The sequence below is a fragment of the Pseudooceanicola sp. DL12 genome, from assembly GCF_056270665.1.
In genome coordinates this window covers 986,390-1,042,408 of record NZ_CM149884.1, presented here as the reverse complement: position 1 = coordinate 1,042,408, position 56,019 = coordinate 986,390, and the positions used below count along the sequence as shown (strand labels likewise).

Genomic DNA, 56,019 nt, shown 5'->3' with positions numbered 1-56,019 from the left:
ACCGGATCAGAGGGCCGGCAAGGGAGGACCACGACGATGAACGACAGGCTCGAGGGAAGCTGCCTGTGCGGTGGCGTGACATACCGGGTGAGCGGGGAGATCAAACGATTCTTCCTGTGCCATTGCAGCCGCTGCCAGAAGGGCACCGGATCGGCCCACGCGGCCAATCTCTTTGCACCGGAAGGGAGGCTCGAATGGCTGTCGGGCGCCGATCTGGTGACGGATTTCCTGGTGGAGGGCACGCGGCACATCCGCAGCTTTTGCCGCTGCTGCGGATCGCCCGTGCCCACGGCCCGCGACGGCAGCCCGATGGTGAAGGTACCCGCCGGCAGCCTGGACCAGCCGGCGCCGATCCTGCCCCAGGCGCACCTGTGCTGTGACGACCGCGCGAACTGGGATCATGATTTCGAGACCATTGCGCAGCTGCCCGGCATGCCGGGCTGAGCGTCGCCGCACCGGCCCGGCGACACGCGGCGCGCGGCATCTTGCGCTTTGGCGCGACAGGCCGCAGTAAGGCCGCATGTCATTGAGCCATCGCCTTTCCTCTGCCTGGGCCATCATCCTGCCGGGCCTGGTCACCGCCCTCTTCGGCCTCGCCGCCAGCGCCATTGCGCTTGCGGTGCTCTGGGGCGCCGCCCTGGTGGAAGGGCGCGGCTTTGCGCCCTCCGGCCCCGCCGCGCGGGCACTGGACGTGGTGGGCTCGGAGGCCGTGCTGATGCTGCTGGCGGTCTACCTGGCGAGCTTTGGCCTGTCGGGACTGAACCGGCGCTGCGACGAGCTGATCACGGCGCTGTTCAGCGCGCTGGCCTTCCTGCTGGGGTTCCTGAGCGGCTTCACGCTGATCCTGCTGGTGCTCGACCCGGCGCTGGGTCTGATCGGCCGCTCTCTGGGCGGCACCGGGCGGCTGCAGGCCGAGATGGCGCGCGACTGGCGGATCTACCTTGCCGCGCTGCTGGTCTTTCCGGTGATCGAGAGCATCGTGCGCGACCATGCCGGCCGCGGCCTGCGGCGGGCGGCCTTCATCCTGGCCAGCCTTGCGGCGGCGGTGGGCATGGTGATCGTGCTGGGTTGAGCGGATCCGGGCGCCCGGCGCCCGATAGGCTGCCCCGCCGCGGAACGGCTGTCCGGGGGGACGATCAGAGGTCGTCCCAGTCGGAGAGGTCGTTCTTGCGACGCATGCGGCGGTAGTTGAGGAAGGTGCCGATGCCGAAGATCAGCCCCGCGAGGAGCGAGATCAGCAGGGCCACGGTGCCGGGAAGCCCCCGCGCCTGCCAGACCACGATCCACATCACCACGCCGAAGAAGACGGTGAAGCCCAGGCCGAGCGTCAGCAGGATCTGCGACAGCGAGGCATAGGGCATGGGGCGGACCTGAATACCGAATTTCGAGTAGAGCGCCGGCACCTGGGGGGCCTGGCCGGCCTCTTCGGGACCCACGCGCAGCAGGCCTGCACGGTCAAGCTCGGCCATTGCGGCGTTGAAACGGCGGATGTAATCGCTCATGGCGTGCTCCGGGTGCACCCGGCCGGGACGCGTTGCCGGGCCGGGGATGGAAGATCAGAGGCTCTCGGCGCGGATCTCGGCCGCGTTGACCTGCATGATGCGCTCGAGCATCGGCGCGAGGTTGGCGGGCGCGTCCTTCTGGCCGGTGACCCATTGCAGGAGGTCCTGGTCGTTCTGGGCCAGCACGGCGTCATAGGCGTCGAGCTCGGTATCCGAGAGTTCGTCGAGATGGCGGGAGAAACGGATCATGATGATGTCCATTTCCTTGATGCCGCGGCGCATGGAGCGCATGTGCAGCCGTTTCAGCCGGGTCTCGCGTGGTTCGCCCTGGGGGACCGGTTCGGTCATTCCGCGTTTTCCTTCAATGCCGTTCTGAGACGCTTTTCCAATAGCGCCAGACGCTCGGTCATTCCAGACATCGCGATGCGGATCTCGCGGATTTCCTGCAACGTGGCGAGGGCCCCGGCATCGGGGGCGGGCTCGTCCGGGGGCGCGACCCCCTCTCCCTCTCCGGTCAGGAGCCAGGTGAAGGAGACATTGAGCAGACCCGCCAGCATCTGCAGCTTGTTCGCCCGGGGTTCGGAAAGATCCTGCTCCCAGGAGCGCAGGGTGCCGAGCTTTATGCCCAGCCGTTTCGCGAGCTGGCCCTGGGTCATCCCGGAGGCGTTTCGGGCGGCCTCGATCCGGTCTCCGAAGGTTGCATTTTCCGCGCTGTACCAATCATCCGACATTGGGGGGTCCTTCCTTCCTGCCGATCCGTCTTGAACGGCTGCCGGGTGCAGCCTAAGACGGGTCATACACAATTACAAACCGGAGTCCGGCCAATGGCTTTCCTGTCCGACACGCTCGCCCGCGTGAAACCCTCGCCCACGATCGCGATGACCAACCTTGCGGCGGACCTGAAGGCCGAGGGAAAGGACGTCATCGGACTGAGTGCCGGTGAACCCGACTTTGACACGCCCGAGAACATCAAGCAGGCCGCGATTGCGGCAATCAATGCGGGGAAAACGAAGTACACCGGCGTCGACGGCATCGTAGAGCTGAAGCAGGCGATCTGTGCCAAGCTGAAGCGCGACAACGGCCTCGACTACGAGCCCAAGCAGGTGAGCGTGGGCACCGGCGGCAAGCAGGTGCTCTACAACGCGCTGATGGCGACGCTGAACCCGGGCGACGAGGTGCTGATCCCGGCGCCCTACTGGGTGAGCTATCCCGACATGGTGCTGCTGGCCGGCGGCACGCCCGTGACCGTGGCCGCGACGCTGGAGAACAACTTCAAGATCACGCCCGAGCAGCTTGACGCGGCGATCACCGAAAAGACCAAGTGGCTGATCTTCAATTCGCCCTCGAACCCGACCGGTGCGGGCTACAGCTGGGACGAGCTGAAGGCGCTGACCGACGTGCTGATGAAGCATCCGCACGTCTGGGTGATGACGGACGACATGTACGAGCACCTGACCTATGGCGATTTCGAGTTCTGCACCCCGGCAGAGGTCGAGCCGCGCCTTTACGACCGCACGCTGACGGTCAACGGCGTGTCCAAGGCCTATGCGATGACCGGCTGGCGGATCGGCTATGCGGCCGGCCCCGTCGAGGTGATCGCCGCCATGCGGAAGATCCAGAGCCAGAGCACCTCGAACCCCTGCTCGATCAGCCAGTGGGCCGCCGTGGAGGCGCTGAACGGCACGCAGGATTTCATCGCGACCAACAACGCGATCTTCAAGCGCCGCCGCGACATGGTCTGCGAGATGCTGAACGCCGTCGAGGGCATCACCTGCCCGGTGCCGGAAGGCGCCTTCTACGTCTATCCCTCGATCGCCGGGCTGATCGGCAAGACCAGCGCCGAAGGCACCGTGATCAAGGACGACGAGACCTTTGCCAAGGCGCTGCTGGCCGAAACCGGCGTGGCGGTGGTGTTCGGCGCGGCCTTTGGCCTGAGCCCGAACTTCCGCATCAGCTATGCCACCTCGGACGAGGCGCTGAAGGATGCCTGCACGCGCATCCAGGGCTTCTGCAACGGGCTGGGCTGAGGGGCCCGCGCCACGCGATCACGACAGGTGCCGCCGCCCCGCCCGCACGGGCCCGGGCGGCCGCGCGACACAGGGGAAGAGAGCCATGACCGGTGAACTGCCGCCGTATTACTTTCGCATCCGCGACAACGGGGCCTTCGTGTTTCGCGTCGACCGGGAGAACCGCCAGCGGCGCACCGAGATGGACCAGATCGCCGTGGTCAACATCCGCAACGGCGAGGTTCGCCCGCATGGCGACCGGGCGCTGACGGAAGAGGACGTGACGGCGATCCGCGACTGGATGCGCGACCGTCAGGCGACGCTGGCCAGCCGCGAGATGGACGACATCCGCCGCACCGCCGAACAGCTGAACATCACCGCGCAATGGGCCCAGAGCCGGGCCACCGAGGCGCAACTGGACGAGGTGACGGACCTGCTGCTGCTGGCGATGCACGACCTGCGCACGGTGCTGGTGCGCAAGCGGGCCGACGTGCTGCTGAAGGCCCAGGAAGCGGCGGAGAAGGCCGCCGGGACGCCCGGAAAGGGCTGATCCCTGCCTGTCAGGCGCCCGCCGGGCGGGCGGTGCCAGCCGCGATGCCGAGCCGGGCCGAGACCTCCCTCGTGACCGCGGGAATGACGCGGAACCAGAAGCGGTACATCAGCAGGGTTGCCGCCACCACGAGGCCGGACGCGAGCCCGATCCAGACCCCCACGCCCCCGAAATCGAACACGAACCCGAGGCTGTAGGCCATCGGCGCGCCGATGATCCAGTAGGCCACGCCGGCGATGATCATCGGGCGGCGGGTGTCCTGAAGGCCGCGCAAGAGGCCCATGCCCATCACCTGGAAGGCATCGCCGAACTGGAAGAAGGCCGAGGCGATCAGCAGCGAGGTGCCCACCGCGATGATGTCGCCGCGCCCCGGGGCGTCGGGTTCGATGAAGAAGCCCACCAGCACCTCGGGGATCGAGAAGAAGACCACCATGGTGGCCACGACGGTGAGCGCGGAGATGGCGATGGCCACCCGGGCGCCGCGCTTGAGATCGGTGATCGTGCCGCGGCCATGGGCACGGCCGGCCCGCACGGTGGCGGCCTGGCTGAAGCCCAGGTGCAGCATGAAGGTGATGGCGGTGATCTGCAGCGCGATGCCATGGGCGACGAGCTGTGCCTCTCCCAGCCAGCCCATCATCACCGAGGAGAAGGAAAAGAGGCCGATCTCGGCCACAAGGGTCAGGCCGATGGGCCAGCCCAGGTGGAAGACCTCGGCAAAGGCCTCCCAGTCGGGGCGCCAGAAGCGCACGAAGAGCTCGTGCTCGGGCAGGGCACGGGTGACGTAGACCAGCAGGAAGACCAGCGTGGCGCAATGCATCAGCAGCGAGGCCAGGGCGGCGCCGGTCACGCCGAGTTCCGGGGCGCCGAGGTTGCCGAAGATCAGAACCCAGTTGCCCGCCGCGTTGACCGCCACGGCGGCCAGCATGACGTAGAGAACGGTGCGGGTCCGCTCCATCGCGGCGAGGTGGCTCTTGAGCACGTTGACCGCATGGGCGGGAAACAGCGCCCAGGCCAGCACGTCGAGATATTGCCCTGCCAGCGCGGCGATCTCGGGCTGCTGGCCCAGCGCGAGGAAGATCCGTTCGCCCGAGAGCAGGACCGGCAGGCTGACGACGCCGGCCAGCATCGACAGCCACATGGCCATGCGGGTGACCCGGCGGGCCTTGGTAGTGTCGCCCTGCCCCTCGGCGGCAGAGACCAGCGGCGCCACGGCATTGGCAAAGCCGGAGCCCATCAGGAGCAGCAGCAGGAAGAGCGAGCCGCCCAGCACCACGCCGGCGAGCGCGGTGGGCGAGTACCAGCCCAGCATCAGCGTATCGATCGTCTGCAGGGCGATGCCGGCGAGCTGTGACCCCGCCAGCGGCAGGCCCAGGGCGAGCAGGGCACGGATGTGCTGGGGGTATGTCATCGCGGGGATCATACCGAGGCCATACGATGGGTTGCCCGGCTGAGCAAGCCTGACGCGAGCCACGGCGAAGCGCACATCGCCTGCGGGTTTTTGTGCAATCGTGTTCGGAGGTGTTCGGAAATGGCCCGGCCCTGGCGGCACGATGGCAGATCCCCCCTGCCCCGCCGGGCTGCCGGAGCAGGGATCGCGCGAGCGGCGACGGCAAGGCAACACCGAAGCGGGGCGAGGAGAGGCATGCGACCGGAGGCAGGCGTTCGGCCGCAGCCAGTCGCGGGAGCGCACCCGCGCGGAGCACCGGGCCTGCGAGGTTGACGGTGCGGCGCGGCTGAAGGGGTCGGCACGACAGGTGATCCGCGCGGCGATGGAGGCCGCCCGAGGCCCCGTCAGCCGGTGCGGCGCGCGGCCTGGCCCGCGGCGCTGTCGTGATCCGGGGGGCCGAAGCGCAGGTCCTCGAGCTGGGAGACGATGCCGCCGGCAGTATCGAGGATCTGCCGCATTGCCGCGGAGGTCTGCTGGACCATGGCGGCATTGCTCTGGGTGATGGCCTCCAGGCTGCCGACGGTCTGGTTCGCCTCGAGCAGCACGCGCGACTGCTCGGACGAGGCGGTGGCCACCTGGGCGGAATACTCCGACACCTCGGTGAAGAGGCGGAAAACGTCGTCGAGCGCGCTCTGGGCGGTGCCCACCAGCTTGACCCCCTCCGCGACCTGCAGGCCGCTGGCCGAGATCAGCGCGTTGATGTCCCTGGCCGCCTGGGAGGAATTGCCGGCGAGCATGCGGACCTCGCCGGCGACGATGGCAAAGCCGCGCCCGGCATCGCCGGCCCGCGCGGCCTCGACCCCGGCGTTCAGCGCCAGCAGGTTGGTCTGAACCGCGATATCGTCGATCAGCACGGTGATCTTGGCGATCTTGTCGGAGGATGCCTTGATCTGGCGGATGGCGTCGGTGGTGCGGGCGACCAGCGCGGCGCTGTCGCGCATTTCGCCGGCGGCCTGCTGGGCGAGGCGATCGGCCTCTCCGGTCTTGCGGGCGGAGCTGTCGACGCTCCGGGTGATCTCTTCCATCGCGGCGGTGGTCTGATGCAGCGAATTGGCCTGGTCACTGGTGCGGCTGGAGAGGTCGAAGACCGAATGCGAGACCCCCTGGACGATCTGCTGAAGCCCGCCCATGGACTCGTAGACATTGCGGAACAGCCCGCCCAGCTTGCCCGCGGCGGCGTTCATCTTGCGGCGCACGTCCTCGTAGCGGCGGGGATAGTCGCTCTCTGCCGGATCGGGGATGCGGTGGCCGAGATTGCCCTCTGACAGTTCCTCGATGGCGCGGTTGATGTGCTGGAAGGCGCGGGTCTGTTCCTCGCCCCAGACACGGAAGGTGACAGCGGTCACCTGGGCGATGTCGTAGGAAAAGGCCCGCGAGATGACGGAGACCATCGCCCGGTAGCGCGCGGCGCGGGGCCCCGCCAGCCGGCGGCCGAGGCGACGCAGCAGGATGTCGGTGAGATGCGAGGCGGCCAGCGCATAGGAGGACATGTAGAGATCGAGCGGAAGGTCGATGCGGGCATGCACCCGGCCGATCCGGTCGGTGGAGGCGACATACTCGGGCCCGAGATCGCCGGAGAGCAATTGTTGCCAGTGGCGTTTCTGCGCATTGCGCGCCGCATTGATGCTTTCGGAGGATTTGAAGTAACTGGCCGCCTCCGGATCCGTGGCGGCGCGTGCATAGAAGCCCGCGAGCACGGTATCCAGATCCGGGATCAGCAGTTTGCCCGCCTCCCTCAGCAGGTCGAGATTCTGCCCGTTCAACTGGAAACTGGCCTGCTGCCTGATGCGTTCGTCGGTCATGTGCGGTCCTGAAAGGAGATACTCCCTGCCCCCCGGGCTACCGCATCCCCCTTAGCAAATGTTTACCCCTGCCCGACACGCCTCGGCTCTTTCCCCGGACAGCCGCTGCTGTCATAATGGCCGGAACCAAGAACACCGAGAGCAGCGAATGGCAGACGATCTTCTGAACGGCACCGCCCCTGAAACCTATGACGCATCCTCCATCGAGGTGCTGGAGGGGCTGGAACCGGTTCGCAAGCGCCCGGGCATGTACATCGGCGGCACGGACGAACGCGCCCTGCACCACATGGTGGCCGAGATCCTCGACAACTCGATGGACGAAGCGGTGGCGGGCCATGCCAACCGCATCGAGGTCGAGCTGCATTCGGATTATTCGATCACGATCCGCGACAACGGCCGGGGCATGCCGTTTGACCCGCACCCGAAGTTTCCCGGCAAGAGCGCGCTGGAGGTGATCCTGTGCACCCTGCACGCGGGCGGCAAGTTCAGCGGCAAGGCCTATGAGACCTCGGGCGGCCTGCATGGCGTGGGCGCCTCGGTGGTCAACGCGCTGTCGGATTCCATGGTGGTCCAGGTGGCGCGCGACCGCAAGCTGGTCGAGCAGCGCTTCAGCCGCGGCATCCCGCAGGGCCCGGTGGCGGAGATCGGCGCGGCGCCCAATCGGCGCGGCACCACCACCACCTTCCATCCCGACGCCGAGATCTTTGGCAGCCACCGGTTCAAGCCGGCGCGGCTGTTCAAGTCGATCCGGTCCAAGGCCTATCTGTTCTCGGGCGTGGAAATCCGCTGGAAGAGCGCGATCGAGGATGGCGAGACGCCCACCGAGGCGGTCTTCCACTTTCCCGGCGGCCTGTCGGATTACCTGAAGGAAACGCTCGACAAGGCCAGCACCTATGCCGATCAGCCCTTTGGCGGGCGGGTCGATTTCCAGGAGCGCTTCGGCGTGCCGGGGCGCGTGGAATGGGCGATCAACTGGACGCCCTCGCGCGATGGCTTCATCCAGAGCTACTGCAACACCGTGCCCACCCCCGAGGGCGGCACCCACGAGCAGGGCTTCTGGGCAGCGATCCTGAAGGGCATCCGCGCCTACGGCGAGCTGGTCAACAACAAGAAGGCCAGCCAGATCAACCGCGACGACCTGGTGACCGGTGGCTGCGCGCTGGTCAGCTGTTTCATTCGCGAGCCGGAATTCGTGGGCCAGACCAAGGACCGCCTGGCCACCACCGAAGCCGCCAAGCTGGTGGAAGGCGCGGTGCGCGACCACTTCGACAACTGGCTGGCCGCGGATACCAAGAGCGCGGGCGCGATCCTCGACTTCCTCATCCTGCGGGCCGAGGAACGGCTGCGGCGCCGGCAGGAGAAGGAAACCCAGCGCAAGAGCGCCACGAAGCGCCTGCGCCTGCCCGGCAAGCTGACCGATTGCTCGCATGCCACCCGCGAGGGCACCGAACTGTTCCTGGTCGAGGGTGACTCGGCCGGCGGCAGCGCCAAGATGGCCCGCAACCGCAAGACCCAGGCCCTGCTGCCCCTGCGCGGCAAGATCCTGAACGTGCTGGGCGCGGCCGGCAACAAGATCGGCGCCAACCAGGAAATCGCCGACATGTGCCAGGCCCTCGGCGTGGGCCTGGGCACGAAGTTCAACATCGACGACCTGCGCTATGACAAGGTCATCATCATGACCGATGCAGACGTCGACGGCGCCCATATCGCCAGCCTGCTGATGACCTTCTTCTTTACCCAGATGCGGCCGCTGATCGACCACGGGCACCTGTACCTTGCCTGCCCGCCGCTGTTCCGGCTGCAGCAGGGGACGTTGCAGAAATACGTGCAGGACGAGACCGAACGCGACTACTGGCTGGAAAAGGGCCTTGGCGGGCGCGGCAAGATCGACGTCAGCCGCTTCAAGGGCCTGGGCGAGATGGACGCGCGCGACCTGAAGGCCACCACGATGGATCCCAACAGCCGCAAGCTGATCCGGGTGACCATCGACGAGGACGAACCCGGCGAGACCGGCGACCTGGTGCAGCGCCTGATGGGCAAGAAGCCGGAGTTGCGCTTCGAGTATATCCAGGAGAACGCCAAGTTCGTCGAGGACCTGGACGTTTGAGGAGCGAGGCACCCGGGCCCCGGCCCGGGTTGCGGCAGTGACGCAAGGCGCGGCGCGCCCGCCCGAAACGGCAATGGGCCGGACGGGTATCGGGCGGGGGCGGATGCCCGCCGCAGGAGGAAAGATCGTGGCCCCCACCTACGAGATCTACGTGATCAACATGCCCGCGGAGACCGCGCGGCTGGCCCATATGGCCACCTGCCTAGCGGCGCTCGACCTGCCGATGACCCGGATCGAGGCGACCACGCCGGCGACCTGCGAGCCCATCGCCGCCGAGATCGGTTTCGACCTGGGCGACCGCGAGATCTGGAGCGGCACCGAGCGCGCCGTGTTCACCAGCCACGTGGTGGCCTGGAAGGCGCTGCTCGACAGCGGGCGCGACTGGGCCGTGGTGATGGAGGACGATGTCTTCCTGTCGAAGGACGCCAAGGCGGCCATCGAGACGATCGCGCAACATTCCGATGCCGGGCTGGTGCGGCTGGAGACCTTTGGCCGGACGCGCTGCATCGTCGACCGCAGGCCCAGCCACGGCGTCGGGTTTTCCGCGGCGGGCGCGCCCTACAAGGGCTTTGCCCTCTTCGGCTTCCACGGTGGCGCGGTCGGCGCGGCCGGCTACATGATCCATCGCCGCGCGGTGCAGGACATGCTGAATGCCGGCCTGCGGCTCGACGAGCCCATCGACCTGCAGTTCTTTGCCCATCCGATACCGAAGGGGCTGAAACAGGCCGTGGTCTGGCCTGCGGTGGTGGTGCAGTCGGACCGGCTGCACGAGAGCGTCTGGCCGGCCGGCTGTGGCTGGGAAGAGGCGATGGAGACACCGACCTTCGTCTCATCCATCGCGCACAGCCCGGTGGAGCCCGACCGCTCGGACGAGACCATTGCCGGACGGCTGGGCAAGCTGCGGGCCTCGATCGCGCGCAAGTTCACGGGGCGGGTGCGGCGGGTGGTGCCGCTGTCGAAGGCCGGCCCCTTCCTGCCGGCGCCTTCGGGCGGTGCCACGCGCCCTGCGGCAGCGGATGGCGGAAAGCCGCTCAGCACGCCGAACCTGCCGGAACAGGGTCCCTGAGCGGAAAACATCACATTTTCCGAATTCTTGCAGGTACTTGCGAAGGTCTGCCAGCGAGGACCACGCCCCCCGTACCGTGGCGCGGCCGGCTGTGCCGGATCCGCCCCGCCACAGAAATGAACCCCTCCGTCGTTCAGGACGTTATCCTGATGAAGCAACGAAGGAGACAGCCATGAAGCGCATCATTATCGCCGCTCTCGCAGCCACCACGATGATGTCGGGTGCCGCCTATGCCAACAACGGGCATGGCAACGGCAACGGAAACGGCCACAACAACGGCAACGGCTGGGGTGTTGGCAACGTGCCCCCGGGCCATCAGAAGAAGATCTATCGCCAGGGCGACCACCTGCCCGACGGCTATCGCGTGATCAGCGATTACCATAAGTACGGCCTGCCGGCGCCTGGCAACGGCTATCGCTATGCGCAGTACAACGGCGAGATCTTCAAGATCGCGGTGCAGACCGCCGCCGTGGCCGCCACGGTGGGCCTGGTTGCCAACCTGCTGAGCAACTGACGGGCCCTTTCCCGGTGCGACAGCCCGCGTCGGACAGGACAGACGGCAAACGGCCCGCCTTTCGGCGGGCCGTTCTGCATTTCGCGGGATTGATACGCGGAACGGCCGGATCGCTCCGGGGATCAGGTCAGGCGCCCCTCGTCGAGGTGCAGCACCCGGTCCATGCGGGAAGCGAGCTCGAGGTTGTGCGTGGCGATGAGCGCCGAGAGGCCGGTTTCGCGCACCAGCGCCATGAGCGCGTTGAAGACCGTATCGGAGGTGGTGGGATCGAGGTTGCCTGTGGGTTCGTCCGCCAGCAGCAACCCCGGCGCATTGGCCAGCGCGCGGCAGAAGGCGACCCGCTGCTGTTCGCCGCCCGAGAGCGCCGCCGGGCGGTGATCGGCGCGCCCGGTCAGGCCGACGCGGGCCAGCAGGTCCTGCGCGCGGGCCGCGGCCTCCCTCTTGGAGGCGCCGGCGGCAAGCTGCGGCAGGATGATGTTCTCCTCGGCCGAGAACTCCGGCAGCAGGTGGTGGAACTGGTAGACGAAGCCCACCTCCTCGCGCCGGACGGCGGTGCGGCGGCGGTCGGAGAGATCCTGCATCGCCTCGCCACGGATCAGCACCTGGCCGCTGTCGGGCTGATCGAGCAGCCCCGCGATATGCAGCAGCGTCGACTTGCCCGAGCCCGACGGCGCCACGAGGGCCACGACCTCTCCGCGCGCGAGGGTAAGCGAGGCCTCGCGCAGGACGGTGATCTGGTTCGGCTTGCCGTGGTTGTAGCCCTTGGAAAGGCCGCGAAGCTCGAGAACGGGATCACTCATAGCGCAGGGCCTCCACCGGGTTCATCCGCGCCGCGCGGCGGGCGGGAAAGATCGTGACGACGAAGCTGAGGAAGAGCGACAGGAAGATCGCGGAGAGCACATCGTGCAGCTGAAGCTTGGCCGGGAGATTGTAGATGCCGCGGATCGAGGGATCCCAGACGCCGCCGCCGGAGAAGTAGTTCACCACCGAGAAGATCGGATCGATGTAGATCGCGAAGAGGCAGCCGAGGATCACGCCGGCGGCGGTGCCGATGATGCCCGTGAAGGCGCCGCAGATGAAAAAGACGCGCAGGATCGAGCCCTCTGTCAGGCCCATGGTGCGCAGGATGCCGATGTCGCGGCCCTTGTTCTTGACCAGCATGATCAGCCCCGAGACGATATTCATCGCGGCGATCAGCACCAGGATCGACATGATGACGAACATCACGTTGTCCTCGACCGTGAGCGCGCGCAGGAAGCTGCCGGAGGCATCGCGCCAGGTCCAGGTCATGGCGCGGTCGCCGGCGGCATCGAGCAGCTGGTTCTCCATCTCGTCGACCCGGTCGGGGTCGTCGACCATCACCTCGATCTCGTCGGCGTAACCCTCGCGGTTGAAGAAGGACTGGGCCTCCTCGAAGGGCAGGTAGACGCGGGTGCGGTCGATGTCGTAGCGCCCGGCGGTGAAGATGTAGGTGACGGGATAGGTGGTGACCCGCGGCGAGGTGCCGAAGGCGGTCTTGACCCCGTCGGGCGAGATCAGCTTGACCGTGTCGCCCACGGAGAGCCCGAGCTCGCGCGCGACGCCGGAACCGATGGCGATGCCGTTGTCGAAATCGGCGATGTCGCCCTCGCTCTGCTCGGGATGGGCAATACGGGGGATGCCGGCAAGATCCTCTGCACTGATGCCGAAGACCTCGACGCCGGCGTTGCGGCTGTTGGCCGAGGCCATGACCTGGCCCTTGATCAGGGGCGCGGTGCGGGCCACGCCGGGGACCTCGGCAATGCGCGCAGCCATCTCGGTGTAATCCGGGATGCCGCGGACCAGCCGGCCGCTGTCGTCACGCTCGGCGGCATTGTAGACGGTGACATGGGCATTGGCGCCCAGGATCGTGTCGACGAATTCGGCGCGGAAACCGGCACGGACCGAGAGCGTGGCGATCAGGGCAAAGACCGCCAGGGCGATGCCGATCAGCGAGATCCAGGTCATCACCGAGACGCCTCCCTCGGCGCGGCGGGCACGCAGGTAGCGCCAGGCGATCATCCATTCGAAGCGGGCAAAGGGGGGCGCGGATCTGCTCAAGGTCAATGGTCCTGTCTGAGGTCCTGTATGATACCGGGCGGAAGGTGGACCGGGGCATGGGGGCCGTCAAGGGCAGCCACGGGGCGCGTCGATGGCAATGTCGTGAAGGCGGCGGGGGATCGCCGCCTCCGGCGGGAGTATTTGCCGGAAAGATGAAGTCCTAGCGCAGGATCGGCGGGCTGTCGGGTTCCGAGCCGGGCGCGATGCGGGTGACCTCCTGCGGTTTTTCCGGCTCTGGCAGATCAAACCGCAGACCGACCTTGGCAAGGGCGCCGGCGCGGTGGTCGGCGGCGTTGAAGAAGCCCACGTCCATCTGCCCGGCCTCGATGCCGGAGAAGGTGAGCGCCTCGGAGGCAGCCTTGGCCAGGGAGGGTTCGGCGCCGGGGATGGCGTCGATGAAGGCCAGGATATGCGAGCGGCGGCCCTGGTCATCCTCGGTCCCGGCGAGAAAGGCGCAATCGGCGAGGCCCACGGCGGTGGCGAGCTTGGTGTCGATGGCGGTGATCAGCACCTCGGGCAGCCCGTGCGGCGGATGGAAGGCCTCGATCCGGGCCTCGACCTCGTCGGGGGAATGGGCGACGGTTTCGGAGAGCCAGTCGACGGCCTCGGGTGGGATCAGGATGGCGGAGGGGGTTTCGAGGTTGACCGCGAGGCCCACCCCCTGCCCGGCCAGCTGATCGGCGATCACCCGGCCAGAGAGCGCGGCATAGGGCGCCGGGCGGCCGACGAAATCGGCCAGGCGTTCCTCGCGATCGAAGAGCAGGACGAACTGCTGATCCTCCACGGGGAAGAGCTCCGGCGAGGCATTGCCGTCCTCGGCCTCGGAGGTGAGCAGCAGGTAGAGCTCGCTGTCGGCGAGACGCTCGTAGAAGCGCAGGCGGACGGCATCGTCACCGGGGGCCGCCTCCATCGCGGCATGGGCGGTATCGAGGGGGGTGAGATTAGTCATGTCATCGCCTTTCGCACTTCGGCGCGGAGCACCGGGAGAAGATCGGTTTCGAACCAGGGGTTGCGCCGCAGCCATGCCGTATTGCGCCAGGAGGGATGTGGCAAGGGGATCGTGCCCGGCAGGTGGTCGCGCCAGTGCTGCACGGTTTCCGTCAGAGAGGCGCGGGTGCCAAGGTGGAAGCGCTGGGAATAGCCGCCGATGACCAGGCGAAGGCGCAGGTTCGGTAGCGCCTGCAGGATCCGGGCATGCCATGTCTCGGCACAGAGCCGCGGCGGCGGCAGGTCGGAGCCCCTGGCATCATAGCCCGGGAAGCAGAAGGCTGCAGGCAGGAAGGCCATGGTGGAGAGGTCGTAGAATTCGGCGCGGCTGACGCCCATCCAGTCGCGCAGGCGGTCGCCGGAGCGGTCGTCAAAGGGACGCTGTTTCTCGTGTGCCTGCAGGCCTGGCGCCTGCCCCGCGATCAGGATCCGCGCGGCCGGATCGAGCCAGACCACCGGCGCGGGACGGTGCCGGGTGCGGGTGGCTGCAAAGCGGGAGGCGCAGAGGGTACAGGCGCGGATGTCATGAAAGAGGGCGTCCATGGTGCCAATGTGGGTGGCGCCAGCACCCTCGGCAAGGCGAAAAGCGGCGCCCAACATTTCGACGATTGTAGAAACGTCATGGACGAGCCGTCCTGAATTCGATATTTCTAGAATCATGAAAGCATTTAACCAACCCGACCTGCCCCTCGAGATCGCCGCTTCGCGCTTTGCCGCGCTCGGAAGCGAGCAGCGCCTGTCCGTCCTGCGCACCCTGGTGCGGGCGGGGCCGGAGGGGCTCCGGATCGGGGAGCTTGGAGAACGAGCCGGCGTGAGCGGGTCGACCCTGACCCACCACGTGAAGATCCTGGCCCAGGCGGGCCTGGTGACGCAGAAGAAGCAGGGCCGCAGCGTGATCTGCGCCGCGGTGGCCTATGGCGACCTGAAGTCGCTGGCGGATTTCCTGCTCGAAAACTGCTGTGCCGATGCGCCATGCGGCCTGAACCTGCCCGAGGCACCGTGACATGACCGAGATGATCCTGAGCCGCTATCGCAGCCTTGCCGCCCATCTGGACGGGGCCTGGGTGAGTTCCGGGCTGATCCTGCTGCTGATCGCGCTGTTCGACAGCGGCCAGGTGGTGCCGACGATCGTCTTTGCCGGGCGCGCCTATCTGGGCACCCTGCCCTTCATCCTGTTTGCAGTGCTGGCGATCGGCTATCTCAAGGCGACGGGGGCAGAAACCCTTCTGGCGAAGGCCTTCGAGGGGCGCGAGGGGCGGATGATCGTGATGGCGGCCCTGCTGGGCGGCCTCTCGCCCTTCTGCTCCTGCGAGGTGATCCCCTTCATTGCGGCGCTGCTGGCCGTGGGCGCGCCCCTGAGCGCGGTCATGGCCTTCTGGCTGGCCTCGCCGCTGATGGATCCGGCGATGTTCTCGATCACCGCGGGCACGCTCGGGCTCGACTTTGCCCTGGGCAAGACGCTGGCCGCCGTGGGGCTGGGCCTGATGGGCGGCGCCGTGGTGATGGCGATGAAGACCACACCGGTGTTTGCCGATCCGCTGCGGGAACGTCCGCAGGTGGGGGGCTGCTGTGGTGTCAGGACGCCCTTCCGGGGCAAGCCCGTCTGGGCATTCTGGCGCGAACCGGCACGGCGGGAGACCTTTCGCGAGGCCAGCCTGGAGAACCTGCTGTTCCTGACGAAATGGCTGGTGCTGGCCTATCTGCTGGAAGCGGTGATGCTGAGCTATGTGCCGGCGGAGTGGATTGCCGGGCTGCTGGGCGGCAGCGGGCTGAAGCCCGTCGTGCTGGCGGCGCTCGTCGGCGCGCCGGCCTATCTGAACGGCTACGCAGCGGTGCCGCTGGTGCAGGCGCTGCTGGACCAGGGCATGGCCCCGGGGGCGGCGATGTCCTTTGTCATCGCGGGCGGGGTCAGCTGTATCCCGGCAGCCATCGCCGTCTGGGCACTGGTGAAACCGCGGGTCTTTGCGGCCTACCTGGGCCTGGCGGTAACCGGTGCGATCCTGGCCGGGATAGCCTGGGGGATCTGGGTGGCCGAGACCCTGCCCTCCTGAGTCTCGGCGCCCGGCCGCACACAGCCCAGGCGAGAGCAGAAAGCGCTGCGCATTTCCGCAGGCTGTGCGGCAGGATGTCCGTCAGCGCAAACAGCGGGCGCAAAGGCGCCAGAGGCCCCGTGCCAGCGGTTGCCCAGCCCCGCCAAATCCCTTAACCCCGCAGGAACAAGAACGGGAAACGGGTGAGCGGCGACATGTATCGCGTCTGGAATTTCATTACCAACTATTCGCTTCTTCTGATCATGGGCGCCGTCCTGGCGCTGATCTGGGCGAACGTCAGTCCCGAAAGCTATCACCACTTGATCCACTTCGTGATCTGGCAGGATGCGCCGTTCGGGGTGCTGGAAGACAACGGTGAACGCGAACTGACGCTGCACTACCTGATCAACGACATGCTGATGGCCTTCTTCTTTGCCATCGCGGCCAAGGAAGTCTGGGAAGCGGTGATCCTGAAGGAAGGCTCGCTGCGCGGGAAGAAGGCGGCGACGCCGCTGGTGGCCACGCTCGGCGGCATGCTGGGCCCGGTGGCCGTCTACCTCGGCCTGGCCTATTTCCTGACGCCGACCAACTTTGGCGAGGTCAGCAACGGCTGGGCCATCCCCGCCGCCACCGACATCGCCTTTTCCTACCTGGTGGGGCGGCTCGTCTTCGGGGCCGGGCACCCGGCAGTGCGCTTCCTGCTGCTGCTGGCCATCGCCGATGACGCGGCCGGGCTGATCATCCTGGCGATCTTCTATCCCTCCGCACCGCTGGAGCCGCAGTGGCTGCTGCTGTCGCTGGGCGCCGCCGTGCTGGTCTTTGCGCTGTTCAACTACCTGCCGCGCCGGATGGACAAGCATAACCAGGACCGACCGAACTCGACCTGGGTGCGGCAGAAACTGAGCTTCTGGCCGTATCTGATCGCCGGCGGCTTCAGCTGGTACGGCTTCATGCGGGCGGGCATCCACCCGGCCCTGGGCCTGCTGCCCATCGTTCCGGCAATCCCCCACGCCGACCGCGCCTTCGGCATCTTCAGCCAGGCCGAGGAATACCTGACCGACCTGCTGAACATGTTGGAACACGCGCTGAAATACCCGGTGGAGATCATCCTGTTCTTCTTCGGGCTGGTGAACGCGGGCGTCGAGTTCAGCGCCATCAGCGAGCCGACCTGGCTGGTCCTGCTGGGCCTTCTGGTGGGCAAGCCGCTCGGGATCTTCGTCTTCGGGGCCACGGGCGCGCATATCCTGCGCCTGGGCCTGCCGCAGGGCATGCGTACCATCGACCTGTTTGTCGTGGGCTGTGTCGCGGCCATCGGCTTCACGGTCTCGCTCTTCATCGCCTCGGTCGCCTTCCCCGCCGGCGAGCTGCAGGATGCGGCCAAGATGGGCGCCCTCTTCAGCTTCTCCGCCGCCATCGTTGCCTGGATCGCGGGCAAGACCTGCCGGGTGCAGAAGGTCTACGGCTGAGCCGATCCGGCACCCCGAGGCGCCCGACGGGGCACTGAAATGGACAGGAAGACCCGGCGGCCCACCGCCGGGTCTTCTTTTTGCGACAGATCACGGAAAGATTTAACGATTTGTCGTCCAAAACTTGGCACTACAGAAAGACTTACGTCATAGTGTCGGCACGGCCCGACCGCCGTTTCAGAGCAGAACGGAGCGCAGATGCTCGAATTCGACAACGTCAGCAAGTCCTTCTGGACGGGCAGCCACAGGAAGGTGATCCTCGACCAGGTGTCCTTTCGCGTGGAACTGGGCCGGTCGCTGGGCATCCTGGCGCCCAACGGCACCGGCAAGACGACGCTGATCAACATGATGTCGGGGCTGGAAAAGCCCGACGAGGGCGAGATCCGGCGCCTGTGCAACATCTCCTTTCCGCTGGGCTTCATGGGTGGCGTGATCAAGCGCCATTCTGCCATGGAGAACTCGCGCTACATCGCCCGGCTCTACGGCCTCGACCCGGACTACGTGGAAGCCTTCTGCCGCTGGCTCTGTGGCCTGGGCGAATATTTCGACCAGCCCCTGGGCACCTATTCCACCGGCATGCGCGCGCGCTTCAGCTTTGCGTTGCTGCTGGCGCTGGATTTCGACATGTACCTGATCGACGAGGGCATGCCCAACTCCACCGACGTGGAATTCAACCGCAAGGCCGGCGACATCCTGCGGGAGCGGCTGGAGACCACGACGATCGTTATCGTGTCGCACCAGCCCAAGATTCTGTCCCGTTTCGTCCGTGAGGCGGCGGTACTGAAGGACGGCAAGCTGTACATGTTCGACACCTTGGAAGAAGCGAAGCAGATGTATGACTACGAAGCCCAGGGCTAGGAAATACCGGATCCACAGCAATTCGCAGGCCAATGACCTGACGCTGCCGGATACCGAGAAAGCAGCCGGGGCACCGGCCCCGGCCCCATCGGAGTCACTCGCCGCAGCCCCTGCAGGCGGCCGTGAGGCCGCTGAGGAAAACATGCCCGCAGACGCAAAGGCCGCTGCGAAGGCATCGGAACCGGCCGCCCGGGAGCCGGCGGCGGACGAGCCACATGCCGGGCCACATGCCGGGCCACGTGCCGAGCCAGGCGAAGCGGAGCAGATGGACATGCTGGCGCAGCATGCGACCGCCTCGCGCAGCATGCGGATGCGTCGCCGGGCCTCCGACCGCGAAAAGCCCGCAACCGATCCCACGGACCGGGCCGATACCGGCGCGCCGGAGGCGGCCTCTGCCGCGCGGGTCGCCGCAGCGGAGGGAGCGGCCGCCGAGGCCGAGCTCGACAGCATCCGCCGCGAGGGACTGACCGGCCGGCAATTGCGTATGGCACGCCGGATCGCCCTGAAGAACGGGCTGCAGCCCGCCTCTGACTTCGACGCGGTACGGCAGCTGCGCGCCCGCGGGATCGACCCGTTCCAGGCCGCGCCCAGCGTACCGCAGACAGCCGCCGCCGGGATCCCCGCCACCGCCCCCGGCACGGCCGAGACCCTGCCCCAGACCACGCCCTCCGGTGCCCAGCCGGGCACGGCCGCGGCTCCCGGTCGGACATCCCCGGCACCGGCGCTGAACTCCTCGGAGCGGCGCCAGCGTGAGATAATGGACATCCAGCGCGACATCGTGCGCCGCCGCCGGCGCCGGACGATGCAGCTGTTCTTCCGGCTATCCTTCTTCGTCCTGCTGCCGACGCTGCTGGCGGGCTGGTACTACTACCGTGTCGCGACGCCGATGTATTCGACCGACAGCGAATTCCTGATCCTGCAGGCCGACGCCACGGCTGCCACGCCGCTGGGCGGGCTGCTCTCCGGCACGCAATTCGCGACCAACCAGGATTCGATCGCGGTGCAATCCTACCTGCAGTCGAAGGATGCCATGCTGCGCCTGGATCAGGACGTGGGGTTCAAGTCGGAGTTCTCGCAGCCCTCGATCGACCCGATCCAGCGCCTGCCGGAAGACCCGACCAACGAACAGGCCTACAAGGCCTACCAGAAATACGTGCAGATCGGCTATGACCCGACCGAGGGTGTGATCCAGATGGAGGTCGTGGCCCCGGACCCTGCCATCGCGACCGAGTATTCGAACCACCTGATCAAATACGCGGAGGAACGCATCGACGACCTGTCGCGCCGCAAGCGCGAGGATGCCGTGAGCGCCGCCCGCGAAAGCCTGGAACTGGCCAAGCAGGAGCGACGCGAGGCCCAGGAACGCCTAGTTCGCCTGCAGGAAGGCACGATGGTTGACCCCGAGGGCGTGATCGGATCGATGCGCAGCCAGATCGCCACGGTGGAAACCCAGCTGAACCAGAAGGAGCTGGAACTTGCGGCGTTGCAGGACAATGCCCGGCCGAACGAGGCACGCGTTGCCGGCGTCCAGGCCGACATCGACCGCCTGAACACTCTGCTCTCCTCGCTGAACTCGCGGATGAACGACGCACAGTCCGACGATGTCTCGCTGGCGGAGAAGACCGCGCAGATCCAGATGGCCCAGGCCGATGTGGCCACGGCAGACCTGTTCCTGCAGTCGGCCCTGACCAACGAGAAGCAGACCGAGCTGGAGGCGAACCGGCAGGTCCGCTACCTGACCACCTCGGTGCGCCCGGTGCCCTCGGAGGATCCGAGCTATCCCAAGGCCTTCGAGAACACGATGATGGTCTTTCTGATCATGTCCGGCATCTACCTGATGATCTCGCTGACCGGCGCGATCCTGAGAGAACAGGTCTCGGGCTGATCCGGACTGCTGCGAACGGAAAGAGGGCCCGCATCTGCGGGCCCTCTTCGTTTCAGGCATACCTGATGCGTGTCAGCTTGCGGCAAGACCCCGGCCCTTGAGCAGGGCACCGACCCCGGGCATGCGTCCGCGGAACCGGGTATAGAGCTCATCCGCCTCGACCGAGCCGCCCTTCGAGAGGATGTTCTCCTCCAGGGATTTGGCGGTGGCAGGGTCAAAGGCGCTGCCGGCCTCCTCGAAGGCCTCGAAGGCGTCGGCGTCCATCACCTCTGACCACATGTAGCTGTAGTACCCGGAGGAATAGCCGTCGCCCGAGAAGACATGGGCGAAATGCGGCGTGGCATGACGCATGACGATGGCTTCGGGCATGCCGAGGCCCTGCAGGATCTCGTCCTGCTTCTGCATCGGGTCCACCGGCGCCGGGCCATCGTGAAATTCCAGATCGACCAGCGCCGAGGCCACGTATTCCACCGTCTGGAACCCCATGTCGTAGGTCGCGGCACCCAGAACCTTGTTCAGCATTTCCTCGGGCATCGGCTCGCCCGTCTCGACATGGGTCGCGAATTTCTGGAGCACCTCGGGCACTTCCAGCCAGTGCTCGTAGAGCTGGCTGGGCAGCTCCACGAAATCGCGGCTGACCGAGGTGCCCGACACGCGCTCGAAGGTCACATCCGAGAGCATCTGGTGCAGGGCATGACCGAACTCGTGGAAAAGGGTGCGCGCATCATCATAGGAGAGCAGAGCGGGCTTTCCCGGCGCGGGTTTGGAGAAGTTGCAGACGTTCACCACGATGGGAGCCTGGACCCTGGGCAGGCGGGCCTGCGACCGGATGGCAGAACACCAGGCGCCGGACCGTTTCGAGCCGCGGGCGAAGTAATCGCCAATGAAGAGCGCCACATGGGCGCCGTCGCGCGTGACCTCCCAGGTGCGGCAGTCGGGGTGGTAATTGGCCACCTCGACCGGCGTGAATTCGAGGCCGAAGAGCCGGTTGGCGCAGTCGAAGGCCGCCTCGATCATCCGGTCGAGCTGCAGATAGGGCTTCAGCGCCGTCTCGTCGATGTCATGCAGTTCCTTGCGGCGCTTCTCGGAATAATAACGCCAGTCCCAGGGCTTGAAGGCTCCGTTGTAACCATCGGCCGAGAGCATCTTCTGCAGGGCGTCCTGATCGGCAAGGGCAGCGGCGCGGGCCGGGGCCCAGACCTGCATCAGCAGCTCGCGCACCTTGTCGGGCGTACCGGCCATCTCGGTTTCGAGCTTGAAGGCAGCAAAGTTGGAATAGCCCAGGAGCTTTGCCCGCTCCTCGCGCAGGTCGAGGATTTCCTTAACGATGGCGCGGTTGTCGGTCTCGCCCCCCATCTCGCCCCGGCTGGCCCAGGCAGAGAAGGCCATTTCGCGCAGGGCACGATCAGGCGAGAATTGCAGGAAGGGTACGATCAGCGACCGCGACAGGGTAATCACCGGGCCCTTGCCGCGCTCCTCGCCGGCCGCGCGGGCCGCGTTGACCAGGAACTCGGGCAGCCCCTCGAGCTGATCCTCGGTCAGCTCCATGAACCAGTCCCGCTCGTCGGCCAGCAGGTGCTGGGTGAACTGGGTCCCAAGTTCGGCCAAGCGGCCCATGATCTGCTTCATCCGCGCGGCCTGATCGCCTTCGAGCGCCGCACCGGCCCGCACGAAGCCTCGATGCGCGAGATAGAGCACGCGCATCTGGTCGGCGTCGAGGCCGAGGCTCTCCCGCGTCTCCCAGAGTTGGGAAATACGGGCAAAGAGCGCCTTGTTGGCATGAATGTCGGAAAAATGTGCGGCGAGTTTCGGCGAGAACTCCCGTTGCAGGGCTTCGCGGGCGGGCGTGCTGTCGGCGCCGGCAAGGGCAAAGAAGGGCGCCAGGACCTTCTCAAGGTCCTCGCCCGACCCCTCGTAGGCGAGGATGGTGTTCTCGAAGTTGGGCGCCTCGGGATTGTCGGCAATCGCTGCGATCTCGGCCGAGTGGCTCTTCAGCGCCTCATCGAGTGCCGGGGCGAAATCCTCGTCGCTGATCCGGTCGAAGGGCGGCAGGTCAAAGGGAGTGTTCCACTCGGACAGAAGCGGGTTTGTCATGCGTTTACCTCGTGGCTTGCGCCGCAGACTGGGCAGTCGGGGCGCGGTTTCATCGCGATCTTGCGGGTCTCGCCCCAGAGCGCGTCATAGATCATCATCTCCCCCAGCAGCGGCTGGCCGGCGCCGGTGATCAGCTTGACGGCCTCGACCGCCATCATCGTGCCGATCACCCCGGGCAGGGGCGAGAGCACCCCCGCCTCGGCACAGCTGGGCGCAAGGCCCGGCGCCGGTGCCTGTGGAAAGATGCACTGATAACATGGGGTGCCTTTCAGGGGATGAAAGACCGACACCTGTCCCTCCCACTGCGACAGGGCTCCGCTGACGAGCGGCTTTCCCGCGGCCACGGCCGTGGCATTGGAGAGGTAGCGCGTCTCGAAATTGTCGGTGCCATCGAGGATCACGTCGTAATCCTCGAAAAGGTCGGCCGCGATTTCCTCGCTCAGGCGTCGCTTATAGGGACGGACGGTGATGAAGGGGTTCTGCGCCAGCATGGCCTCGGCGGCGGATTGCACCTTGGGACGACCGATGTCGGCGTCGCCATGGATCACCTGGCGCTGCAGGTTCGAGCCCTCGACGGTGTCGTCGTCGATCACACCGATGGTGCCAACGCCGGCGGCCGCGAGATAGAGCAACGCGGGCGAGCCCAGCCCCCCTGCCCCGACCACCAGCACCCGCGCCTCCTTCAGCGCCTTTTGTCCCGGCCCGCCCAATTCCCGCAGCATTATATGGCGCGAGTAACGGCCCAGTTCGGAATCCGAGAAGAGAAGAGCACCGGCGGCATCCCCAGCATCTCTGGCTGGCAGCGCGGCGGCACGATGGCGCAGGAGCTGAAGCCCCTGGCGATAGAGCAACACCAACGCCACAGCCCCGCCGAGGATCAGCCAGGGCGCCGGCCCGCCCCCGAGCGCGCCGCGCACCGGAGTGCCCGGTGGCAGGGCGAACTGACCGGTCAGGATGAGCACATAGCCCGCCAGCAGAACCAGCGCCCGGGCCTGCCGGGACACGCCCATGCGCCCCCCGATCCACCAGAGCGCCACCGCGAAGAGGAGGACCCAGCCCATCCCGCCCGTCACCGCCGCCCGGTCGATCCGAAACCGCCCTCGCCCCGTTCGGTGGCATCCAGGCTCTCGACCAGATCGAAGCGCGCCTGAATGACGGGCGCCACGAGCATCTGGGCGATGCGGTCACCGTGCGCAATGGCAAAGGCCTCGGCACCGGCATTCAGGACGATGATGCCGAGCGGACCACGATAGTCGCTGTCGATGGTGCCGGGAGAATTCGGCAAGGTGATGCCATGCTTGAGCGCAAGCCCCGAGCGCGGGCGCACCTGCACCTCGTAGCCTTCGGGGATCGCCATGCGCAGCCCGGTCGGGATCAGCACCCGCCCGCCCGGCTCCAGCGTCACCGAACCGCGGTCGGTGAAATTCGCCCGCAGGTCCGCCCCCGCCGCGCCGCTGCTTTCATAGCGCGGCAGGCCGAGCGCAGGATCGGCGCCCTCGTCCCAGATCATCCGGATCGGAATCATCGGCTTCCTTTCATCTTTCCCAAAATACACATGGCCCGGCCCTCAGCCCCGGCGCAGCGCCTCGGCGATGCGTGCCGCCAGACGGGTCGCGACCTCGCCCTTGGACATGCGCGGCCAATCCTCTGCCCCGGTGTCCGAGATCAACGTCACCGCGTTCTCGCTGCCACCCATGATCCCGGTCGCAGGGCTGACGTCGTTCGCAACGATCCAGTCGCATCCCTTGCGGGTCCGTTTCGCGGTGGCATGGGCGATCACGTCGTCCGTCTCGGCGGCAAAGCCCACGACCAGACCCGGGCGCCCACTCTCCATCTGTGACACACTCGCCAGGATGTCAGGGTTCTCGGCGAACTCCAGGACCGGCAGCGCGCCTTTCTGCTTCTTGATCTTGGATCCGCTGGCACTTGCCACGCGCCAGTCGGCCACGGCGGCAGCGAAGACCGCGGCGTCTGCCGGAAGTGCCGCCTGCACGGCCTCGAGCATCTGTTGCGCCGTCTCAACGGCAACAACCTCTACGCCCTCGGGAGGCGGCACATCCGCAGGCCCGGTGACGAAGGTCACCTCGGCACCGAGACGCGCCAGAGCGCCGGCGATCGCCGTACCCTGCGCCCCGGAGGAGCGGTTGGCGATATAGCGCACCGGATCGATGGGTTCATGGGTCGGCCCGGAGGTGACCAGCACGTGACGCCCCTTGAGCGGGCCCTCTGCAAAGTGCATTTCGATGGCGGCCAGGATCTGTTCCGGTTCCGACATGCGCCCGGGGCCATGTTCGCCACAGGCCATGTCACCCTGATCGGGACCGATGAACAGGATGCCGTCGTCACGCAGCTGGTCTGCGTTGCGCTGCGTCGCCGGGTTCAGCCACATGCGCACGTTCATTGCCGGCGCAAGCAGAACCGGCGTGTCGGTCGCCAGCAGAAGCGTGGAGGCAAGATCATCGGCCAGCCCACCGGCCATGCGCGCCATCAGGTTGGCCGTGGCCGGCGCCACAACGATCAGATCGGCAGACCGGGAAAGCTGGATGTGACCCATCTCGGCCTCGTCCGTCAGATCGAAAAGATCGGTATAGACCTTTTCCCCCGCAAGGGAGGAGACCGTCAGAGGGGTCACGAATTGCGTGGCAGCCAATGTCATCACCGGCGTCACGGCGGCCCCGCGCGACCGCAGCAGGCGGATCAGGGCGGGGCACTTGTAGGCGGCGATCCCGCCACCGATGATCAGCAAGATACGTTTGCCCGCCAGCATGGCCGCCCTCTTCCGCGCCGTTTCGTCCGGCAGAGACTAGAGCGCCAGCGCCGGGGGCACAAGCGATGGCGAAACGGACCGGTGTCAGTGAAGCAGCGCTTCGGCCTCCGCGCCCTGCGCCTGAAGGGTCTTGCGCATCTTGAGGAATGCAGCGGCCTCGAGCTGACGCACGCGCTCCTTCGAAAGACCCAGCTCGGAGCCGAGGCTTTCGAGGGTCCGCGGGCGGTCCCGCAACTTGCGTTCGCGCACGATCATCTGCTCGCGGTCATTGAGAGAAGACAGAGCCGAGGCGAGCCACTTGCGAAGCGCGGTCACGTCGTGGTCCTCGGCCACGCGTTCCTCGGTGCCGGGACCATCGTCTTCCAGCGTTTCGATCCACTCGCGGCCTTCCTCGTCGGTCGACTGCGTGGCGTTGAGAGAGTAGTCGGAGCCCGAAAGACGCCCCTCCATCATCTCGACATCCCGAAGCGGCACGCCGATCTCCATCGCGATCAGCTGACGCAGCTGATCGCCGTCGAGCTGTTCGCCACGGCTGGAGGCCTCGCGCTCAAGGCGCGCCTGCACGCGGCGCATGTTGAAGAAGAGCGATTTTTGCGCCGAGGTCGACCCCGTCCGGACAAGAGACCAGTTGCGCATGACATAATCTTGGATAGAGGCCTTGATCCACCAGACCGCATAGGTCGAGAAGCGGACGCCGCGATCCGGATCGAACTTGTCGGCGGCCTTCATCAGGCCGAGCCCCGCTTCCTGGATCAGGTCGTTCATCGGGGCGCCGTAGCGCCGATACTTGGAGGCCATGGATATGGCCAGCCGCATGTAGGCGTTCACCAGCCGATGCAGGGCCTGGGTGTCGCGCTGATCGCGCCAGGCGTAGGCAAGGGCCAGCTCCGTCTCGGCGTCGAGAAGCTCTGCCTTCATCGCGCGTCGCGTCATGGTGCTGCCGGATTGATCGGAATATGCCATCAAAATTTCCCCGTTTAAATCGCGCCTGAACGTCTCGCATGGGCGTGGACCGCACCATTTGATTTGGCTTTTTCATGAGCTATACGCGCGAGACCCCGTTTGGGTTTCATGGGAGGACGAAAAAAGATGGATCGGTTCAGGGTGCTCGTCCTCGGCGGGGCGGCTTCGGGCAAGTCGGAGTTTGCCGAGAACATCGTTGAAAACATGGGCTCCGAGCGCCTCTACCTTGCGAGCGCAGAGGCTCGTGACGCCGAAATGCGGGAAAAGGTGCGCGTGCACGCCGCACGCCGCGGGAAAGGGTGGCGCGTCATAGAGGCGCCGCTCGATCCGTCGGCTGCGCTGCAGGACCCATTGCCTGTCCTGTTCGATTGCGCCACGATGTGGCTGACCAATCATCTGCTGGCCGGCTCCGACCTTGCCGCGGCTCAGGAAGCTCTGCTGGCCGCGATCGATGCCTGTCCGGGACCGGTCGTGACGGTGACCAACGAGGTCGGCCAGGGGATCGTGCCGGAACATGCCCTGTCGCGGCAGTTCCGCGAAGCGCAGGGACGCCTGAACATCGCGCTGGCCCGGCAGGCGGATTGCGTCGTGCAGGTCATTGCCGGGTTGCCCAACGTGCTGAAAGGAGATCTGCCATGAGCCGCCTGTTCCTGATCCGCCATGGACCGACCCACGCCAAGGCCATGGTCGGCTGGTCGGACGTGCCGGCCGATCTGACCGACAGCGCCCGCATAGCGGCGCTCTGCGCGCATCTGCCGGCAAATGCGCGCCTCGTCTCCTCGGATCTGATCCGCACGCGGAGCACCGCGGATGCCCTGCAAGGCCCCGGGCACCGGCGGCTGCCGGACCAGCCCGGCCTGAGGGAGATCCATTTCGGCGACTGGGAGCTGAAGACGGCCGCGGATATCGAGCTGAGCCATCCCGATACTTCGCGTGCCTTCTGGACGGATCCCGGCCCTGTAGCCGCGCCGGGCGGCGAAAGCTGGGACCAGATGGCCGACCGCGTCTCCGAAACGCTCGAGCGGCTGGCGAATGCGGACGAGGACCTGATTGTTGTGGCCCATTTCGCGGTCATCCTGTCTCAGATTGCCCGAGCACAGGGGGTACCGCCGCGCGAGGTGCTCTGCCACAAGATCGAACCGCTCTCCGTCACGACGCTGGAAGTGTCCGAGCGCGATCGCAGGGTCAGCACAATAAATCAAATTTTGTGATGTATTTTGTACGAAATATCATTTATTTTGATATTTTTATTTTGCTAACCTCGAGCAAGATCCGATCCTGCCAGGAGGTGCAGAATGACCTACGACCTGTTCATCGGTGACCGAGCCTTTTCCAGCTGGTCGTTGCGCGGCTGGCTGATGTTCGAGAAATTCGGTCTTCCGGTCAAGACACATATGACTGCCCTCTACGGCGGCGATTTCCTCGGGTCTCTTGCCGGGCTCGAGCCGGCCCGGCTGGTGCCCGTGATCCGCACCCCGGAAGGGATCGTGATTGGCGAGACACTGGCCATCGCAGAGACGCTTGCCGAGCGACACCCTGAAGCCGGTCTTTGGCCGCAAGCAGCGGGCGCACGCGCTGCCGCGCGGTGGCTCGTCTCGGAAATGCACGCGGGGTTCTCTGCCTTGCGCGGGACCTGCCCGATGCAGCTTCTCTGGCAATACGACGGGTTCGAAACCACGGCCGACGTGCAGGCGGACCTGGCGCGCATCGACGACCTGTTTGCCCATGCCGAACGCAATCGGACAGAGGACGGCCCCTGGCTGTTCGGCCGATATTCCCTGGCCGACGTTTTCTATGCCCCGGTCGCGGCGCGTATCGCAGGCTATGACCTGCAGGTCAGCCCACGGCTGGAACGCTACACGAAGCTGACACTGGCAGATACCGCTTTCCGGCGCTGGCGCGCACTCGGCCTGACGGTCAGCTATGATCCCGTGCCCTATGTGCGCGATCTGCCGCGGCGCGCCTGGCCCGGGCCTGCCGCCCTGCCCGCCCGCGCAGTCGCCAGCGGGACGGCGATCAACCCAGCCTGTCCCTATTCCGGCAAGGCGATCACTGACCTGGCCGATATCGATGGCAAGGTCATCGGCTTCTGCAACCCGACCTGCCGGGACAAGACGGTGAACGATGCCGCCGCATGGCCACAGGTCATGCAGTTGCTCGGGGCCTGATGGGCCGCGTTAACCGACGGGTAAGACCTCTGCCGTTAACCATGCTCTTCATGCAGGGAGAGCAGGAGCATGGTTCTTCGGACCTACACGGTGGCCTTTCACGGAGCCGAAGCGGCGCCGGTTGAAGTACAATGCGCCCTGTCACCTGGGGTGCCGGGCATTTCGATCGTCGGCCTGGCCGACAAAGCCGTGTCGGAGGCAAAGGAACGGGTGCGCGCCGCCCTCGCGACCATGCGCATCGCGCTGCCGTCGCAACGCATCACGATCAATCTTTCGCCTGCGGACATGCCGAAGGCGGGCAGCCACTATGACCTGCCCATCGCCCTGTCCATCCTGGCAGCGCTGAAGGTTATCCCGGCGGACGCGGCCGAGGAGCACACCGCGCTCGGCGAGCTGTCGCTGGACGGCAAACTGGTGCCCGTTGCCGGGGCCCTGCCGGCGGCGGTGGCCGCCGCGACCGAGGGACGTGGCCTGCTCTGCCCGTCCGGCAGCGCCGCCGAGGCCGCCTGGGTCGAAGCCACGAGCGTGATCGGCGCGGCGACGCTCTCGGAGCTGGTGCGACACCTGACCGGTCAATTCCCGCTGTCGCCCGCCATCCCGGGCGAAATTGGCGCGCGGCGCGACACCAGATGCCTGCGCGACGTCAAGGGGCAGGAGCGCGCCAAGCGCGTGCTGGAGATTGCCGCCGCCGGCCGTCACCACCTGCTGATGAGCGGCGCGCCGGGCACGGGAAAATCGATGCTGGCGAAACGGATGCCGGGGTTGCTGCCCGACCTGACGGCCCGGGAAGCGCTTGAAACCGCGATGATCCATTCCGTCTCGGGGCTGTTGAAAGGCAATGGCATCAGTCGCGAGAGACCATTCCGCGAACCGCACCACACCGCCTCGACCGCGGCCATCGTGGGCGGCGGCCGCGCGGCCCTGCCGGGAGAGGCGAGCCTTGCGCATAACGGTGTGCTCTTCATGGACGAATTGCCCGAGTTCGCCCCCGCAGTCCTGGAAACCCTGCGCCAACCCATGGAAACTGGCGAGGTGATGGTCTCCCGGGCCAATGCCCACGTCAGCTACCCCTGCCGTTTCCTTCTGCTGGCGGCCGCCAATCCCTGTCGCTGCGGGTACCTGGCCGATGCCAGCCGCGCCTGCAGCCAAGCGCCACGCTGCAGCCAGAAGTACCTGGGCAAGATTTCAGGCCCGATGATGGACCGCTTCGATCTACGGATCGAGGTGCCGGAACTGTCGCACCGGGATCTTTCTATGCCGCCATCGGGGGACAGCTCGGAGACCGTGCGCGCCCGTGTGACCCGGGCACGGAACCTGCAGGCGCGGCGCTATGAGGGGATCGAGGGGGTGGCGCTGAATGCCGACCTGCATGGCCGGATCCTGGAGACCTTCGCCCGGCCAGACGAGGCGGGCCGCGAGATGCTGGGCCAGGCAGCGGATCGCTGGGGACTGTCTGCACGGGGCTTTCACCGGATCCTGCGCGTGGCGCGCACCATTGCCGATCTCGCCGAGAGCCCGGAGATCCAGCGCCCCCATGTGGCGGAGGCGCTGAGCTATCGTATCGTGAGCTTGCAGATGGCCTAGACCAAAGGCCTCAGGCGCGCTTTGCCTCGATGGCTTCCCATATCCTTGCGGCGATGTTCACGTCGTCGAAGCGCTCGAGCTCCTGGATGCCGGTGGGCGAAGTCACGTTGATCTCGGTCAGGTAGTCGCCGATTACGTCGATGCCGACGAAGACCTGTCCGCGTTCCTTGAGGATCGGGCCGATCGTGGCGCAGATCTCGAGATCGCGCTCGGTCAGGGCGACCTTCTCGGGACGGCCGCCGACATGCATGTTCGATCGTGTCTCGCCCTCGGCCGGCACGCGGTTGATTGCACCGACAGGTTCGCCGTCGACGAGGATGACACGCTTGTCGCCCTTCGTCACCGCCGGCAGGTACTTCTGCACGATCAGCGGCTCACGCGAGAACCCCGTGAAGAGTTCATGCAACGACGACAGGTTGCGGTCCGCCTCGGTCAGGCGGAAGACACCGGCCCCGCCGTTGCCGTAGAGCGGTTTCAGGATTACGTCGCCATGGCGGTCCTTGAAGGCACGGATCGTCGCCAGGTCGCGCGCGATGGTCGTGGGCGGCGTCAACTGCGGGAAGTTCAGGACCAGCAGCTTTTCGGGAAAGTTACGCACCCAGAAGGGATCGTTGACCACGAGTGTCTTGGGATGGATCCGCTCCAGCAGATGCGTGGTGGTGATGTAGAACATGTCGAAGGGTGGGTCCTGGCGGAGCCAGACCACGTCGAAATCCTGCAGGTCGACCTCGACCTCCTCGCCGAGGATCGCGTGGTTGCCCTCGACCCGCTGCACCTTGAGGGACTGACCGCGGGCCATGATCCGGCCTTCCTGGTAGGAGAGCTTGTCGGGCGTGTAGTAGAATAGCTCATGACCACGCGCCTGTGCCTCTTCCGCGATACGGAAAGTGCTGTCGGCGTTGATGTTGATGGGCCCGATGGGGTCCATCTGAAAGGCGATTTTCATGACAGGGAACTCCTGGAAGCCGTCTTGCCCTTGGTGATGGCCCATCCGGCGCCCGGGTGCAATGGCCGGTCAGGCGGTCATGCTCACATTCTCGATCACCTGCACGATGCCCTGCCCGTCCACCAGGGCCACGTCGAAACGCATCTCGACAAGGGCCCCCGGTGCCTTCTGGGCCGCGTAGAGTTCACCGGCGCGCATGACCCTGTGCAGCTGGTCCCAGCCCACGCGCTGCGCGGCGAGATCATGGGTGCGCGCGGCCTTGACCTCGACAAAGAGAAACCCGCCGTCGCGCGTGAAGATGAGATCGACCTCGGCATTTGCGCCACGCCAACGGCTGTCGGCGAGGCTCCAGCCGAGCCGGGTATAGTGCCGCTCCACGGAACCTTCCGCGGCCAGGCCGGACTGATAGGCCGTGCGGCCCCGATGCTGCCGGGGCGTCTGCGTCTCTCTGCCCCCTGCCGGCATCAGCCGTCCTTTCCCATCTTGAGCGCCATCTGGTAGACCTTGCGCCGCGGCAATCCGAATTCGGCGGCAACCTCGTCCGAGGCATCGCGCACGGACAGCCGCCCGAGTGCCTGTTTCAGGTGCCCTTCTAGGTCCGATTCGCTAATATCCGACTTAGATGCGCGGCCGATCAGCAGCACGATCTCGCCCCGGGGGGGATCCGTCTCGCAGGAGGCCGCGAGTTCAGCCAGGGTGCCGCGCCGGACCTCCTCGAAGCGTTTGGTCAGTTCGCGGCAGAGCGCCGCGGGACGATCGGCGCCAAGGATGTCCGCCGCCGCCTGCAGGGCCGCCGCCACACGGTTCGGGGATTCGTAGAGCACCAGCGTGGCCGGGATATCTTTGAGTTCCAGCAGGAAACTGCGCCGCGTGCCCCCGGCATTCGGCAGGAAGCCGGCGAAATGGAAGCGATCAGTGGGCAGGCCGCCGATCGAAAGCGCGGTGATCACGGCAGAAGGCCCGGGCGCCGAGGTGACGGGCAGGCCGGCTTCGCGCACGTCATGAGCGAGGTCATAGCCGGGATCGGCGATCAGGGGCGTGCCTGCTTCGGAGGCATAGGCGACGGATTTTCCGGCGGCGATATCACGCAGCAGACGCGGCCGCACCTTGCCCCCGTTGTGATCATGGTAGGCCACCAGCGGCCGGTCGCCGATCGGAATTCCATGAATTTCCATGAGGCGGCGCAGCGAGCGTGTGTCCTCGGCGGCCAGCACATCCGCACTTGCAAGCGTATCGAGAGCCCTCAGCGTGATGTCACGGGCGGTGCCGATGGGCACGGCCACAAGGTAGAGGCCGGCCGCCAGTTTCGTGCTTTCGGCAATCATGGGTGGACCCTTCAAACGATGCGTCTATTATTTCCCGGGAAGCGAAGCCCTGCCGGACAGATGCCACTGAGGGCAGTCGCCGGTGGCCTGAACCGAGGAGACGTCCATGTTCGCTCTTTTGAGCGCCGCCCGCAAGGCGCTGACCGGCACCACGACGACCGCAGCCCCCGCAGCGGGCGCCCGCCACGACAGCGCCCGTCACAGCAGCGCCCGTCACGACAGCGCCCGTCGCCGTATGCTGCTGGCCCTGCCCGCCGCAGGCCTGGTTGCCGCCTGCCAGCCGATGACCACTGGCGGCGGTGGCCCCTCCGTCGACGCCAGCAAACCGGTTCCTGTTGCCCTGCTGGTTCCGCAGGGCTCCGGCAACTCCGGTGACGCGGTACTGTCAACCAGCCTGATCAACTCGGCCCGCCTGGCCGCAGCAGAGCTGAACGGCGTGCAGATCGACCTGCGCATCTACGACACCAAGGGTGATCCGCAGGAGACGGCGAACGTCACCCAGGCCGCCATCGCCGAAGGTGCCAAGATCATCCTCGGCCCAGTCTATGCCGCTAACGCCAATGCCGCCGGCCGCGTGGCCGCGCAGCACCGCATCAACGTGCTTGCCTTCTCGAACAACCCCAGTATCGCGGGCGGCAACGTCTTCATCCTGGGCCCGACCTTCCAGAATACCGCAAACCGCATGACCAGCTATGCCGTGTCGCAGAACAAGAACCGCATCGTCGTGGTGCGCAGCGACAACGCGGAGGGCGAGGCAGGCAACGCCGCCATCCAGCAGGCCGCGAACAGCTATGGCGCGACGATCACCGCCTCGGTGCCCTACCAGTTCTCGCAGCAGGGCGTGGTCGACTCGCTGCCGCAGATCACCTCTGCTGCCGGCAACGGCAATGCCGATGCGCTGTTCCTGACGGCCAATACCGCCGGCGCCCTGCCGCTCTACTCCCAGATGCTGGGGGACAACGGCCTGGGCGGCGACGCGATCCAGTACATCGGCCTGACCCGCTGGGACGTGCCCTCGCAGACACTGGACCTGCCCGGCCTGCAAGGCGGCTGGTTCGCCCTGCCCGATCCCAACATGACCGCTCAGTTCAACGCCCGGTACCAGGCCGCATATGGCAGTGCCCCGCACCCCATCGGCGGGCTCGCCTTTGATGGTGTCGCCGCAGTGGGCGCACTGGTGCGGGAGGGCGACGCGCTGAGCACCGGCGCCCTGACACAGCCCGCGGGGTTCCAGGGTGTGGGCGGCGTGTTCCGTTTCCTGCCCGATGGGACCAATGAACGCGGCATGGCAGTTGCAAGCATCAACAATCATCAGGTAGTGGTGATCGACCCCGCGCCGACCAGCTTTGCCGGGTTCTGAGACGGGGGCCCCGCGCGGGGCCCCGACATCCTATCGGACGTGACATGACACAGACACGCACGCTGCCGGACGACCTGATCCGCCCGGCAGCCGAAATCCTCGACCCAATCCAGCTTGAACGTGACATCGCGGAGGCCGTGGTCGCCGGGCCGGCCGGCGAAAGCCGCATCCGCGTGGTGGCCGTTTTGAACGCCGCTCGCAGCAAGGGCTTTGACGTGATCGCCGAAGCCTTTACCGCCGAGCCCTTTGCCGCGCGCAGAACGACCCGTGCCTATACCTACCTGACAGATTGCCTGATCGAGGCGGTGCTGGCCTATGGCCAGTCGACCCTGTCCGACAAGGACGCCAAGTCGCTCGGCACCTTTGCCGTCTGTGCCGTGGGCGGCTATGGCCGTGGCGAAATGGCCCCCTATTCCGACGTCGACCTGCTGTTCCTAGCAAAAGGCCGCATTTCGACGGGGCTGGAAGCGCTGATCGAGAACATGCTCTACGTGCTCTGGGACCTGCACCTGAAGGTGGGTCATTCCAGCCGCACGGTGAAGGAATGCCTGAAGCTCGGCGCCGAAGATTACACCATCCGCACCGCGATGATGGAAAACCGCTACCTGGCGGGCGATCAGACCCTGGCGCAGGACCTGAACACGCGGCTCTGGTCCGACCTGTTCAAGGGCACCGAGCAGGATTTCATCGAGGCCAAGCTGAAGGAGCGCCAGGAGCGTCACCGCAAGCAGGGTGGCCAGCGCTACGTGGTCGAACCCAACGTGAAGGAGGGCAAGGGCGGACTGCGCGACCTGCAGTCGCTCTACTGGATCGGCAAGTATGTGCATGGGGTGCAGTCGACCCAGGAACTGGTGAAGCTCGGGGTGTTCACCCCCGAGGAATACGACATGTTCCTGAAGGCCGAGGATTTCCTCTGGGCCGTGCGATGCCACCTGCACCTGCTGGCAGGACGGCCCATGGACCAGCTGACCTTCGACATGCAGGTCCAGGTGGCCGAACGCATGGGCTACAAGGATCGCGGCGGCATGCGCGCGGTCGAGGTCTTCATGCAGGCCTATTTCCGCCATGCGACTTCTGTCGGTGATCTGACGCGGATCTTCCTGAACAAGCTCGAGGCCTCGCACGTCAAGAACGAGCCTATGCTGGATCGCGTGTTCCGGCGCCGGCCCAAGGTGGGCGGAATCTACAAGGTCGAGCAGAACCGCATCGACATTGCGGACCCCGAGACCTTCTTCGACGACAAGATCAACATGCTGCGCATTTTCGACGAGGCGCTGCGCACCGGCATGCTGATCCACCCGGACGCCATGCGGCTGATCCATGCCCGGCTGAAGCTGATAGACGACCAGATGCGGCAGGATCCGGAAGCCGCCAAGATCTTCCTCGGGACGTTGCTGAAGCACGGCAACCCCGAGCGCGCCCTGCGGCGGATGAACGAGCTGGGCATGCTGGCCGCCTTCATCCCCGAGTTCGAGCCCATCGTGGCGATGATGCAGTTCAACATGTACCACCACTACACGGTGGACGAACACACCATCCAGTGCATCCGCAACCTGGCCCTGATCGAGCATGGCGACCTCGAAGAAGAGCTGCCGATCGCCTCGACCATCCTGAAGGAAGGCGTGAACCGGCGGGTGCTCTACGTGGCGCTTCTGCTGCACGACATCGGCAAGGGCCGCGAGGAAGATCACTCGGTGCTGGGCGCCAAGATCGCCCGCAAGGTCGCGCCGCGCCTCGGCCTGACACCCGACGAATGCGATACGGTGGAATGGCTGGTGCGTTATCACCTGCTGATGTCGGACATGGCGCAGAAACGCGACATTGCCGATCCGCGCACGGTGCGCGATTTCGCCAAGGCCGTACGGACGCGCGAGCGGCTCGACCTGCTGACGGTGCTGACGGTCTGCGACATCCGCGGCGTCGGACCGGGCACCTGGAACAACTGGAAGGCCGCGCTGCTGCGCGCGCTCTACCGGCAGACCCGCCGCGCGATGGAAACCGGGCTGGAGGAGCTCAACCGCACCCATCGCGGCCGCGAGGCCAAGGCCAACCTGCGCAGCGTGCTGACCGGCTGGTCCAAGGCGGACCTCGACCGCGAAATGCGGCGGCACTACCCGCCCTACTGGCAGGGACTGCACGTCTCGACCCATGCGCTCTTTGCAGAGATGCTGCGCGATCTGCCGGTCGACGAGATCCGCATCGACCTGCACCTGGACGAGGACCGCGATGCCACGCGGGCGCTCTTTGCCATGTCCGACCACCCGGGCATCTTTGCCCGCCTCTCCGGTGCGCTGGCGCTGGTAGGGGCGAACGTGGTCGACGCGCGGACCTATACCACCAAGGACGGCTATGCCACAGCGGCCTTCTGGGTGCAGGATTCCGAGGGACGGCCCTATGAACCCTCGCGCCTGCCCCGCCTGACGCAGATGATCCACAAGACCCTGAAGGGCGAGGTGGTGGCCCGCGAGGCCATGCAGGACCGCGACAAGATCAAGAAGCGCGAGCGCGCCTTCAAGGTCAACACCTCGGTCGCCTTCGACAACGAAGGTTCTGAAATCTATACCATAATCGAAGTCGATACCCGCGACCGCCCCGGACTTCTGCACGATCTCACGCGGACCCTTGCCGCGTCGAACGTGCAGCTCGCCAGTGCCGTCATCGCCACATACGGCGAACAGGTGGTCGACACCTTCTATGTGAAAGACATGTTCGGACTGAAGCTCTACTCCGAAAGCAAGCAGAAGGCCCTGGAAGCCAAGCTGCGTGACGCGATCCAGGCTGGCCAGGAAAGGGCGCGATCTTGACGCCCATCCGGCTCGTTTCGGGTATCTTCACCGTTGGCGTCTGGACCCTGCTGAGCCGGGTTCTCGGGCTGGCGCGTGATATCCTGCTGCTGGCGACGCTGGGCACGGGCCCGGTGTACGAGGCCTTCATCGTGGCCTTCCGCCTGCCCAACATGTTCCGCCGCTTCTTTGCGGAGGGTGCCTTCAACATGGCCTTCGTGCCGCTGTTCTCGAAGAAACTCGAGGGGGGAGACGAGAGCCACGCCGATGCGCGCAGGTTCATGGACGAGGCCTTTGCCGGCCTGGCCACGGTGCTGATCATCCTGACGCTCGTGGCGCAGGCCGTGATGCCCTGGCTGATCCTGGCGCTGGCCTCGGGGTTCAAGGGGCAGGAGCAGTACTCCCTGGCCGTGACATATGGCCGGATCGCCTTTCCCTACATCCTGTTCATTTCCATCGCGGCGCTGCTCTCGGGGGTGCTGAACGCCACCGGCCGCTTCACCGCCGCGGCCGCTGCCCCGGTGATCCTGAACGTGCTGCTGGTCTCGGCCCTGCTGATCTCGCACGTTTTCGGTGTGGATGCGGGCTATGCCGTGACCTGGGCCGTGCCCGTCGCCGGGATCGGCCAGATGGGCCTGCTGTGGATCGCGGCCTCCCGCGCGGGTTTCGCCATCCGCTTGGTGCGCCCGCGGCTGAACAAGGACATGCGCCGCCTGATCCGGATCGCCATTCCCGCGGCAATGGCCGGGGGCGTGGTGCAGATCAATCTGCTGGTGGGCCAGCAGGTGGCGAGCTACTTCGACCGCGCCGTCGGCTGGCTCTTTACAGCGGACCGGCTCTACCAGCTGCCGCTGGGCGTCGTGGGCATCGCGATCGGTGTCGTGCTGCTGCCGGATCTGTCGCGCCGGCTGAAGGCCAAAGACGAGGCCGGATCGCGCAATGCCTTCTCGCGCGCGGGCGAACTTGCCCTGACCCTGACGGTGCCCTGCGCGGTGGCATTGGTCGTCATTCCGCTGCCGATCGTCTCGGTCCTGTTCCAGCGCGGTGCGGCCACAGCATCGGACAGCCAAGCGATTGCGCTTGCCGTTGCGGTCTATGGTGCGGGTCTTCCGGCCTTTGTTCTGCAGAAGGTTCTGCAACCGCTGTTCTTTGCACGGGAGAACACCCGTACTCCCTTCTACTATGCATTGGTTGCCATGGTGGTTAACGCGGCGCTCGCCGTTGGCCTCGCCTTCGTGATCGGCTGGATCGCCGCCGCCGTGGCCACCACGGCTGCCGGCTGGGTCATGGTGGCCCTGCTGCTTCGCGGTGCACGCCCGATGGGCGAGATCGCGAGCTTTGACGCGCGGTTCCGCAAGCGGGCGCCGCGGATCGTGCTGGCCTCGCTGATCATGGGCGCCGCGCTCTGGCCGACCTCCGTGGTGATGGACACCTGGCTGCACGCCGACTTCATCCGGTATGCGGCACTGGCGCTGCTGATCCTGTGGGGCTGCGTGGTCTACTTCGTGAGTGGCTACCTGCTCGGCGCCTTTACGCCGGCAGATCTGAAATCCTCGGTGCGGCGCGGCCACCAGGGCCGCTGACAGGACAACAAAACGACCGGCCCCGGTGAACCAATGGGGCCAACGGGGCGTTGGATCGGCATGTCACACACGCCGCTTCCCCCCGTCGCGCCCCCGGAACCGTGTCCTGACCTGCCTCAGGACAAGGAGTGCTCGGCGCGCTTTGCGCCCCTGATCACGGCAGCCGAAATGTTTCCGGCGCTGGAGCGGCTCTGCCTGGAGACGCGGGACGAGCTTCTGATGTCGTTCCGGATCATCGACCCCCTAACCCGGCTGCGGTCCGAGGAGGCGCTGGAGCTTGGGCTGGAGACCTGGGCGGACCTGCTGGCCCATGTGGTCGGACGCGGGGTGACGCTCCGCCTGCTGATCGCGGATTTCGACCCGGTCTTTACCGCCGACCTGCACCGCGACGCCTGGGCGAGCGCCCGCCGTTTCGGGCATCGCCTGTTGCTGAACGCGGAAATCCTCTGTGCGCTTCACGAATGCCGCAGCGCTCCGATGTGGAAGACCCTGTTCCGGCCGAAGATCAGGGAGCAGATCGAAGCTCTGAAGCAATATTCGCCAGACCAGCTGACTCCGTTGCAACTGCGCGCCACCCAGGGCGAGATCAACTTGCACCCCGTGACCCTGCACCAGAAATTCGCGGTATCCGACGGCAAGGACGCGATCATCGGCGGGATCGACGTGAACGAGCGGCGCTATGACGACGAGGACCACGAGCGCCGCGCCGAGGAGACCTGGCACGACGTGAGCCTGCAGATCAACGGCCCGGTCGTGGGCGACCTGCGCCGCCATTTCGCCGATTGCTGGGACAGGGCCATCGCCGCAGGTGCCGCGAGTTTCGGCGCGGATCCCACGCCCGTATCCGAGACAGAGGCCCTGCCGGACAAGCTGTATTCCGCCACCGGTCCGCGGCTGCTGCGGACGATCTCCTGCGATCCCGACAGCGCCCTGCGGCTTGGGCCACGTCCACAGGTGACCGAACACGAGGAGGCCCATATCGCCGCCTTCGAGAGCGCCGAGCGGCTGGTCTACGTCGAGACGCAGTTCTTCCGCCACATGCCCCTTGCACGGAGCCTGGCGCGGGCGGCCGAGCGTGCGCCGGAGCTGCAGCTGATCCTCGTTATGCCCTCGGAGCCCGAGCGCGTGATCTTCGAGGGGCACGACGGGCTGGACTCGCGCCACGCCCAGGCGCTGCAGCTGAGGTGCCTGGGCGTGATGCGCCAGGCCTTTGGTGATCGCATGGCGGTGGTGTCGCCGGCACAGCCGCGCCCTGCCCCCAGGCACACGCCGATGCCGCTGCATGGGGCTGGTATCGTCTACCTCCACTCCAAGGTCACGCTGGTGGATGATCTGCTGGGCATCGTCGGCTCGGCCAACCTCAACGGACGGTCCATGCGCTGGGACACCGAGGCCTCGGTACAGTTTCAGGACGCCGACCAGATCCGGGAGCTGCGCGAGCGCCTGTCCGCGACCTGGCTGCGCGACCTGCGGCCTCACGTGGCCGTCGACCGGGCAAGCGAGTGGAACCGGATCGCGACAGAAACAGCGGCCCTGCCCCCGGAACGGCGGCAGGCCTACATCCTGCCCTATCCAGAGGAGCGGAACCGCCGCTTTGCGCGGCCCTTCCCGATCCTGCCGGCGGACATGTTCTGACCGCTCAGCGCTGACGCAGCCTGTCGCGCAAGCGTGCAAGACCCCCGGGCAGAAGCACCGGCGCCAGCAGAAAGCCGGTGGCAAAGGCCGCCAGTTCGGCGATCCACATCATGCCGACATCGAAGAACAGGCTGAAGAGCAGCTGGATTCCCATCAGCACGCCGATCATGCGGAAGGCCATGACCTGACGTTCGCCCACGTGCCGCAGGTAAACCCAGAGCATGTAGCTGTAGGCGCCGATGAAGCCGTAGGTCGGAGGATAGGCGCCGTAGAGCGGCGCCTGGGCCGGGGCAAAGAGCGAGAAGACCAGCGCGCCCATGATCGCCGAGGCGAAGAAGAGCACGATCAGGGCCGCGCCATGCATGACCTCGCCCACGAACTTGCCGAGCGCCAGCATCATCACGCCCGCAATGACGGCGTTCATGAAGGAGGCATGCACGAAGGGATAGGTGACGAAACGCTTGAGCGCGTTCAGGGAGATGTCGCCGGTCTGCAGCATGAAATCGAGAAACGCCGGGAAATAGGCGTAATCCTGCAGCGCGGAGAGGCGCCAGCCGACCGCGGCGGGACCGCCGATCAGGCCCGCCTTGCCGAGGGCAAAGATCCCCTCGACCGCGACGACACCGAGGAAGAGCACCACGACGGCAGGCGGCACCTGGTTGACCGGGCCCTGCGAGGGGGGCGTTCTGAGGGGCTGGCGCATGCTTGGTCCTTGCTAAATACGGTGTTTGCGGCAGTTTCGCCTGAGCGGCGGCGGTTGACGGCCCGCCGGGCCATGGGTAAGCCAGCGCAGACCAAATTTCCAGACGCCTCGCAGGAGAAGGACTAATGTCCGACGTGATCGAGCCCAGCAAGACCGAATTCCAGCCCCGGGTCTTTTCCGGGATCCAGCCCTCTGGCGGGCTGACCCTCGGCAACTACCTCGGTGCAATGCGGCGGTTCGTCGAGTGGCAGGAGCGCGGTCTGGCCGAAGGTTTCGAGACGATCTTCTGCATGGTCGACCTGCACGCGATCACCGTCTGGCAGGATCCCGAGGCGCTGAAGCGCCAGACCCGGGAACTGGCCGCCGGCTATATCGCCAGTGGCCTCGACCCGGAGAAATCCATCCTGTTCAACCAGAGCCAGGTGCCCGAGCACGCTCAGCTGGCCTGGATCTTCAACTGCGTTGCCCGCATGGGCTGGATGCAGCGGATGACCCAGTGGAAGGACAAGGCGGGCAAGAACACCCAGAACGCCTCTCTCGGCCTGTTCGCCTATCCGGCGCTGATGGCCGCCGACATCCTGATCTATCACGCCACACACGTACCCGTGGGCGAGGACCAGAAGCAGCATGTGGAACTGACCCGCGACATCGCGGCGAAGTTCAACCATGACTACGGTGTCGACTTCTTCCCGATGACCGATCCGGTGATCGAGGGCGCGGCCACCCGCGTGATGTCGCTGCGCGACGGCTCAAAGAAGATGTCGAAATCCGACCCTTCGGACATGGCGCGGATCAACATGACCGACGACGCGGAGGCCATTGCCGGCAAGATCCGCAAGGCCCGCACGGACCCCGACGCCCTGCCGTCCGAGGCCAAGGGCCTGGACGAGCGGCCCGAGGCCCGCAACCTGGTCAACATCTACGCCGCCCTGGCGGGCATGGACGTGGACAGCGTGCTGAAGGACGTGGGCGGCAAGCAGTTCTCGGAGTTCAAGCCGATGCTGGCCGATCTGGCCGTGGCCAAGCTCTCGCCGATTTCCTCTGAGATGGCGCGGCTGATGGAAACCCCTGACGAGATTGACCGGATCATCGGCAAGGGCGCCGAATCCGCCCGCGAAATCGCCGAGCCGATCCTGAAAAAGACTTATGAAATCGTGGGGATGATCCGCAGCTGAGGCCCCCGGACTCAGACGGACATTTCGTTCAACTTTGGCGATAGGAGCGCATCGTTGCACATCGGCGGTGCGCTCCTCGGTCTTTCGGGCCTTGCCGCGCGCTCCTAGATTGGGATCAACCAAGCGAAAGGAGCGGCAAGATGATGAACCCCGTGCATCCTGACACGCGCGTCGGGCATGTTCACCTGAAGGTGGCCGACCTGGACCGCGCAATCGACTTCTATTCCGGCGTTCTGGGCTTTGAGCTGCAGATGCGCTGCAACAACGACGCCGCCTTCCTCTCGGCGGGCGGCTATCACCACCATATCGGCCTGAACACCTGGCGTACCAAGGGCGGTCACCCGCCTGCACGCAACCAGACGGGCCTTTACCATGTGGCCTTCGTCTATCCCGACCGGGCGGCGCTCGCCGATGCGATCCGCCGGGTGCAGACCGCAGAGATCCCGCTGGAAGGTGCCTGGGACCACGGCGTGAGCGAGGCAGTCTACCTGCGCGACCCCGACGACAACGGGATCGAGCTCTATCGTGACCGGCCCGAAGAGGACTGGCCGCGGCTGGCGGACGGCAGCCTGGCGATGTACAACTCGCCGCTCGATGTCGAGGCCCTGCTGAGCGAGACCAGCTGAAGACGGGCGCCCGTCCGACAGGCAATTGTCACCGTGATGTTTCCGACCGGTCACAAGAGTGTCGCATGGCGGGCCTAGGGTTCGGGGCGTCGGCCCGTCGCCCAGGCAGGGGCCGATCCGGATCTTGAGGATTATCCCCCCCAGCCCTTTTCAGCACCAAGTTCCCCCCGGCACCACGCCGGGGGTTTTCCCCGTGAGGCACGCCCCCTTTCCTCTTGCGGGTCAATGGAATAAGGCACGGGGGCAAGTGATGCAGACGTGACGCAAGGAAGGAACAGATCATGGCGGGCGGAGAGATCCACACCTATTTCGAAGGCAGCTGGCACCAGGGCGACGTGCCCGTGATGAAGGCCGGCGACCACGGCGCCTGGCTTGGCAGCACCGTGTTTGACGGCGCCCGTTACGTCGACGGCATGATCCCGGATCTGCGCCCCCACCTGGAGCGTGTGAACCGCTCGGCCGAGGCGCTGATGATCAAGCCCTCCTGCGAGGTGGATGACATGATCGAGCTTGTCCGCGAGGGGCTGAAGAAGTTCAGCCAAGACGAGGCCGTATATATCCGCCCGATGTACTGGGCACTGGAAGGCAACGAGACCGTGGTGCAGCCGGGTTATGGGCTGGGCACCGGGTTCTGCATCGCGCTGGAGGCCATGCCGATGTCGGCCCCCGATGCCGCCACCACGCTGACCCGCACGCGCTTCCGCCGGCCGACGCTGGACTGTGCCCTGACCAATGCCAAGACCGGTAGCCTCTATCCCAACAACGGACGGATGCTGGGCGAGGCCCGCGCCAAGGGCTTCGGCAATGCGCTGGTTACGGATATCGCCGGCAATGTGGCGGAAACCGCCACCGCGAACGTTTTCATGGTGAAGGACGGCGAGTTCTTTACCCCGATCGCCAACGGCACCTTCCTGTCGGGCCTGACACGCAAGCGCCATATCGCGAACCTGCGGGCCGACGGCTATACCGTGCATGAGGCTGTTCTGAGCTACGAGGATTTCGAGGGCGCCGACGAGGTCTTCCTCTCGGGCAACCAGAACAAGGTCACCCCGGTCAAGGCCTTCGACGAGGTCAGCTATGGCGACAACCCGATGACCCGCCGCGTGCGCGAGCTCTACTGGGATTGGGCCAAGAGCGACATGACGCTGTAAGCGCCGCAATTCCCCTTTCGGATCAGGCCCCTGGCAGATTGCCCGGGGCCTTTTTCATGCCTCCTTCAGCGCCGGATCGGAGGCGATGCGCACCAGCTGGGTCAGCTCGCTCAGGCGCTCTGCCTGCAGGCCTTCGGCGTTGAAATTCCCGGGCGAGAGCCAGATGCCATAGGCCTGTTCCAGCGCCGGCCACTGGTCATCGGTCACGGCGAACCAGGCGGTATCGCGGTTGCGGCCCTTGATCACCATGTGGTTGCGGAACACCCCCTCGAAGCTGAAGCCCAGCCGCTGTGCCGCCCGCCGCGAGGACAGGTTCAGGGCGTTGCACTTCCATTCATAGCGGCGATAGCCGGCGCGGAAGGCCCATTGCATCATCAGTACCATGGCCTCGGTCGCGGCGATCGTACCCTGCAGCGCGGGGCCGAAGCAGATGTTGCCCACCTCGATCACACCATGGGCGGGCACGATGTTGAGATAGCTGGCAACCCCGGTGTACTCGCCCCCCGCCTTGTCGAAAATCGCAAGGAAAACAGCACCCTCGCCGCCTTCGACGGAGCGCACCCAGCGGTGGTACTGGGCGGCGCTGTGGAAGGGGCCGTTGCCCATGTAATCCCAGAGCCAATCATGCCCCGCGAAACTGTCGAAGAGCAGCCCGGCATGGGCATCGGCGCGCAGCGGCTCGAGCCGGACATGACGGCCCTCTAGCATCAGATCCCCCGGCGGGGCCACGGGCGGCGTCCAGCCCTCGACAAGCGGGCCAACGGGGCGGGTCTGTGTCATCTGCGGTCCTCGGCGTCTGCGATCCGCAGGAGGTTAGGCGATCGGCCGCCGCCGCGAAAGGGTCGAAGGCCCGCGGTTAACGAGAGCTTTCGGGATGGCGGCCCGCGCAACACGCCCCCGCCGCGAATCAGCGGAAAATCCCTGGTTAACAAGGCGATTTGGCCGAAATCGCCACGTCGGTATCACGTCGGTATCACGTCGGTATCGCGTCGGTGCGGACCCGCGAAAACCGCCCCGTTAAGGCAGCGCACGCTGCCGGGGCACGACATCTGCAATTCGACGTACTTTCTCTCTTCACTTTACCCCGCAGTAAGGCCTCGCCGGGCATAGAGGAGGCAACCGTGCGGCGTACGAGCCGGATTCCGATATGAAGGACATGCGATGAAATTCTGGTCCAGTTCGAAACAGGCCGGCACCAAGGCAATCAGCGACGCGGAGGCCGTTCTGCAGGCGGCCGATCAGACGCAGGCAATCATTCACTTCACCCCGGACGGTGTGATCCTGAGCGCCAACAAGAATTTCCTGGATACCCTCGGCTATTCCGCAGAGGAGGTTCAGGGCAAGCATCACTCGATGTTCGTCTACAAGAATTATTCCCAGAGCGAGAAGTACAGACAGTTCTGGGCGGACCTGAAAGCCGGCAAGGCCAATTCCGACCAGTTTCCGCGCGTGTGCAAGAACGGCGACGTTGTCTGGATTCAGGCGACCTATGCGCCGGTCTTCGACGCCAACAACAATGTCGTGCGGGTCACCAAGATCGCCTCGAATGTCACCCGGCGGCGCACGGCCATCAAGCGCATCACCGCTGCCCTGCAAGCCCTGAGCCAGGGCGACCTGAAGGAGCGCGTGGAAAGCTTCGGGATCGATGACCTCGACCTGCTGGGGGATGCCTTCAACACCTCTGTCGACAACCTGACGCAGATGATCACCCACGTGCAGGGCGTTGCCGGCACCATCGAGAATGTCGCCGGCCAGATCAGTGCGACCTCCGATGACCTGTCGCAGCGCACGGAGACCCAGGCTGCCACCCTGGAGGAAACCGCCGCCGCCATCGAGGAACTGAACTCCAACGCCCAATCCGCCGCCAGCAACGCGCGGGAAGTGGGCACCGACGCCAACAACACCCGCAACGCCGCGGAGGGCAGCCGGCAGCTGGTGCAGGACGTGACCGACGCGATGAAGCGCATCGAGGGCTCCTCGGACGCGATCTCGCAGATCATCAGCGTGATCGACGACATTGCCTTCCAGACCAACTTGCTGGCGCTGAACGCCGGCGTCGAGGCCGCCCGCGCCGGCGAGGCGGGCCTCGGCTTTGCGGTGGTCGCCTCGGAGGTGCGCTCGCTGGCCGCGCGCACGGCGGATTCGGCCAACGAGGTGAAGACGCTGATCGAGCAGAGCTCTGATCACGTCGGCAAGGGCGTGATCCTGGTGGAGCGTACCAGCACCGAGCTGAAGACGATCTTCGAGGGCGTCGGCAAGATCTCGGACCGTATCGGCGACGTGGCCCGGGCCCTGGGCGAGCAGACGACGACCCTGGGCGAGATCAATTCCGCCATAAACCAGCTCGACCAGGTGACCCAGCGAAACGCCGCCATGGTCGTCTCCTCGAACGAGGCGAGCCGGGGCCTGGCCCAGAATACCGCGACCCTGCGCGAGAGCATCTCGGTCTTCCGCACCGGCGAGGGCGGCGGCTGGTCCGCAGGGGGCGCCCGCCCTGCGTCGCGCAGGGCCTGACATACCCCCGTCTCGCGCCGGCCGCGCCCGCGCGACGCTGCGAGGTGCCTGCACCGTGCAGAGGATCCTGCGGGACCACCGTGAGGGCGCCACCCCGCCCGGGCGGACCTGCGCGACCAACGCGAAAAAGCGCGCGGCCAGGCCAAATCCAGGCGACCGCGTAGAACTGTCGGGATGACAGGGCACAGAGAACACCGCAGGCTTGCGCCTGCAACATGGACCCGCAGCAGATACCGGCAGCTTGACGGCAGGTAGAGAAATGACGGATCGACGCGACAAGGAGCACGGTGCCCCCCACCGCCCCCCCGGGCCGTCCTGTCGGCGCGGCCCGCCATGGGCGGCGTCTGCCAAGCGCGCGCAATGGCGCATCGGCCTGGGTGCGCTGCTGACAATCGGCCTGATGGTCCTGTCGCCGGTCGGCGCCGCGCAGGCGCAGGCCCTGGCCGGCACCGAGGCCCCGGCTTCACTCTCGCCCGTCCCGGCCGACAGGCAGTCCGACAGGCAGCCCGTCATGCCGGCCACCATGCCAACCGCCGCGCCGAGCCTTCGCCTGCCCCGCAGCCTCGACCGCGTGCCGCGCTACATCGTCTACTACAATGCCCGGGTCAGCCCCCTGGCCGGCGTGCAGCCGAGCGATTTCAGCCATGTCTACCTGGCCTTTGCCACGGTACCTGCCACCGGCGGGGCCGCGGCGCTGACGCTGGATGCCCCCGGCAACCTGGCCGGCCAATGGGCCGCGGTGCCACTGTTGCAGCAGGCCGGCAAGCTGGTGCTGCTGTCGTTGGGCGGCGGCACCATGACTGCCGAGGCCTGGACCCGCGTGGCCGGCCGCGAGACCGAGCTGGCCGGGCTCGTGGCGCAGATGGTCAGGGACCGGGGACTGGACGGCGTGGGCATCGATTTCGAGATCTCGAAGGCCTTCGAGGGCGGCCGGGACCAGCCCTTTGACGGGCGGCAGATGCTGATCGCGCTGACCCATGCGCTGAAGGTGGCTCTGCCCGAGGGCAGCCTGATCAGCCACGCGCCGCAATCGCCCTACCTGAGCCGGCACTGGCATGGCGGGCCCTACCTCGACGTGCTGCAGGCCGTGGGCGACGAAATCGACTGGATCCAGGTGCAGTACTACAACAATCCCGATTTCGACAGTCCGGTGGCCCATAACCTGCTGGGCCGGATCGAGACCCCGCCCGACAGTTCGGTGGCCGGCCTGGTGGCGGGCGCCGGTGGCGTGGCGGTGCCGGTGGAGAAGATCGTTGTGGGCAAGCCGATCTATCACGCCGATGCCAGCAGCGGGCACATGACGCCGGAGAAGGTGCGTCGCGAGATCCTGGAGCCGCTGATGCAGGATTATCCGCAGGGGTTCGGCGGGCTGATGGGCTGGCAATATGCCGATGACACCGACGATCACACCTATTGGAACAGCCAGATGGCCCCGGGTACGCCCCTGAAACGGTGACCCGAAACGCCGGGACCGGGCATGAAAAAAGGGCGCCCGCGAAGGGGCGCCCTTGTCGTTGGTCCGGAGGCCGGGATCACTCCTGCGGGATGACCCGCAGGTTCAGCTCCATCAGCTGCTCCGCAGTGGGCTCGCTGGGGGCGTTCATCATCAGGTCCTCGGCCCGCTGGTTCATCGGGAAGAGGATGACCTCGCGGATGTTCTGCTCTTCGGCCAGAAGCATGACGATCCGGTCGATGCCGGCGGCGCAGCCACCGTGCGGCGGCGCGCCGTACTGGAAGGCGTTGACCATGCCGCCGAAGCGCTTGAGCACTTCCTCTTTCGGATAGCCGGCCAGTTCGAAGGCCTTGAACATGATCTCGGGCTTGTGGTTCCGGATCGCGCCGGAGACCAGCTCGTAGCCGTTGCAGGCCAGGTCATACTGGAAGCCGCGGACGTCGAGCGGATCACCCTCGAGCGCTTCCATGCCGCCCTGGGGCATCGAGAAGGGATTGTGCTCGAAGTCGAGCTTGCCGGTTTCCTCGTCCTTTTCGTAGATCGGGAAATCGACGATCCAGGCAAAGGCGAAACGGTCCTTGTCGGTGAGGCCGAGCTCTTCGCCGATGACGTTGCGGGCGCGGCCGGCAACGGCCTCGAAGGACTTGGGCTTGCCGCCCAGGAAGAAGGCCGCATCGCCGACGCCGAGGCCGAGCTGCTGTCGGATGGCTTCGGTGCGCTCGGGGCCGATGTTCTTGGCCAGCGGACCGGCCGCTTCCATGCCGTCGGCCCCCTCCCGCCAGAAGATGTAGCCCATGCCGGGCAGACCTTCCTTCTGGGCGAAGGCGTTCATGCGGTCGCAGAACTTGCGCGAGCCGCCGGTGGGCGCGGGAATGGCGCGGATCTCGGTGCCCTCCTGCTCCAGCAGCTTGGCGAAGATCGCGAAGCCGGAGCCGGCGAAATGCTCGGAGACCACCTGCATCTCGATCGGGTTGCGCAGGTCGGGCTTGTCCGAGCCGTACTTCAGCGCCGCATCCTTGTAGGAGATCTGCGGCCATTCGGCCGGCGCGTCGACCTTCTTGCCGTTGCCGAATTCCTCGAAGATGCCCGCCAGTACCGGCGAGACGGTGTCGAAGACGTCCTGCTGGGTGACGAAGCTCATCTCCATGTCGAGCTGGTAGAAGTCGGTGGGCGAACGGTCGGCGCGGGGGTCCTCGTCGCGGAAGCAGGGGGCGATCTGGAAGTACTTGTCGAAGCCCGAGACCATCAGCAGCTGCTTGAACTGCTGCGGCGCCTGGGGCAGCGCGTAGAACTTGCCCGGGTGCAGGCGCGAGGGCACGAGGAAGTCGCGCGCGCCTTCGGGCGAGGAGGCGGTTATGATCGGTGTCTGGTACTCGCGGAAGTTCTGCGCCCACATCCGCTTGCGGATCGAGGAGACCACGTCGGAGCGCAGGGTCATGTTGCGCTGCATCTCTTCGCGGCGCAGGTCGAGGTAGCGATAGCGCAGGCGGGTTTCCTCGGGGTATTCCTGATCACCGAAGACCATCAGCGGCAGTTCCTTGGCGGCACCGAGCACCTCGATGTCGCGCACGAAGACCTCGATCTCGCCGGTCGGAAGCTTGGGGTTTACCAGCTCGGGAGCGCGTGCCTTCACCTCGCCGTCGATGCGGATGCACCATTCGGAGCGGACCTTCTCTACCGCGGCAAAGGCCGCGCTGTCGGGGTCGCAGAGCACCTGGGTGATGCCGTAGTGGTCACGCAGGTCGATGAAGAGGATGCCGCCGTGATCTCGCACCCGGTGGACCCAGCCGGAGAGGCGAACGGTTTCGCCGACATGGTCCTTGTTCAGACCGGCGCAGGTGTGGCTGCGATACTGATGCATATCTCTTATGTCCTTTGGGGTTTCGGGCGGAATAAAGGCCTGCGCCGGATCACATGGAAGCTGCCGGAAAGTCAAGGGACGGCGCGGGAGAAGAGCCTTTTGCACAGGCAAAAGGCGGCCCGTGCGCCGGCCATGATGCGCGGGTCCGGGCCATCGGGGCGGCCGCCGGGGGGAGCCTTCCCGCGCCGCGAGAGCAGGCCGCACGCCCGAGTTGAGCCCCTGGACCGGCAGGATTCGGCCGTCCAAGTGCCTGTTCCCACCACAAAATACCCGTCATGGTCGTTTGATGATGCAAAAATCAGCAGTTTAACCATCCTTGGTGCGCGATGGCACAGGGGAATCTGCATCTCAGCGATTTACAATACAATTCTTGTTTAGCAAAATCTGAACAGCGAAGCCGATGGGGAGGAGTGGCCCTGGATATTCGCCAGGCGCCGCACATCCCCCGCATCGGTCCTCAAGACAAGAACCCTGATGGGAAGTGACATGTGGGAAAATCTGATCAATACGTTCCTTGAGCGGGCGATTACCAAAGGCAAGGTGGACGTCACCTATGCGAACGGCACGACGCAGAGCTTCGGCCCGGGCACGGGCGGACCCCATGTCGGCGTGACGCTGCTCGATCCGGACCTGCCCCGGAAAATGATCTACGACTTCGAGCTGGCCTTTTGCGAAGCCTATATCGACGGCCGGCTGACGCTGAAGGACGACGACCTCTACGGCATCATCACCCTCGGCATCGACAACCTGCGCTTTGCCGATCCGGCCTGGTGGCAGAAGCCGATGGCCATGGCGCGCCAGGGGCTGCGCCGGATGGCCCAGTTCAACCCGGTGGGCAAGGCCCAGGAAAACGTGGCGCACCACTACGACCTGTCCGGCGAACTCTATGACCTGTTCCTGGACGAGGACCGGCAGTACAGCTGTGCCTATTTCGCCCGGCCCGACATGACCCTGGAAGAGGCGCAGCTGGCCAAGAAGCGCCACATCGCCAACAAGCTGTGCATCGAGCCCGGCATGAAGATCCTGGACATCGGCTGTGGCTGGGGCGGCATGGCGCTGACGCTGGCCAAGGAATACGGCGCCAGCGTGGTGGGCGTGACCCTTTCCAAGGAGCAGCACGCGATCGCGGTGCAGCGCGCCAAGGACATGGGCCTGGAAGACAAGGTGGAGTTCCGCCTGCAGGACTATCGCCACGTGAACGAGACCTTCGACCGCATCGTCTCGGTCGGCATGTTCGAACACGTGGGCGTACCGCATTACCGCGAGTACATGCGCCACGTGCACAAGTTCCTGAAGGAAGACGGCGTGGCCCTGATCCACACCATCGGCCGGTCGGATCCGCCGGGTACCACGGCGAGCTTCATCACCAAGTACATCTTCCCGGGCGGCTATGTGCCGGCGATGTCGGAAGCTATGTCTGCGGTGGAGAAGGAAGACCTCTATGCCACCGACGTGGAGGTCTGGCGCCTGCATTACGCCGAGACCCTGAAGCACTGGTACGACCGCTTCATGGAGAACGAGGACAAGGCGCGCGAGATCTACGACGACAAGTTCGTGCGCATGTGGCGGCTGTACCTGATCGCCTGCGAGATGACCTTCCGTCTGAACAAGCAGGTGGTGTTCCAGTTCCAGCTGACCCACAAGCAGGACGCCGTGCCGCTGACCCGCGACTACATCTATCGCGCCGACGAGCGCATGGGCATCGTGTCGCGCGAGCCGGAAGCGGAAGAGGAGGAGCAGCGGGCAACCGCCGCGGAGTGATCCGGAGGGGAAAAGGGGCGCTGCCCCTTCTGGCGCTGCGCGCCATTCATCCCCGCCATATTTCAGGAAAGATGAAGGGGCCCCGCGGGGCCCTTTTGCATGGGCGCCCCCGGCCGGGGGCCGTCCCAGAAAAGACTGGCGCCGGGGGCACGCCCGTGCAATTGCGGGTTCCGGAGCCGACGGGGGTTGAACCCGGACGACTCATGGATATAACGCACGACAATTTGCGCCGGGTGAGTTTTTCCCCGGCCCGTTTGCTCTGCCGAGGGGTCTGCCATGCCGAAAAGAACCGATATCAAGTCCATCATGATCATCGGAGCCGGGCCCATCATCATCGGGCAGGCCTGCGAGTTCGACTATTCCGGTGCACAGGCCTGCAAGGCCCTGCGCGAGGAAGGGTACCGGGTGATCCTGGTGAACTCGAACCCTGCGACGATCATGACCGACCCGGATATGGCCGATGCCACCTACATCGAGCCGATCACCCCCGAGATCGTGGCCAAGATCATCGAGAAGGAACGTCCCGACGCGCTGCTGCCCACCATGGGCGGCCAGACCGGGCTGAACACCTCGCTGGCGCTCGAAGAGATGGGCGTGCTGGAGAAATTCGGCATCGAGATGATCGGCGCCAAGCGCGAGGCCATCGAGATGGCCGAGGACCGCGCCCTATTCCGCGAGGCGATGACGCGCATCGGCCTTGAGAACCCCAAGGCCGACATCGTGACCGCGCCGAAGCTGCCCAATGGCAAGCGCGACATCGCCGAGGGCCTGCGGATCGCCATGGAGGCGCTGGAGCACATCGGCCTGCCCGCCATCATCCGCCCCGCCTTTACCCTGGGCGGCACCGGCGGTGGCGTGGCCTATAACCGCGACGATTACGAGTACTACTGCCGGAGCGGCATGGAAGCCTCGCCCGTGGGCCAGATCCTGGTGGACGAGAGCCTGCTGGGCTGGAAGGAATACGAGATGGAGGTGGTCCGCGACAAGGCGGACAACGCGATCATCGTCTGCTCGATCGAGAACGTCGACCCGATGGGCGTGCACACCGGCGACTCGATGACCGTGGCCCCTGCCCTGACGCTGACCGACAAGGAATACCAGGCCATGCGCGCGGCCTCGATCGCCGTGCTGCGCGAGATCGGCGTGGAGACCGGCGGCTCGAACGTGCAATGGGCCATCAACCCCGAAGACGGCCGCATGGTGGTGATCGAGATGAACCCGCGGGTGTCGCGGTCCTCGGCGCTGGCGTCGAAGGCGACGGGCTTCCCCATCGCCAAGATCGCCGCGAAACTGGCCGTGGGGTACACGCTCGACGAACTCGACAACGACATCACCAAGGTGACGCCGGCCTCCTTCGAGCCGACCATCGACTATGTCGTGACCAAGATCCCGCGCTTTGCCTTCGAGAAATTCCCCGGCTCGCAGCCGCACCTGACCACCGCGATGAAATCGGTGGGCGAGGTCATGGCCATCGGCCGGACCTTCCACGAGAGCCTGCAGAAGGCCCTGGGATCGATGGAAACCGGGCTGACCGGCCTGGACGAGATCGAGATCCCCGGTGCCGACGGCGGCGCGCCCGACAAGGCCGCCATCACCAAGGCGCTGACGGCCCAGACGCCGGACCGCATCCGCGTGATCGCCCAGGCGATGCGCGAAGGGCTCTCGGACGTCGAGATCCAGCACGTGACGAGCTATGACCCCTGGTTCCTGGCCCGGATCCGCGAGATCATCGAGGCCGAGGAAGAGGTCCGCGCCAATGGCCTGCCCGTCACCGAGGACGGCCTGCGCAAGCTGAAGATGATGGGCTTTACCGACGCGCGGCTTGCCACGCTCTCGGCCCGCGCCGAGGACCAGGTGCGCCGGGCGCGGCACAACCTGGGCGTCACGGCCGTGTTCAAGCGGATCGACACCTGCGCCGCCGAGTTCGAGGCCCAGACCCCCTACATGTACTCCACCTACGAGGCGCCGATGATGGGCGAGGTGGAATGCGAGGCACGGCCCAGCGACCGCAAGAAGGTGGTCATCCTGGGCGGCGGTCCGAACCGGATCGGCCAGGGCATCGAGTTCGACTATTGCTGCTGCCACGCCTGTTTCGCGCTGACCGAGCAGGGCTATGAGACGATCATGGTCAACTGCAACCCCGAGACCGTCTCGACCGACTACGACACCTCGGATCGTCTGTACTTCGAGCCGCTGACCTTCGAGAGCGTGATGGAAATCCTGCGCGTCGAACAGTCGAAGGGCACGCTGCACGGGGTGATCGTGCAGTTCGGCGGCCAGACGCCGCTGAAGCTGGCCAACGACCTGCAGGATGCGGGCATCCCGATCCTGGGCACCACGCCCGACGCCATCGACCTGGCCGAGGACCGCGAGCGCTTCCAGGACCTGGTGAACCGGCTTGGCCTGAAGCAGCCCAAGAACGGCATCGCCCATTCCGACGAGGAAGCCTTTGCCATCGCGGAAGACATCGGCTTCCCGCTGGTGATCCGTCCCAGCTACGTGCTGGGTGGCCGCGCGATGGAAATCGTGCGCGAGATGGAAGGACTGAAGCGTTACATCCGCGACGCCGTGGTGGTCTCGGGCGACAGCCCGGTGCTGCTCGACAGCTACCTCTCGGGTGCCACGGAAATCGACGTAGACGCGCTCTGCGACGGTGAACAGGTGCACGTGGCGGGCATCATGCAGCACATCGAGGAAGCCGGCGTGCACTCGGGCGACAGCGCCTGCTCGCTGCCGCCCTACTCGCTCTCGGCCGAGGTGATCGCCGAGCTGAAGGTGCAATCGAAGGCGCTGGCGCTGGAGCTGGGCGTTGTCGGCCTGATGAACGTGCAGTTCGCGGTCAAGACCGAGAACGGCAAGGACGTCATCTACCTGATCGAGGTGAACCCGCGCGCCAGCCGCACGGTGCCCTTCGTCGCCAAGGCCGTGAACAGCCCGATCGCCTCGATCGCGGCGCGTGTCATGGCGGGCGAGAAGCTGTCGACCTTCGACCTGGTCGATCCGCAGATCGAGGGTTTTGCGGTGAAGGAAGCCGTGCTGCCCTTCGCCCGCTTCCCGGGTGTCGACACGATCCTGGGGCCGGAAATGCGCTCGACCGGCGAGGTCATGGGCTATGACCGCAGCTTTGCCCGCGCCTTCCTGAAGGCGCAGCTGGGCGCCGGCACCGACCTGCCGAAGGAAGGCCGCGTCTTCGTCTCGATCCGCGACACCGACAAGGCCGCGCCGATGCTGGATGCGGCACGCACCCTGGTCGAGATGGGCTTTACCATCGTGGCGACCACCGGCACAGTCGCCTGGCTGAAGGAGGCCGGCGTGGCCTGCGAGATCGTCAACAAGGTCTACGAGGGCCGGCCGAACATCGTCGACCAGCTGAAGGACGGGCAGATCGCCCTGGTGCTGAACACCACCGAGGGCGCGCAATCCGTCTCTGACAGCCGCGAGATCCGCTCGGTCGCGCTCTATGACAAGATCCCCTATTACACCACGGCCGCCGGTGCCGTGGCCGCCGTGCAGGCCATGAAGGCCCGCGAGGAAGGGGACATCGAGGTGACCGCGCTGCAGGACAGCTGAGGCTGACAGCAAGGCGTGAAAAGGTTAACAAGGGGCGTGCCGGCAACGGCGCGCCCCTTTCGCATGAGGAGACCGGGATGAAACTGGCCCTGAAACTGTCCGCCCTCGGCGCGCTGATGCTGCTCTCGGCCTGCGACGTGCCGCTGGTGCCGCTGGTCTGATCCGGACTGCAGATGCAAGAAGGGCGCCCCCCCCCGGGGCGCCCTTCTGCATGTCGGAGATGAGCGCGCTCAGTAGCCGCTGATCTCGGCCAGCAGGGCGTTGGCGGTCACGGCCATGCCCTCGGCGGCGGTGAAATTGTACTGGTTGATGGTGATCACCACGGCGGTGCCACGCTCGGGCGCGAAGGCGACATAGGACATCTCGCCCTGCAGCGCACCGGCCTTTTGCAGCACGAAGGGCTGTTCCGTGGTCGGGTTCATCACCACCCAGCCCAGGCCCATGGCATCCATGTAGCCCGATTCGTCCATGCTGAGCACGGTGCTCTTGCCCTCGCGCTGCATGTAGACGCCGTGATCGAGGAAGCGCACTTCCTCTTCGCCGGCGCTGCGGTCGAGGTGCCAGCCCAGCCATTTCAGCAGGTCGTTGGCCGAGGAGTAGAGCCCGCCGGAGCCCAGGATCATGTCGCCGGTGGGCACCACGTCCATCGCCGTGCCGTCCGGCAGGTGGCCGGTCATCATGTTGGCGCGCATCTCGTCGCTCAGTTCATAACCGGTATGGGTCATCTCGAGCGGATCGAGGATGCTGCCCTGGAGCAGCTCGGCATAGGGGGCACCGGCGGCATTGGAGATGCCGAGCGCCAGCAGGTCGAAGCCGAAGTTCGAATAGGCGATGGCGCTGCCCGGCGTGAAGAGCAGCGGATGGGTGGTCAGCCAGTCGGTGAAGGCCGCCTCGGTGATCACCGAGAAGGGATCCTCGGCCGGGCCCCAGTCCTCGATCGCCTCTCGCGGCAGGCCGGCGGAATGGGTGACCAGGTTGATCATCTGCATCTCGGGGTGATCGGCGGTGGCGGTGGCCAGGTCGCCGGTCATGTGCGAGGTGACGCTGTCGGTGAAGCCCATCTGCCCGTCGGCCACCGCGCGGGCAAACATCTCGCCGGCGAAGACCTTGGTGATGGAGCCAATCCGGAAGACGGTATCGCCGTCCGGTTCGCTGCCCCCCTCGCCGGTGACGCCGAAGCCCTCGACCGAGACATTGCCGTCGCGATAGGCGCCGATGACCACGCCGGGCACGCCGGCGGCCATGGAAAAGATCTGACCGGTAAAGAGAACCGACTCGTCGAGCATCGGATCGTCGGCCAGGGCGGCAGGAGCGGTGAAGGCCTGTGCCGCGAGGGCAAGGGCAAGAGCCGGCACGAGGGTGCCCAGGGGAGCGTTCATAGGGGTCTACCTGTTGAGGGGCCCTCTCGCGGGGCCATGTTTCGAGAAAGGGCCCGTCCACGGGGAACCGGGCAAAGATTACGCAGAGGCAGGGCCCCGGCACAATCCCCCCGGATCGGGGGGATGCAACCGCGCCACACACGGGGCGGCGAAAGCGCCCCCCGGGGTCTTGCCCCCCTGCCCGGGGGCGGGCTATCTGGCGCCATGGCCAAGCTCTATTTCCACTATTCCACCATGAATGCGGGCAAGTCGACGGTGCTGCTGCAGGCGTCGCACAACTACCGCGAACGCGGGATGCAGACCTATCTGCTGACCGCGC

At 66.2% G+C, this 56,019-nt stretch carries 49 protein-coding genes (1 of these 49 running past the window's edge); 28 read left to right on the top strand and 21 right to left on the bottom strand.

Annotation, left to right across the window (positions count from 1 at the left end):
- Nucleotides 1-36 precede the first annotated feature (36 nt).
- Together AC0WR5_RS04870 and AC0WR5_RS04865 are read left to right on the top strand one after the other, a co-directional pair.
- Nucleotides 37-444 carry a GFA family protein gene (locus AC0WR5_RS04870; protein WP_475867401.1) on the top strand — a complete coding sequence of 136 codons (408 nt, stop codon included), beginning with the start codon at nucleotides 37-39 and terminating at the stop codon, nucleotides 442-444.
- A 76-nt stretch (nucleotides 445-520) separates the two neighbouring features.
- Nucleotides 521-1,072, top strand: coding sequence for a hypothetical protein (locus AC0WR5_RS04865; RefSeq protein ID WP_475867399.1), 552 nt, complete (start codon nucleotides 521-523; stop codon nucleotides 1,070-1,072).
- Between the two features lie 64 nt (nucleotides 1,073-1,136).
- Here the strand turns inward: AC0WR5_RS04865 and AC0WR5_RS04860 are convergent, their stop codons facing one another.
- From AC0WR5_RS04860 to AC0WR5_RS04850, 3 genes are read right to left on the bottom strand one after another with little or no spacing between them, the layout of a single operon-like run.
- On the bottom strand, nucleotides 1,137-1,502 hold the full coding sequence (locus AC0WR5_RS04860; protein WP_475867398.1) for a DUF6404 family protein: 366 nt from the start codon (nucleotides 1,500-1,502) through the stop codon (nucleotides 1,137-1,139).
- A gap of 54 nt (nucleotides 1,503-1,556) precedes the next feature.
- Nucleotides 1,557-1,850, bottom strand: a complete 294-nt coding sequence (locus tag AC0WR5_RS04855; protein WP_475867396.1) for a succinate dehydrogenase assembly factor 2 — start codon at nucleotides 1,848-1,850, stop codon at nucleotides 1,557-1,559.
- Nucleotides 1,847-2,233 (bottom strand): helix-turn-helix domain-containing protein, encoded by a 387-nt coding sequence (locus tag AC0WR5_RS04850; protein ID WP_475867395.1) that lies wholly within the window; start codon nucleotides 2,231-2,233, stop codon nucleotides 1,847-1,849. Before AC0WR5_RS04850 ends, AC0WR5_RS04855 begins: the two co-directional genes overlap by 4 nt.
- 93 nt (nucleotides 2,234-2,326) lie before the next feature.
- Here AC0WR5_RS04850 and AC0WR5_RS04845 point away from each other — a divergent pair, with 93 nt between their 5' ends.
- Both AC0WR5_RS04845 and AC0WR5_RS04840 read left to right on the top strand, forming a co-directional pair.
- Nucleotides 2,327-3,529: a pyridoxal phosphate-dependent aminotransferase gene (locus AC0WR5_RS04845; protein ID WP_475867393.1), complete on the top strand. Its 1,203-nt coding sequence runs from the start codon at nucleotides 2,327-2,329 to the stop codon at nucleotides 3,527-3,529.
- Nucleotides 3,530-3,614: 85 nt separating this feature from the next.
- Nucleotides 3,615-4,058: a hypothetical protein gene (locus AC0WR5_RS04840; RefSeq protein WP_475867391.1), complete on the top strand. Its 444-nt coding sequence runs from the start codon at nucleotides 3,615-3,617 to the stop codon at nucleotides 4,056-4,058.
- 10 nt (nucleotides 4,059-4,068) lie between these two features.
- Here the strand turns inward: AC0WR5_RS04840 and AC0WR5_RS04835 are convergent, their stop codons facing one another.
- Together AC0WR5_RS04835 and AC0WR5_RS04830 are read right to left on the bottom strand one after the other, a co-directional pair.
- The gene (locus AC0WR5_RS04835; protein ID WP_475867390.1) at nucleotides 4,069-5,466 is read right to left on the bottom strand and encodes an MATE family efflux transporter; all 1,398 of its coding nucleotides are present in this window, start codon (nucleotides 5,464-5,466) and stop codon (nucleotides 4,069-4,071) included.
- Between the two features lie 383 nt (nucleotides 5,467-5,849).
- On the bottom strand, nucleotides 5,850-7,307 hold the full coding sequence (locus AC0WR5_RS04830) for a methyl-accepting chemotaxis protein (protein WP_475867388.1): 1,458 nt from the start codon (nucleotides 7,305-7,307) through the stop codon (nucleotides 5,850-5,852).
- 148 nt (nucleotides 7,308-7,455) lie between these two features.
- On the opposite strand from AC0WR5_RS04830, the gene parE reads away from it, so the two are divergent.
- The 3 genes from parE (at nucleotide 7,456) to AC0WR5_RS04815 (ending at nucleotide 10,994) form a co-directional block, all read left to right on the top strand.
- Complete coding sequence (parE, locus tag AC0WR5_RS04825; protein ID WP_475867386.1) at nucleotides 7,456-9,414, top strand: DNA topoisomerase IV subunit B; 1,959 nt, start codon at nucleotides 7,456-7,458, stop codon at nucleotides 9,412-9,414.
- Nucleotides 9,415-9,541: 127 nt separating this feature from the next.
- A complete protein-coding gene (locus AC0WR5_RS04820; protein ID WP_475867384.1) occupies nucleotides 9,542-10,480 on the top strand; it encodes a glycosyltransferase family 25 protein in 939 nt (312 codons plus the stop codon).
- 172 nt (nucleotides 10,481-10,652) lie between these two features.
- Complete coding sequence (locus AC0WR5_RS04815) at nucleotides 10,653-10,994, top strand: RcnB family protein (RefSeq protein ID WP_475867382.1); 342 nt, start codon at nucleotides 10,653-10,655, stop codon at nucleotides 10,992-10,994.
- 122 nt (nucleotides 10,995-11,116) lie between these two features.
- Here the strand turns inward: AC0WR5_RS04815 and AC0WR5_RS04810 are convergent, their stop codons facing one another.
- From AC0WR5_RS04810 to AC0WR5_RS04795, 4 genes are all read right to left on the bottom strand, one after another.
- Nucleotides 11,117-11,794: an ABC transporter ATP-binding protein gene (locus tag AC0WR5_RS04810; RefSeq protein WP_475867380.1), complete on the bottom strand. Its 678-nt coding sequence runs from the start codon at nucleotides 11,792-11,794 to the stop codon at nucleotides 11,117-11,119.
- Nucleotides 11,787-13,034: a lipoprotein-releasing ABC transporter permease subunit gene (locus AC0WR5_RS04805; protein ID WP_475868888.1), complete on the bottom strand. Its 1,248-nt coding sequence runs from the start codon at nucleotides 13,032-13,034 to the stop codon at nucleotides 11,787-11,789. The genes AC0WR5_RS04810 and AC0WR5_RS04805 overlap by 8 nt, the downstream gene beginning before the upstream one ends.
- A gap of 199 nt (nucleotides 13,035-13,233) precedes the next feature.
- Entirely contained in the window at nucleotides 13,234-14,022 is a 789-nt protein-coding gene (locus tag AC0WR5_RS04800; RefSeq protein ID WP_475867378.1) for an SseB family protein, read from the bottom strand.
- A complete protein-coding gene (locus AC0WR5_RS04795; protein WP_475867376.1) occupies nucleotides 14,019-14,603 on the bottom strand; it encodes a uracil-DNA glycosylase family protein in 585 nt (194 codons plus the stop codon). The genes AC0WR5_RS04800 and AC0WR5_RS04795 overlap by 4 nt, the downstream gene beginning before the upstream one ends.
- A 115-nt stretch (nucleotides 14,604-14,718) precedes the next feature.
- Here AC0WR5_RS04795 and AC0WR5_RS04790 point away from each other — a divergent pair, with 115 nt between their 5' ends.
- From AC0WR5_RS04790 to AC0WR5_RS04770, 5 genes are all read left to right on the top strand, one after another.
- On the top strand, nucleotides 14,719-15,063 hold the full coding sequence (locus AC0WR5_RS04790; protein ID WP_475867374.1) for an ArsR/SmtB family transcription factor: 345 nt from the start codon (nucleotides 14,719-14,721) through the stop codon (nucleotides 15,061-15,063).
- 1 nt (nucleotide 15,064) lies between these two features.
- The gene (locus AC0WR5_RS04785) at nucleotides 15,065-16,111 is read left to right on the top strand and encodes a permease (protein ID WP_475867373.1); all 1,047 of its coding nucleotides are present in this window, start codon (nucleotides 15,065-15,067) and stop codon (nucleotides 16,109-16,111) included.
- 194 nt (nucleotides 16,112-16,305) lie between these two features.
- Complete coding sequence (locus AC0WR5_RS04780; protein WP_475868886.1) at nucleotides 16,306-17,556, top strand: Na+/H+ antiporter NhaA; 1,251 nt, start codon at nucleotides 16,306-16,308, stop codon at nucleotides 17,554-17,556.
- Nucleotides 17,557-17,754: 198 nt separating this feature from the next.
- Nucleotides 17,755-18,414, top strand: a complete 660-nt coding sequence (locus AC0WR5_RS04775) for an ABC transporter ATP-binding protein (RefSeq protein ID WP_475867371.1) — start codon at nucleotides 17,755-17,757, stop codon at nucleotides 18,412-18,414.
- The gene (locus tag AC0WR5_RS04770; protein WP_475867370.1) at nucleotides 18,392-20,299 is read left to right on the top strand and encodes a KpsE/RkpR family capsule polysaccharide export protein; all 1,908 of its coding nucleotides are present in this window, start codon (nucleotides 18,392-18,394) and stop codon (nucleotides 20,297-20,299) included. The genes AC0WR5_RS04775 and AC0WR5_RS04770 overlap by 23 nt, the downstream gene beginning before the upstream one ends.
- 72 nt (nucleotides 20,300-20,371) lie before the next feature.
- On the opposite strand, the gene AC0WR5_RS04765 is transcribed toward AC0WR5_RS04770, so the two are convergent.
- From AC0WR5_RS04765 to AC0WR5_RS04745, 5 genes are all read right to left on the bottom strand, one after another.
- Nucleotides 20,372-22,393 (bottom strand): M3 family metallopeptidase, encoded by a 2,022-nt coding sequence (locus AC0WR5_RS04765; protein WP_475867369.1) that lies wholly within the window; start codon nucleotides 22,391-22,393, stop codon nucleotides 20,372-20,374.
- Nucleotides 22,390-23,454 (bottom strand): HesA/MoeB/ThiF family protein, encoded by a 1,065-nt coding sequence (locus tag AC0WR5_RS04760; RefSeq protein ID WP_475867368.1) that lies wholly within the window; start codon nucleotides 23,452-23,454, stop codon nucleotides 22,390-22,392. The genes AC0WR5_RS04765 and AC0WR5_RS04760 overlap by 4 nt, the downstream gene beginning before the upstream one ends.
- 8 nt (nucleotides 23,455-23,462) lie before the next feature.
- The gene (gene dut / locus AC0WR5_RS04755) at nucleotides 23,463-23,918 is read right to left on the bottom strand and encodes a dUTP diphosphatase (RefSeq protein ID WP_475867366.1); all 456 of its coding nucleotides are present in this window, start codon (nucleotides 23,916-23,918) and stop codon (nucleotides 23,463-23,465) included.
- Nucleotides 23,919-23,960: 42 nt separating this feature from the next.
- Entirely contained in the window at nucleotides 23,961-25,160 is a 1,200-nt protein-coding gene (gene coaBC / locus AC0WR5_RS04750; protein ID WP_475867364.1) for a bifunctional phosphopantothenoylcysteine decarboxylase/phosphopantothenate--cysteine ligase CoaBC, read from the bottom strand.
- An 84-nt stretch (nucleotides 25,161-25,244) separates the two neighbouring features.
- Nucleotides 25,245-26,123: an RNA polymerase factor sigma-32 gene (locus AC0WR5_RS04745; RefSeq protein ID WP_475867362.1), complete on the bottom strand. Its 879-nt coding sequence runs from the start codon at nucleotides 26,121-26,123 to the stop codon at nucleotides 25,245-25,247.
- 126 nt (nucleotides 26,124-26,249) lie between these two features.
- On the opposite strand from AC0WR5_RS04745, the gene AC0WR5_RS04740 reads away from it, so the two are divergent.
- The 4 genes from AC0WR5_RS04740 (at nucleotide 26,250) to AC0WR5_RS04725 (ending at nucleotide 29,875) form a co-directional block, all read left to right on the top strand.
- A complete protein-coding gene (locus AC0WR5_RS04740; RefSeq protein WP_475867361.1) occupies nucleotides 26,250-26,762 on the top strand; it encodes a bifunctional adenosylcobinamide kinase/adenosylcobinamide-phosphate guanylyltransferase in 513 nt (170 codons plus the stop codon).
- Nucleotides 26,759-27,334, top strand: coding sequence for a histidine phosphatase family protein (locus AC0WR5_RS04735; RefSeq protein WP_475867359.1), 576 nt, complete (start codon nucleotides 26,759-26,761; stop codon nucleotides 27,332-27,334). Before AC0WR5_RS04740 ends, AC0WR5_RS04735 begins: the two co-directional genes overlap by 4 nt.
- An 84-nt stretch (nucleotides 27,335-27,418) precedes the next feature.
- Nucleotides 27,419-28,291 carry a glutathione S-transferase C-terminal domain-containing protein gene (locus AC0WR5_RS04730; RefSeq protein WP_475867357.1) on the top strand — a complete coding sequence of 291 codons (873 nt, stop codon included), beginning with the start codon at nucleotides 27,419-27,421 and terminating at the stop codon, nucleotides 28,289-28,291.
- 69 nt (nucleotides 28,292-28,360) lie between these two features.
- Nucleotides 28,361-29,875, top strand: coding sequence for a YifB family Mg chelatase-like AAA ATPase (locus tag AC0WR5_RS04725; RefSeq protein ID WP_475867356.1), 1,515 nt, complete (start codon nucleotides 28,361-28,363; stop codon nucleotides 29,873-29,875).
- 10 nt (nucleotides 29,876-29,885) lie between these two features.
- On the opposite strand, the gene gshB is transcribed toward AC0WR5_RS04725, so the two are convergent.
- The 3 genes from gshB to rsmI form a co-directional block, all read right to left on the bottom strand.
- The gene (gshB, locus tag AC0WR5_RS04720; RefSeq protein WP_475867354.1) at nucleotides 29,886-30,821 is read right to left on the bottom strand and encodes a glutathione synthase; all 936 of its coding nucleotides are present in this window, start codon (nucleotides 30,819-30,821) and stop codon (nucleotides 29,886-29,888) included.
- A 69-nt stretch (nucleotides 30,822-30,890) separates the two neighbouring features.
- Nucleotides 30,891-31,199 carry a YraN family protein gene (locus AC0WR5_RS04715; protein WP_475867353.1) on the bottom strand — a complete coding sequence of 103 codons (309 nt, stop codon included), beginning with the start codon at nucleotides 31,197-31,199 and terminating at the stop codon, nucleotides 30,891-30,893.
- Between the two features lie 86 nt (nucleotides 31,200-31,285).
- Nucleotides 31,286-32,146: a 16S rRNA (cytidine(1402)-2'-O)-methyltransferase gene (gene rsmI, locus AC0WR5_RS04710; RefSeq protein WP_475867352.1), complete on the bottom strand. Its 861-nt coding sequence runs from the start codon at nucleotides 32,144-32,146 to the stop codon at nucleotides 31,286-31,288.
- A gap of 235 nt (nucleotides 32,147-32,381) precedes the next feature.
- Between rsmI and AC0WR5_RS04705 the strand changes: the two genes are divergently transcribed.
- From AC0WR5_RS04705 to AC0WR5_RS04690, 4 genes are all read left to right on the top strand, one after another.
- A complete protein-coding gene (locus AC0WR5_RS04705; protein ID WP_475868884.1) occupies nucleotides 32,382-33,506 on the top strand; it encodes a penicillin-binding protein activator in 1,125 nt (374 codons plus the stop codon).
- A 44-nt stretch (nucleotides 33,507-33,550) separates the two neighbouring features.
- The gene (locus tag AC0WR5_RS04700) at nucleotides 33,551-36,310 is read left to right on the top strand and encodes a [protein-PII] uridylyltransferase (protein ID WP_475867350.1); all 2,760 of its coding nucleotides are present in this window, start codon (nucleotides 33,551-33,553) and stop codon (nucleotides 36,308-36,310) included.
- Nucleotides 36,307-37,872, top strand: coding sequence for a murein biosynthesis integral membrane protein MurJ (gene murJ / locus AC0WR5_RS04695; RefSeq protein ID WP_475867348.1), 1,566 nt, complete (start codon nucleotides 36,307-36,309; stop codon nucleotides 37,870-37,872). The genes AC0WR5_RS04700 and murJ overlap by 4 nt, the downstream gene beginning before the upstream one ends.
- Before the next feature lie 168 nt (nucleotides 37,873-38,040).
- Nucleotides 38,041-39,507, top strand: a complete 1,467-nt coding sequence (locus AC0WR5_RS04690) for a phospholipase D family protein (protein WP_475867346.1) — start codon at nucleotides 38,041-38,043, stop codon at nucleotides 39,505-39,507.
- A gap of 4 nt (nucleotides 39,508-39,511) precedes the next feature.
- Here AC0WR5_RS04690 and AC0WR5_RS04685 read toward each other — a convergent pair whose 3' ends face one another.
- The gene (locus AC0WR5_RS04685) at nucleotides 39,512-40,210 is read right to left on the bottom strand and encodes a rhomboid family intramembrane serine protease (RefSeq protein WP_475867344.1); all 699 of its coding nucleotides are present in this window, start codon (nucleotides 40,208-40,210) and stop codon (nucleotides 39,512-39,514) included.
- A gap of 125 nt (nucleotides 40,211-40,335) precedes the next feature.
- Here AC0WR5_RS04685 and trpS point away from each other — a divergent pair, with 125 nt between their 5' ends.
- The 3 genes from trpS (at nucleotide 40,336) to AC0WR5_RS04670 (ending at nucleotide 43,162) form a co-directional block, all read left to right on the top strand.
- Nucleotides 40,336-41,385 carry a tryptophan--tRNA ligase gene (gene trpS, locus AC0WR5_RS04680; protein WP_475867342.1) on the top strand — a complete coding sequence of 350 codons (1,050 nt, stop codon included), beginning with the start codon at nucleotides 40,336-40,338 and terminating at the stop codon, nucleotides 41,383-41,385.
- A gap of 140 nt (nucleotides 41,386-41,525) precedes the next feature.
- Entirely contained in the window at nucleotides 41,526-42,011 is a 486-nt protein-coding gene (locus tag AC0WR5_RS04675) for a VOC family protein (protein ID WP_475867340.1), read from the top strand.
- 281 nt (nucleotides 42,012-42,292) lie between these two features.
- Nucleotides 42,293-43,162, top strand: coding sequence for a branched-chain amino acid aminotransferase (locus AC0WR5_RS04670; RefSeq protein ID WP_475867339.1), 870 nt, complete (start codon nucleotides 42,293-42,295; stop codon nucleotides 43,160-43,162).
- Nucleotides 43,163-43,216: 54 nt separating this feature from the next.
- Here AC0WR5_RS04670 and AC0WR5_RS04665 read toward each other — a convergent pair whose 3' ends face one another.
- Nucleotides 43,217-43,942 carry a GNAT family N-acetyltransferase gene (locus AC0WR5_RS04665; protein ID WP_475867337.1) on the bottom strand — a complete coding sequence of 242 codons (726 nt, stop codon included), beginning with the start codon at nucleotides 43,940-43,942 and terminating at the stop codon, nucleotides 43,217-43,219.
- Between the two features lie 381 nt (nucleotides 43,943-44,323).
- On the opposite strand from AC0WR5_RS04665, the gene AC0WR5_RS04660 reads away from it, so the two are divergent.
- Nucleotides 44,324-45,676: a methyl-accepting chemotaxis protein gene (locus AC0WR5_RS04660; protein ID WP_475867336.1), complete on the top strand. Its 1,353-nt coding sequence runs from the start codon at nucleotides 44,324-44,326 to the stop codon at nucleotides 45,674-45,676.
- A 259-nt stretch (nucleotides 45,677-45,935) separates the two neighbouring features.
- Nucleotides 45,936-47,132 (top strand): glycosyl hydrolase family 18 protein, encoded by a 1,197-nt coding sequence (locus AC0WR5_RS04655; RefSeq protein ID WP_475867335.1) that lies wholly within the window; start codon nucleotides 45,936-45,938, stop codon nucleotides 47,130-47,132.
- A gap of 76 nt (nucleotides 47,133-47,208) precedes the next feature.
- Here AC0WR5_RS04655 and aspS read toward each other — a convergent pair whose 3' ends face one another.
- A complete protein-coding gene (aspS, locus tag AC0WR5_RS04650) occupies nucleotides 47,209-48,990 on the bottom strand; it encodes an aspartate--tRNA ligase (RefSeq protein WP_475867334.1) in 1,782 nt (593 codons plus the stop codon).
- Between the two features lie 486 nt (nucleotides 48,991-49,476).
- On the opposite strand from aspS, the gene AC0WR5_RS04645 reads away from it, so the two are divergent.
- Nucleotides 49,477-50,751: a class I SAM-dependent methyltransferase gene (locus AC0WR5_RS04645; RefSeq protein ID WP_475867332.1), complete on the top strand. Its 1,275-nt coding sequence runs from the start codon at nucleotides 49,477-49,479 to the stop codon at nucleotides 50,749-50,751.
- 276 nt (nucleotides 50,752-51,027) lie between these two features.
- Nucleotides 51,028-54,321, top strand: coding sequence for a carbamoyl-phosphate synthase large subunit (gene carB / locus AC0WR5_RS04640; RefSeq protein WP_475867331.1), 3,294 nt, complete (start codon nucleotides 51,028-51,030; stop codon nucleotides 54,319-54,321).
- 230 nt (nucleotides 54,322-54,551) lie between these two features.
- Here the strand turns inward: carB and ampH are convergent, their stop codons facing one another.
- Nucleotides 54,552-55,700, bottom strand: a complete 1,149-nt coding sequence (ampH, locus tag AC0WR5_RS04635) for a D-alanyl-D-alanine-carboxypeptidase/endopeptidase AmpH (protein ID WP_475867329.1) — start codon at nucleotides 55,698-55,700, stop codon at nucleotides 54,552-54,554.
- 204 nt (nucleotides 55,701-55,904) lie between these two features.
- Between ampH and AC0WR5_RS04630 the strand changes: the two genes are divergently transcribed.
- On the top strand, nucleotides 55,905-56,019 hold the 5' portion of the coding sequence (locus tag AC0WR5_RS04630; protein WP_475867328.1) for a thymidine kinase. It continues 476 nt past the right edge of the window; 115 of the gene's 591 nt are visible here — the first part of the coding sequence; the start codon lies at nucleotides 55,905-55,907; the stop codon falls past the right edge of the window.

Bases quoted from the DNA above. Each gene is read 5' to 3' on its own strand.
- AC0WR5_RS04685 (WP_475867344.1), bottom strand. From the start codon at position 40,210: ATGCGCCAGCCCCTCAGAACGCCCCCCTCGCAGGGCCCGGTCAACCAG.
- AC0WR5_RS04870 (WP_475867401.1), top strand. From the start codon at position 37: ATGAACGACAGGCTCGAGGGAAGCTGCCTGTGCGGTGGCGTGACATAC.
- AC0WR5_RS04730 (WP_475867357.1), top strand. From the start codon at position 27,419: ATGACCTACGACCTGTTCATCGGTGACCGAGCCTTTTCCAGCTGGTCG.
- AC0WR5_RS04700 (WP_475867350.1), top strand. From the start codon at position 33,551: ATGACACAGACACGCACGCTGCCGGACGACCTGATCCGCCCGGCAGCC.
- AC0WR5_RS04660 (WP_475867336.1), top strand. From the start codon at position 44,324: ATGAAATTCTGGTCCAGTTCGAAACAGGCCGGCACCAAGGCAATCAGC.
- AC0WR5_RS04745 (WP_475867362.1), bottom strand. From the start codon at position 26,123: ATGGCATATTCCGATCAATCCGGCAGCACCATGACGCGACGCGCGATG.
- AC0WR5_RS04645 (WP_475867332.1), top strand. From the start codon at position 49,477: ATGTGGGAAAATCTGATCAATACGTTCCTTGAGCGGGCGATTACCAAA.
- AC0WR5_RS04845 (WP_475867393.1), top strand. From the start codon at position 2,327: ATGGCTTTCCTGTCCGACACGCTCGCCCGCGTGAAACCCTCGCCCACG.
- AC0WR5_RS04765 (WP_475867369.1), bottom strand. From the start codon at position 22,393: ATGACAAACCCGCTTCTGTCCGAGTGGAACACTCCCTTTGACCTGCCG.
- AC0WR5_RS04830 (WP_475867388.1), bottom strand. From the start codon at position 7,307: ATGACCGACGAACGCATCAGGCAGCAGGCCAGTTTCCAGTTGAACGGG.
- AC0WR5_RS04855 (WP_475867396.1), bottom strand. From the start codon at position 1,850: ATGACCGAACCGGTCCCCCAGGGCGAACCACGCGAGACCCGGCTGAAA.
- AC0WR5_RS04790 (WP_475867374.1), top strand. From the start codon at position 14,719: ATGAAAGCATTTAACCAACCCGACCTGCCCCTCGAGATCGCCGCTTCG.
- carB (WP_475867331.1), top strand. From the start codon at position 51,028: ATGCCGAAAAGAACCGATATCAAGTCCATCATGATCATCGGAGCCGGG.
- AC0WR5_RS04770 (WP_475867370.1), top strand. From the start codon at position 18,392: ATGACTACGAAGCCCAGGGCTAGGAAATACCGGATCCACAGCAATTCG.
- AC0WR5_RS04740 (WP_475867361.1), top strand. From the start codon at position 26,250: ATGGATCGGTTCAGGGTGCTCGTCCTCGGCGGGGCGGCTTCGGGCAAG.
- aspS (WP_475867334.1), bottom strand. From the start codon at position 48,990: ATGCATCAGTATCGCAGCCACACCTGCGCCGGTCTGAACAAGGACCAT.
- AC0WR5_RS04785 (WP_475867373.1), top strand. From the start codon at position 15,065: ATGACCGAGATGATCCTGAGCCGCTATCGCAGCCTTGCCGCCCATCTG.
- trpS (WP_475867342.1), top strand. From the start codon at position 40,336: ATGTCCGACGTGATCGAGCCCAGCAAGACCGAATTCCAGCCCCGGGTC.
- AC0WR5_RS04655 (WP_475867335.1), top strand. From the start codon at position 45,936: ATGACGGATCGACGCGACAAGGAGCACGGTGCCCCCCACCGCCCCCCC.
- rsmI (WP_475867352.1), bottom strand. From the start codon at position 32,146: ATGATTGCCGAAAGCACGAAACTGGCGGCCGGCCTCTACCTTGTGGCC.
- AC0WR5_RS04665 (WP_475867337.1), bottom strand. From the start codon at position 43,942: ATGACACAGACCCGCCCCGTTGGCCCGCTTGTCGAGGGCTGGACGCCG.
- AC0WR5_RS04810 (WP_475867380.1), bottom strand. From the start codon at position 11,794: ATGAGTGATCCCGTTCTCGAGCTTCGCGGCCTTTCCAAGGGCTACAAC.
- parE (WP_475867386.1), top strand. From the start codon at position 7,456: ATGGCAGACGATCTTCTGAACGGCACCGCCCCTGAAACCTATGACGCA.
- ampH (WP_475867329.1), bottom strand. From the start codon at position 55,700: ATGAACGCTCCCCTGGGCACCCTCGTGCCGGCTCTTGCCCTTGCCCTC.
- AC0WR5_RS04850 (WP_475867395.1), bottom strand. From the start codon at position 2,233: ATGTCGGATGATTGGTACAGCGCGGAAAATGCAACCTTCGGAGACCGG.
- AC0WR5_RS04725 (WP_475867356.1), top strand. From the start codon at position 28,361: ATGGTTCTTCGGACCTACACGGTGGCCTTTCACGGAGCCGAAGCGGCG.
- AC0WR5_RS04675 (WP_475867340.1), top strand. From the start codon at position 41,526: ATGATGAACCCCGTGCATCCTGACACGCGCGTCGGGCATGTTCACCTG.
- coaBC (WP_475867364.1), bottom strand. From the start codon at position 25,160: ATGCTGGCGGGCAAACGTATCTTGCTGATCATCGGTGGCGGGATCGCC.
- AC0WR5_RS04840 (WP_475867391.1), top strand. From the start codon at position 3,615: ATGACCGGTGAACTGCCGCCGTATTACTTTCGCATCCGCGACAACGGG.
- AC0WR5_RS04815 (WP_475867382.1), top strand. From the start codon at position 10,653: ATGAAGCGCATCATTATCGCCGCTCTCGCAGCCACCACGATGATGTCG.
- AC0WR5_RS04705 (WP_475868884.1), top strand. From the start codon at position 32,382: ATGCTGCTGGCCCTGCCCGCCGCAGGCCTGGTTGCCGCCTGCCAGCCG.
- dut (WP_475867366.1), bottom strand. From the start codon at position 23,918: ATGATTCCGATCCGGATGATCTGGGACGAGGGCGCCGATCCTGCGCTC.
- AC0WR5_RS04775 (WP_475867371.1), top strand. From the start codon at position 17,755: ATGCTCGAATTCGACAACGTCAGCAAGTCCTTCTGGACGGGCAGCCAC.
- AC0WR5_RS04780 (WP_475868886.1), top strand. From the start codon at position 16,306: ATGTATCGCGTCTGGAATTTCATTACCAACTATTCGCTTCTTCTGATC.
- AC0WR5_RS04670 (WP_475867339.1), top strand. From the start codon at position 42,293: ATGGCGGGCGGAGAGATCCACACCTATTTCGAAGGCAGCTGGCACCAG.
- AC0WR5_RS04690 (WP_475867346.1), top strand. From the start codon at position 38,041: ATGTTTCCGGCGCTGGAGCGGCTCTGCCTGGAGACGCGGGACGAGCTT.
- AC0WR5_RS04795 (WP_475867376.1), bottom strand. From the start codon at position 14,603: ATGGACGCCCTCTTTCATGACATCCGCGCCTGTACCCTCTGCGCCTCC.
- gshB (WP_475867354.1), bottom strand. From the start codon at position 30,821: ATGAAAATCGCCTTTCAGATGGACCCCATCGGGCCCATCAACATCAAC.
- AC0WR5_RS04735 (WP_475867359.1), top strand. From the start codon at position 26,759: ATGAGCCGCCTGTTCCTGATCCGCCATGGACCGACCCACGCCAAGGCC.
- AC0WR5_RS04835 (WP_475867390.1), bottom strand. From the start codon at position 5,466: ATGACATACCCCCAGCACATCCGTGCCCTGCTCGCCCTGGGCCTGCCG.
- AC0WR5_RS04760 (WP_475867368.1), bottom strand. From the start codon at position 23,454: ATGGGCTGGGTCCTCCTCTTCGCGGTGGCGCTCTGGTGGATCGGGGGG.
- AC0WR5_RS04805 (WP_475868888.1), bottom strand. From the start codon at position 13,034: ATGATCGCCTGGCGCTACCTGCGTGCCCGCCGCGCCGAGGGAGGCGTC.
- AC0WR5_RS04800 (WP_475867378.1), bottom strand. From the start codon at position 14,022: ATGACTAATCTCACCCCCCTCGATACCGCCCATGCCGCGATGGAGGCG.
- AC0WR5_RS04860 (WP_475867398.1), bottom strand. From the start codon at position 1,502: ATGAGCGATTACATCCGCCGTTTCAACGCCGCAATGGCCGAGCTTGAC.
- AC0WR5_RS04865 (WP_475867399.1), top strand. From the start codon at position 521: ATGTCATTGAGCCATCGCCTTTCCTCTGCCTGGGCCATCATCCTGCCG.